We start from the raw sequence: 54,079 nt of genomic DNA on the forward strand, positions 1-54,079 counted from the left end.
GGATGGTCAGGCATGCAGGATAAATGCCCTTACGGGCACCCCCGGCGATGCCGGGGCCCCTGCACGCCTGCCCATCCGTCCGCTGTGTAAGCGGACATCTGCGGATGCGGCAGCCTTTAAGAAAGGCTGCCTTATCTCGCAGCTGTTGCCGCCCGATGATATAACGGTCGTGGTCATGCAGCTGGAGAAAGCGGTGTAAAACAGGCTGTGCGTTTCGGGCCGCTCCCGGATGGTCAGGCATGCAGGATAAATGCCCTTACGGGCACCCCCGGCGATGCCGGGGCCCCTGCACGCCTGCCCATCCGTCCGCTGTGTAAGCGGACATCTGCGGATGCGGCAGCCTTTAGAAAGGCTGCCTTATCTCGCAGCTGTTGCCGCCCGATGATATCACGGTCGTGGTCATGCAGTTGGAGAAAGCGGTGTAAAACAGGCTGTGCGTTTCGGGCCGCTCCCGGATACTACGGGCGTGGGATGAATGGCCTCCGGCCACCCCGGGCGTTGCCCGGGCCCCCACTGCCCTGCGTATCCGTCCGCTGTGTAAGCGGACATCTGCGGATGCGGCAGCCCTCGAAAGGGCTGCCTTATCTCGCAGCTGTTGCCGCCCGATGACATCACGGTCGTGGTCATGCAGTTGGAGAAAGCGGTGTAAACCGCGACAAAACAAAAACCCCGCCGTACCGGCATCCCGGTACGGCGGGGTTTGTTTCGTTTACAGACGAGCGGCTCAGGCCTTGCCTACGCTGCCGAACAGCTCCATCTTCTCCAGCACGGTGGCCTTGATGGCCTCGGCGCCGGGAGCCAGCAGCTTGCGGGGGTCGAAGCCCTTGCCCTGCAGGTCCTTGCCGGCCTCGATGTAGGCGCGGGTGGCGGCGGCGAAGCTCAGCTGGCACTCGGTGTTCACGTTGATCTTGCTCACACCCAGGCTGATGGCCTTCTTGATCATATCCTCGGGGATGCCGGTGCCGCCATGCAGCACCAGGGGGATACCGTCGGTAGCCTTGTGGATGGCGTCCAGAGCCTCAAAGTCCAGGCCCTTCCAGTTGGCGGGGTACTTGCCATGGATGTTGCCGATACCGGCAGCCAGGAAGTCGATGCCCAGATCGGCGATCTTCTTGCACTCGGCGGGGTCGGCCACTTCGCCGGCGCCCACAACGCCGTCTTCCTCGCCGCCGATGCTGCCCACCTCGGCCTCAATGGAGATGCCCTTGGAATGGGCCAGCTCCACCAGCTCGGTGGTCTTGGCGATGTTCTCTTCGATGGGGTAGTGGCTGCCATCGAACATGATGCTGCTGAAACCGGCTTCCACGCAGGCCTTGGCGCCTTCGTAGCTGCCGTGGTCCAGGTGCAGGGCCACCGGCACGGTGATGCCCAGGGTCTCCACCATGGCTTTGACCATGGCGGCCACGGTCTTGTAACCGGTCATATACTTGCCGGCGCCCTCGGACACGCCCAGGATCACCGGGCTGTTGGCCTCCTGCGCGGCCAGCAGAATGGACTTGGTCCACTCCAGGTTGTTGATGTTGAACTGACCCACGGCATAATGACCGTCACGGGCCTTTTTGAGCATTTCGGTTGCGCTAACCAGCATCGTTGCACTCCTCCTGATCATTGATCGGTACCCCCGCTTTGCGCGGGCCTGTCCTTCTCTGCCTAACAGTATAGCCCAAATCCGGCACAAAATCAATCGGCATTTTCGCGCCTTTACGTCCCAATCTGCGCGGCGGGGCCGGGTAAAGCGTTTTCAACGCACAGTTATGTTGAAACCTTGTGCGGGAAACTGTTGAAAACTCGGTTGAAACGGTGGAGAACGAAAAACTTAAACCGATGAAATGGCCACTTTTGAACATTTTCCACAGGGTTTTCAACATGTGGAAAACAGCAACGCCCGATTACCTGTTGTATAACCGGCTTTACAAAACGGGAAAAATTATCCCGCCCCGGAACCATAGCAAAAAAGGTAGAAAAAGCGCCGTGGGAATGGTATACTGAAAGAGGATCGTCCCCGCGCGTATATGGGCGCGTATTCGACAGGGGGACACGGGAGGATACGATGAGCGAACAGCAAAAGCATACGGGCGGCGCGGCAGAAAAGGACGCGGGCCTGGTCTACGGCAAAAATCCGGTCACCGAGCTGCTGAAAAGCGGCGCGGGGGTGGACACTGTCCTGCTGGCCGACGGGCTGGCCCCCCAGGTGGCTTCCTACTATACAGCGCTGGCCAAGCAGGCGGGCGCGGTGGTCAAGCGGGTGCATCCCGCCAAGCTGCGCAGCCTGTGCGGCACCGAAAGCCACCAGGGCGTGGCGGCCTTTGCCAGCATGATCCGGTACGCCACCCTGGACGAGGTGCTGGCGTCGGCGGCCGAAAAAGGGGAGGATCCGCTGCTGGTGCTGGCGGACGGCATCGAAGACCCCCACAATCTGGGGGCGGTGATCCGCACGGCGCTGCTGTGCGGGGCCCACGGGGTGGTGATCCCCAAGCGGGGCGGCGCCCAGCTGACCCCCACCGTAATCAAGAGCAGCGCCGGGGCGGCGACCCGCCTGCCGGTGGCCCGGGTGGCCAACATCGGGGAGACGATCCGCCGCCTGAAAGAGCAGAATGTTTTCGTCTACTGTGCCGACCTGGACGGCCAGCCCCCCCACAAGACCAACCTGACCGGCCCGCTGGCGCTGGTGATGGGGGCCGAGGGCGCGGGGGTCAGCCCGCTGGTGCGCCGCCTGTGCGACGGGGCGGTGCGGCTGGATATGGCGGCCCGCGGCACCGGGGTGGACAGCTTCAATGTGTCGGTAGCGGCCGGCATCATTTTGTATGAGATCATGCGCCAGCGTCAAAACTGATACCGGCGTGCAGAGAGGAGGAACCGATCATGGCCCGTGAACGATCCAATGATCCGGTAGAACAGATCCTGGAAGGGCTGGGGGTGGAAAACGCCTCCAACACCGGGGCCAGCGATGCCGCGGTGGATGATATTCTGGCCGGTCTGGGGCTGCAAAGCGACCCGGTGCCGACGGCCCGTCCGGCACAGAAGCCCGCCCAGCCCCGGCAGCAGGCGGCAAAACCGGCGGCGCAGCCCAAGCCCGCGGCCCAGCCCAAGGCAGCTCCGCAGCCGAAACCGGCCCAGGCCCGGCCGGTAAATGCGCCGAAAGCCCAGCCCCGTCCGGCGGAAAAGCCTGTCCCGGCCCGTCAGGAGCCGGTGCAGGAAGCCACCGGCGAGATCCGGCTGGGGGATGTGTTCGGCGCGGCCCCGGCCCGCCCGGCGGAGAAGCCCGCCCGGCATACGCCCGCCGCAGATACCGCCCCCACCCGGGAAGCGGCAAAGCCGGCGGGCAGACCCTCTCTGGAGGACAGCCTGACCCTGGACGATGAGTTTACCCGCTTTTTCACCGAGAGTGTGGCGGTGGTGCCGGACGAACAGGAAGAGACCGAGCGGGTGAGCCTGTGGCAGCGGCTGCGCAAGGGCCGCGCCGCCAAGCATGACTCCAGCGGCGACACCGTGATGCTGCCGGAGCGGGAGGAGGCCATGGAGGCCACCGGCGAGATCAACCTGCGGGGCGCCGTGGGCGAGATCAAGCTGAAGGTAGCGCCCCAGCGGGTGGAAGCATACTCTGAAGAGGAGGACGCCACCCGCCCCATCGAGCTGGACCGGGACGATCGGGAACCCGACGACCGCACCGGCGGCCGGCCCCGGCTGTTTGGCAGCCGGGAACCGGAGGACGTGGACGAAGAGCCGGTGCAGAGCACCGAGTACGAGACCCTGGAGGACGGCCCCGCCGTTCAGACCAAGCTGGAAAGCGCCGGGGCGAACCTGTCGCTGCGGGTGGCCCTCACCGGCGTGCTGGGCGTGGCGCTGCTGTATCTGGGAATGTCGGCCAGCCTGGCCGGGGTCCCGGCGCCTGCCCCCATCGACCCGGCCATGGCGCCGGGGGCGTTCCTGGCAGTAAATCTGATCCTGCTGCTGGCGGCGCTGGTAGTGAATTTCCCCACCCTGGCCTCCGGCCTGACCGGGCTGGCCAAAAACCCGAATCCGGATACCCTGGCCACCTTTGCGGGGCTGGGCGCGCTGGTGCAGCTGGCCGCCTGCCTGATTGCCGGCAAAGCCTGGGACCCCTCCGCCGTGACCCTGTTTGCGGGGCCTGCGGTGCTGCTGCTGGCCTTTAACGCGGCGGGCCGCCGGATGATGAACGGCGTGATCAGCCGCAACTTCCAGGCGGTTACCTCCGGGCTGGACCGGGAGGCCGCCTATCTGGTGCACAACCGGGAACTGACCGCCCGGCTGGCCGCCGGTACCGGCGAGCCGGACCCGGCGCTGCTGATCAGCCGCCCCACCGAACTGATGCGGGGCTTCATGCGGCAGAGCTTCTCCGCCCGGCCCGGCGACGCGCTGGCCCGCAAACTGGCCTGGGGCCAGCTGGCAGCAGGCGTTGTGGCTCTGATCGGCGGCGCGGTGATCGGCAAATCTGCCCTGACGGCGGTGTCCTCCCTGGCGGGCACCCTCTGCCTGGCAGCTCCGGTCTGCGCCACCCTGGTCAGCGCGGTGCCCAGCCTGATGCTGCAGAAAAGCGCCTCCCGCGTGGGGGCGGTGGTGCCCGGCTGGAGCGCCCAGGAAGAACTGGGCAGCGCCAACATGATCCTGGTGGGGGCGCGGGACCTGTTCCCCGCCGGATGCGTGCGGCTGCACGGCATCAAGACCTTTGAGAAAGAGCGCATCGATCTGGCCATCCTGTACGCCGCTTCGGTGCTGGTCAAGGGCTGCGACACCCTGCGGGATGTGTTCCTGGCCATTATCCAGAACAAGACCGAGATGCTGTTCCCGGTGGAAAACCTGACCAACGAGCCCGGCCTGGGCTTCACCGGCTGGGTGCAGAACAACCGGGTGCTGGTGGGCAACCGGGAACTGATGCGCAAGCACGGGGTGGACACCCCCTCCCGGGACTATGAGAGCCGCTACACCCGCGGCGGCCGGGAACTGGTTTACCTGGCGGTGTCCGGGCGGCTGTTCGGCATGTTCCTGGTCAGCTACAAGGCGAATCCCTCTACCCGCCGGGTGCTGCACCGGCTGCATGGCCGGGGCATCTCGGTGCTGGTCAAGAGCGATGACTTCACCCTGAACAGCACCCTTGTCAGCCAGGTGTACAGCCTGCCCGAGGGCTGCATCAAGGTGCTGGAAGCCTCCGACCTGGCAGCGCTGGCCCCGGCTACCGCCTACCAGCCCGCCTCGGACGGCTGTATGCTGCACATCGGCTCCTTTGCCTCCTTTGTGGGCGGCATGGATGCGGCTGCCGGGGCGGTGGCTGCCGAGAGCAGCGCCAATCTGGTGCAGGCTGTGTCGGTGGGGATCGGCTGCCTGATGGCGGTGCTGCTGGCCTTTACCGGCGGCCTGGTGGGGCTGGCCCTGCCCGCCATGGTGCTGTATCACGCTGCCTGGGCCGCTTTGACCCTGGCCCTGCCCCTGATCCGCAAATATTGAGCGGTTTCGCTTGACTTTTTTGCGCGCACCATGTATACTGAGAGCAGAAAACAAGAATACTTCCTATTTAATACAAAACCTGAGTAAAGAAAGGAGCATTCCCCCATGAAAGACCTGAAAGGCACCCGTACCGAAGCCAACCTGCAGACCGCTTTTGCCGGCGAGAGCATGGCCCGCAACAAGTACACCTACTACGCCAGCCGCGCCAAGAAGGACGGCTACAACCAGATTGCCGCGATCTTTGAGGAGACTGCCGGCAACGAGAAGGAGCATGCCAAGCTGTGGTTCAAGCTGCTGCACGGCGGCGCAGTGCCCGATACTCTGACCAACCTGGCGGACGCCGCTGCCGGTGAGAACTACGAGTGGACCGATATGTACTCCAAGATGGCCGAGGAGGCCCGCGAGGAGGGCTTTGACGAGATCGCCCGTCTGTTTGACGGTGTGGCCGCCATCGAGAAGGAGCATGAGGAGCGCTACCGCAAGCTGGCCGAGAACATCAACAACGGCCAGGTCTTTGCCCGCGAGACCCAGCAGGTGTGGATCTGCACCAACTGCGGTCATGTGCACATCGGCACTCACGCCCCCGAGGTGTGCCCGGTCTGCGCCCATCCCCAGGCCTACTTTGTGATCCGTCCCACCAATTATTGATTGGTTGTTGCCTGATCGGCCCCGTCTGCAGCGGCAGACGGGGCTTTTTGTGGTAAAAACCTTGGCCAGCCGGGAAAACTGTGCTATACTGATACACATTCCGAATTTTATCTAACCCCGGGCCGGATTTTCCGGCGGAAGGAGAGTACCTTTGTTCCTGCATGTATTGGAGCATACGCTGGAGGATACGCTGCGGATGCTGCCGTTCCTCTATCTGGCGTATCTGTTTATTGAATATATCGAGCAGCGGCAGGGCCAGCGCATCGAGCGGGCGCTGGCCGGCGGCGGGCGCTGGGGGGTCATCCCGGGCGCGGTGCTGGGCTGCGTGCCCCAGTGCGGGTTTTCCGCCATGGCGGCCAATCTGTACGGCGGCCGGGTGATCACCCTGGGCACCCTGATGGCGGTGTTCCTGGCCACCAGCGACGAGGCGGTGCCGCTGCTGATGGCCATGCCGGAAAAATGGCCGGCGCTGGCCGGGCTGCTGGCGGTCAAGATCGTCTGGGCGCTGGCGGCGGGTCTTTTGCTGGATACCGTGCTGCGTCCGCTGCTGCCCGCCGGTCTGGTGGGCGGCTACACCGGCCACGCCGACGAGGTAGACTGCCATGAGGAACACGGCGAGCACAGCAATATCTTCCTGGCGGCGCTGCGGCATACCATCTCGATCTACCTGTATATCTTTGCGTTCAGCCTGCTGATCGGGCTGGTGGTGGAGGCGATCGGTGACGAGGCCATCGCTGCTTTCCTGGCCAGCCTGGGCCCGCTGCAGCCGGCGGTGGCGGCGCTGTTCGGCATGATCCCCAACTGCGCTTCCAGTGTGCTGCTTACCCAGCTGTACCTGTCCGGTACGCTGCCTTTCAGCAGCGTGGCGGCGGGGCTGTGCAGCGGCGCGGGCATCGGCCTGCTGGTGCTGTGGGAGACCAACCCCAGCCGCAAGCAGAACCTGTTCATCACCCTGCTGCTGTGGGCACTGGGTACCGCGGCGGGGCTGATTCTGGCGCTGGCCGGGCTGTGAGTGATGACCAAACGCCACAAAATTTGTACAATCGCGCCTTTCGCAGGGGGCGGGCTGTTTTGGCCCGCCCCCTTGTGATACAATAAGGGCAGAGATATGCGCGGGGCAATGGGCCCCGGCCTGATGCAATAGGCGAAAGGATGTGCTTTACTCATGATTCTGCGCAACGGTTCTGTTTTTACTGATCTGGGCCGCTTCATCCCGGCCGACGTGGAGCTGGAGGGCGACCGGATCGTCCGGGTGGCTCCCGCCAATACCCTGGAAGGGGACGAGGTGCTGGACTGCACCGGCAAGTATGTGACCCCTGGTTTTGTGGATATCCATATGCACGGCGCCTTCGGCAGCGACTTCTGCGACGGCACCGCCGAGGACATCTGCACCATCAGCCGCTACGAGGGCAGCGTGGGCGTTACCACCTTCATGGGCACCACCATGGCCTTTGACGAGCCGATCCTGACCGGCATCTTCGAGGCGGCCAACACTCGTTTTGGCAAAGAGGGCGAAGGCGCTGTGCTGCGCGGCGTCAACATGGAAGGCCCCTTCTTCAACAAGTCCAAGAAGGGCGCCCAGGCCGAGAAATACATCGTGGACCCGGATTTCGACATGTTCAAGCGTCTGTATGACCTGACCGGCGGCAACATCCGTCTGGTGGACGTGGCCCCCGAGCTGCCCGGCGCGGTGGAGTTCATCCGCAAGGCCAGCCAGCTGTGCACCGTGTCCATCGCCCACACCAGCGCCACCTATGACGAGGCCAAGGAGGCTTTTGCCAACGGCGCTACCCATACCACCCACCTGTTCAACGCCATGCCTGCTTTTACCCATCGGGCTCCCGGCGTGGTGGGCGCGGCGAGCGATTACGCCGCCCATGTGGAGATGATCAGCGACGGCATCCACCTGCATCCGGCTGTGGTGCGTGCGGTCTTCAGCCTGTTCGGCGCCGACCGTGTCTGCCTGATCAGCGACAGCATGCGGGCTGCCGGTATGCCCAACGGCGAGTACAGCCTGGGCGGCCAGAAGGTCTTTATGACCGACGGCAAGGCCACCCTGGAGGACGGCACCATCGCGGGCAGCGCTACCTGCCTGCCCGAGTGCTTCCGCCGCGCTGTGGGCTTCGGTGTGCCGGTGGAGACCGCTCTGAAGGCTGCCACCATCAACCCGGCCAAGGCCGTGGGCCTGTTCGACGAACTGGGCAGCATCACCGCCGGCAAGCGCGCCGACGTGCTGGTCATGGACAAGGGCACCCTGCAGCCGGAAGTTATCTTCATCGGCGGCAAGCGCCAGTAAGCCACATACAAAACGCCAAAGGGGCGCGTTCCGACAGGAACGCGCTCCCTTTTTTGCTGGATTTTTTGCTGGACACGGGGGGAACAGCGTTCCCCCCATGTCCCCGGAATAGCTTGGCCCGCAGGGATTTTATTCATGCAGCTGCCGTTCCTGGCGTACGGCTTTCAGCTGGCGGTTGAGCCGGGTCAGGCCGTGCACTACCGCGATGGGGATGGACAGATAGATCACCGGATAGACGGCCATGAAGGATTCGCTGCTGCAAACAGCCAGCAGCAGGCTGCCCAGCCAGCCCACCAGTGCCAGAGCCAGCACAAACAGCATCTGGCTGCGGGCCCTCAGCAGCAGGTGTTCCTTGCCGGCCAGGTCGGAATACAGCTCAAATTCTCCCTGATCGGCCCGGCGGCGCAGATAGATCCAGCCGTTTACGCCGCCCACCCATTCCGCGCCGAAGTCGTGCAGCATGGCCAGGTATTCCTGCCCTTCCGGGCTGCTCATCTTGAAGGACGGACGATCCAGCCGGATGATCCAGGCGCCCGGCTCGCAGCGGCTGAAATGGTGTACAAAGCCGTTGGTGCGCTCCAGTGCCCAGCCTTCTGCGGCCATCTTGTTCATCCAGTCCACTTCCTCCTGGTACTGCCAGGCCGTATAGGATCTGAAACAGGTTTTGGTTTCCTTGCCGGTCATTCCGTCCACCTCCCGATGATGGTTTCTCCGTTGTGTGTCAGTTCCTGCAGCCGGGCCAGTTCCGCCCGGGCTGCCGCCCGCCCGGCGGGGGTGATGCGGTAGCTCTTGCGCCGCCCCTCGCCGCCTGCCGGTTCGATCCAGCCCTTTTCCTGCAGGGTGGTCAGTGCCCCGTACAGGGTGCCCGCGGCCAGCTTGACCCGGCCATTGCTCAGTTCCTCTGCCCGCTGCATGATGCCGTACCCGTGCAGCGGCTGACCCAGGGACAGCAGAATGTAAAACACCGCCTCGGTCAGCGCCGATGTCACTTCTGCCATGATGCCGCCTCCTTTATCACTTTCCGTTATATCGGCTCCCGATGTATATAGTATATCGTCTGCCGAGTGTTTTGTCAAGCGAAAATAAAAATGGGCCGGATAATTCCGACCCATAATTTCAGGGAGCGTGTCTATGCGCCGTGCCGCGAGTACAGCACCAGCATATCCCCGGCGCACAGGCGGCTTTCGCCGTCGGGGATGATGTCGTGCCCCTCCCGCTGGATCAGCACCACCAGCGAATCCTTGCGCAGATCCGCCTCCCGCAGGGTTTTGCCCACCAGCGGGCTGTCCGGGTCAATGAGAATTTCGCTCAGTTCAATGCCGTCCTGCCCGGAATATTCCTTGGCGCCGATGATCAGCGCGTCGCCCTCCTCCAGGCAGGTGTCGCCCTTGGGCACAATGGCCTTGCCCTGCCGCAGGATGGCCGCAATCAGGGTGCCGGGAAACACGGTGATATCCCGGATCGGCTTTCCCCGCCAGGGGTGCTGCGCGTCCACATCCACCCGGATGAAGCCTACGCTGGTCTCCTCCGAATAGTCGTTGAAGGTGCGCAGCACGTTGCCGTGCCGGTCGATCATACCGGCTTTCCGCGCCACCTGCGGCAGCAAAGTACCCTGAATCAGGATGCTCAGCAGCACCACGCAGAACACGATCTGAAAGATGCTCTCATCCCCGTAGGCGGGGGAGACGGTGGTCACGATGGCAAACACAATAGAGGCCGCGCCCCGCAGCCCCGCCCAGGACACCACCAGCATCTGATTCAGCGGCGCTCGAAAAGGCCGCAGCAGCAGAAACACCGCCGCCGGGCGGGCAATCAGGGTCATGAACAGCGCGATGCCCACCGCGGGCAGCAGTGCCGCCGGCAGCCGGGAGGGGAACACCAGCAGACCCAGCAGAAAGAAGATCAGGATCTGCATCATGTTGTTGAACACGTCAAAAAAGGCGGCCAGATTCTTTTTCCGGGGAATGTCCTGGTTGCCCAGCAGGATACCGGCCAGATAGGCGCTCAGGTATCCGTTGCCGCCCAGCAGAGTGGGCAGAGCGTAGGCGATCAGGGCCGCCGCAATCAGGAAAATGCCGTCCAGACCGCCGGTCAGCGGCCAGCGGCGAAGCACATACCCCGCCGCCCAGGACACCGCCACCCCGATGGCCACCCCCCATACCACCTGTTCCAGCAGCATCACCGCCACCTGGCCGGCGCTGGCGGTGCCGCCCAGCACGGCCAGCAGGGTCACGGTGAGCATGTAGGCGCAGGGGTCGTTGCTGCCGCTTTCGATCTCCAGCAGGGAAGCGGTGTTGTATTTCAGGTTCAGCCGCTGGCTGCGCAGCACCGAAAACACCGATGCCGCGTCGGTGGAACCCAGTACCGCCCCCACCAGCAGGCCCTCCGCCAGGCCCATGCCCAGCACAAACCGGCAGAACAGCCCGGTCAGCCCGGCGGTGATCACCACCCCCAGGGTGCTCAGCAGCACCGACTGGCGGGCCACCGGCCTGGCGGCGCTCCATTTGGTGCCAAAGCCACCGTAAAACATAATGAAGATCAGCGCGGCGGAACACACCTGCTCGGCCAGGTGGTAGTTTTCAAAGTCGATTTTCAGCAGTCCGTCGGTGCCGAACAGCATACCCAGCGCGATAAAGAAAAACAGGGTGGGGATGCCCAGCCGGCCGGACAGTTTGCTGCCCAGGATGCTGGCCAGCAGCACCACCGCGCAGAGAAGCAAAAGCAGATTCATGAAACGGCCCTCCTTTCCGGGTGAAACGGCACGGCCCGCAGCCGGCGCGCCGGGCTTGGAGCGGGGCGGGTCGTCTGCGGGTCGGTTGATACAGCGTATGCGCGCCGGAACGGCGGAATGCCGCTCAGCGCAGCTCGATGGTGTAGGTGAAACCGTACTCTTCCTTCAGGGCGTCCACCTGGGCCTGGCAATCCTCGATAAAGGTCGGGGTGTATACGCTCTTGCCCTGCTTCTTATAGTCTTCCAGGATCTGGTTCAGCTTGGTCCAGGCTTCCTCGTTGCGCTTCTCGTCGCTGCCTTCGGGGAATGCAATCACAAATTCACGATGTTTGGGGATACGGGCTTTCATGGAATGTCCTCCTGTATTGTGTATGGTCAGGGCAGCCGGAACAGCTGCCGTGCGTTGGCGTCGGTCTGGATGAGCAGTTCCTCCGGGGAAACGCCCCGCACCTCGGCGATAAAAGCCGCCGTGTGGGCGATCATGCCGGAATCGCACCGCTGGCCCCGCAGCGGTTCCGGGGCCATGTAGGGGCAGTCGGTCTCCAGCAGGATGCGGTCGGCGGGCAGGGCCTGCACCGCCTTTACCGCCCGCTTGGCCCCCTTGAAGGTCACCGCGCCGCCGAAACCAAAGTAGAATCCCTGTTCCGCCAGGGCCAGCGCGTCCTCGGCGCTGCCGGAATAGCAGTGCAGCACGCCCCGGGGCCGGTAGCGGCGCAGCAGGGCATAGGTGGGCTCGTGGGCCTGCCGGTCATGCACGATTACCGGCTTGTCCAGCTCCAGCGCCAGGTGGATCTGGGCCTCAAACAAGGCCAGCTGCTCGTCCCGGGGAACCGGCCAGTGATGGTCCAGCCCGATTTCGCCCACCGCCACCACCCGCTCGTCCTCAAACAGGGGGCGCAGCGCGGCCAGCTCGGCCCGCCAGTCCCCGCCAAAACGAACGGTGGTGGAGGAATCTTCTTCAATCAGGCTTTCCGGATGGATGCCGGCCGCCGCCCAGATCCAGGGGCGGCTGTGCGCCAGCGCCCGGCACCGCTCGCTGGTATCCAGGTCGGTGCCGCAGTCGATGATGCCGGCCACGCCCCGGCCGGGCAGACCGTCCAGCAGCGCGTCCCGGTCCGGGTCGAACTGGCGGCTGCCGTAGTGGGCGTGGGTGTCAAAGATGGGCCCCATCAGTGGATGCCGCTGCCCGCGGGCACGTCATCGGGGAAGAAGACCACCGAAGCGCCGCCGTCGGCGGTGTCGGCTGCCATCACCATACCCTCGCTGACGTACTTGCCCTTCATCATCGGACGGGGGGCCAGGTTGGCCACGATGCCCACCTTGCGGCCGATCAGATCTTCGGGCTTGTACCACTTGGCGATGCCGGACAGGATGGTGCGCTCCCGCTCACCGTCGAACAGGGTCATCTTGAGCAGCTTTTTGCTCTCGGGCAGGGTCTCGCAGGTCAGCACCTGGGCCACCCGCATCTCCACCTTGCAGAAATCGTCAAAGGCGATCTCCGGCTGATGCTCGATCGGCTCGGCCGGGGCGGCGGGCTGGGGCGCGGGGGCGGGTTCAGCCGCCTTGGCCGCGGCCTGGGCCGCCGCCTGACGGGCTTCCAGCTCGGCCAGCTCCTTGGCCATATCGATACGCGGGAACAGCGCATCGCCCTTGTGCACGGTGTACTCGGCCTTGCCGCCGAATTTCAGCTCGCCAAAGCGGCGGTCGGCCTCGGTCAGGCCCAGCTGCACCGCCATCTTGTCGGCGGTCTCGGGCAGGAAGGGGGCCAGCATCACGGTGGCGTAGCGCAGGGCCTCGCACAGGTTGTACAGCACCATGGCCAGACGGGGCTTGTTCTCCTCGTTCTTGGCCAGCGCCCAGGGGGCGGTTTCGTCGATGTACTTGTTGGCCCGCTGGATGGCCTTGAAGATCTCCTGGGTGGCCTGGGGAATCAGCAGTTCGTCCATGGCCTTGGTCACACGGTCGGGCATGGCGCTGACCGTGTCGATCAGATCCTGGTCAAATTCGCCGGCCTCCCGCACGGCAGGCACCGTGCCGCCGAAGTACTTCTCCACCATGGCCACGGTGCGGCTGAGCAGGTTGCCCAGGTCGTTGGCCAGGTCAGAGTTGATGCGGTTGATCAGGGCCTCGTTGCTGAAGATGCCGTCGTTGCCGAAGGGGATCTCCCGCAGCAGGAAGTAGCGGATGGCGTCCACGCTGTACCGGTCGGCCAGCACCACCGGGTCCACCACGTTGCCCTTGGATTTGCTCATCTTGCCGCCGTCCAGCAGCAACCAGCCGTGGCCGAACACCCGCTTGGGCAGGGGCAGATCCAGCGCCATCAGCATGGCGGGCCACAGGATGGTGTGGAACCGCAGGATCTCCTTGCCCACCATGTGCAGGTCGGCGGGCCAGAACTTGTCGTAGTCGTTGTAGGCGTGATTGCCGAAGCCCAGGGCGCTGATGTAGTTGCTCAGCGCGTCCACCCACACGTACATGGTGTGCTTCTGATCAAAGGGAACCGGGATGCCCCAGGGCACCGTGGTGCGGGACACGCAGGTGTCCTGCAGGCCCTGGTTGATGAAGCTGATCATCTCGTTCTTGCGGCTTTCCGGCTGGATGAACTGGGGGTTCTCCTCGTACAGCTTCAGCAGACGGTCGGCGTACTTGCTGGTGCGGAAGAAGTAGGCTTCCTCCTCGGCCTCGTATACGTCACGGCCGCAGTCGGGACACTTGCCGTCCTTCAGCTGGCTGGTGGTCCAGAAGCTTTCGCAGGGCTTGCAGTAGTGGCCCTTGTACACGCCCTTGTAGATATCGCCCTGCTCGTACAGCTTGGTGAAGATCTTCTGGCAGCTTTCCATGTGGTACTCGTCGGTGGTGCGGATGAACCGGTCATAGCGGATGTTCAGCAGCTTCCACAGGTCCTTGACGCCTGCCACGATCTCGTCCACATAGGCCTTGGGGGTCACGCCCTTGTCGGCAGCTTTGTCCTGGATCTTCTGGCCGTGCTCGTCGGTGCCGGTCAGGAACATCACGTCGTAGCCCTGCATCCGCTTGTAGCGGGCCAGAGCGTCACAGGCCACGGTGGTATAGCTGTGGCCGATGTGCAGCTTGTCGCTGGGGTAGTAGATGGGGGTTGTGATGTAGAATGTTTTTTTCTCGCTCATCTTGCTTCTGTCCTTTCTTAAACGGCGCCGCGAATGGAACGGCGCCGGAATAACGTCATCAGAAGGAAAAACCTTCGCTGGGCTTGCCGCATACGGCCAGGGTTTCCTTGGCCAGCACTTCGGTGCTGTCCAGGAAGAAGCTGTCCAGCCCTTCGTCCCGCTTGATCAGGGACAGTTCGGTGCAGCCCAGAACAGCCTGCTGGCAGCCGGCGGCCCGCAGCTCGTCGGCAATTTCCATAAAGCGGGCCATGTCCACCCGCTGGCCCTGCTTGATCTGGCAGTAGATGATCTCCATCAAAGCGGACTGCCGGGCCGGGGAGGGAACCGCCCACTGCAGCCCCTCCGCCTCGCAGACGGCCTGGTAGGTGCCGCTGGCCACCGTGCCGGTGGTGGCCAGGATACCCAGTTTGGTGCAGCCCATCTTTTTGGCCTGGCGGGCGGTCAGCTGCACCATGTTCAGCACCGGCACCGGCAAACTGCGGGAAAGCCGGTCGTAGAAATAGTGGGCGGTGTTGCAGGGGATAGCCAGCAGCGTGGCGCCGTATTCCACCAGCATCCGGGCGTCCTGTTCCATCACCGCAAAGGGGTCCTCGTGGCTCTGGCCCAGGATATAGGCGGTGCGGTCGGGGGTGGTGGCCCGGCTGGAGATCACGATGTCCAGATGATCCTGGTCACAGTGGGCCACGGTGTGCTTGGTAAGCATCTCATAAAAGTAGACCGTGCTCATGGGCCCCAGGCCTCCCAGAATGCCCAGCACGGGATGTTTGGGCTGTTGTACAGGCTTCAAAAACAAAAGCCCCCCTTTTCGGGCGGCGCGCAGGAAAGGGCGCGGCGCACAGAATTTTCGGGCCCGGCCGCCGGTTCCGCTGTGGGAAAAACCGGGGCCCATGGCCTGTTTTATCGTACCATATCGCCGCGGGTTTTGCAACCGCCGCCCCCGGCCGCCCGGCGGAAAAAGCGGCCGGGCCGGGATGGAAGAAACCGCGTATTCCTGATTGCGTACAACAAAAAAACGCGAGCGCCGGACACGGCGCTCGCGCGAAATTGTTCAGTACATTGGACTGCCCTCTTAATTCTGTGGTAGTTCGGCCGGATCGTTCATATCCTTACAGGGATCGATCTGCGCGATTGGATGAAACGTTTGATTGTGAATTTACCAGAAATTCCAATCCTATATCTGCTCGAAAAGTTGATTCAAAATCGGGTTATTTTTCCGGATCCTGCCTTGCCAATCGGTTCTACGCGGACATCACTCGTTCTTACTTCCCGTATGCTTTGGAAAAGATCCATGGATTGCCTTTGAAACTGCTGGTTGCTTATGATGCAAGGCAGAGGCGGTATACAGATTTTTCGTTTGCGGTTCGGGGTTTGGGATACGTTTCAACGCGTTTCCATTTGGAAGAAGAATCATTTCGGAAACCCTGTTCCGAATTTTCCGGGCAGCCATCCGGGCGTACACCGCATCCGGATATGCATTTGCCGGCTATACCAGACCCATTCGGGCGGTAATAAAACGGGAGCCATGAACGGTATCCGCGAACGCTATCCGCCTGCTCTCTTATCAGGAAAGTGCGGACCTTGCATTTCGCACAATGGACGGGTTCAGAACCCCCGCTCTTCGCAATAGTACCTGACTATTGTTTTCCTGCCCTTTCTCCTGGGGATCGAGGGCGATCACAACTTAGTACATTGGAGTAAACCTCACAAGCTTTAGCAGCTGTACATCCACATGCCGGCTACCCGACCTGCACGTCCCGCAGTAGACTGGTGTCTGAACTTCGCCATCGCGTTGTTGAGAAACAGCCACGCTTTTGAAAGGTGCGGTTTCGGATTTCCGAAACAGGGGATGCGCGTTACAAATTTACTTGTGCATCGGCGTCAAAGCCTCTTGTTATTGAAAGATGTTCGGTCAGATAAATTTGGTATTTCACTTCGGAAAATCCGAAATGAGAATCTTCTGATCGTTTAGGTGGCCAGTCGATCGGGTTTGCTTCGCAACTCAAAATAATTCTTGAATCTTCGAACGCTCAAACCATGTCGTTTCTTGTACCATCTATATAAAAGGGTTCCTCTTCGGCAGGAACACGGGGTGATCGCTTTTTTTAAGAACTCAGCTCATTTGGTCTTTCCGGGTTACCACCCGCATCTGGTCAAGCGGTTCTTGTTCAGCGCCCCCGTGCCTGCCACTGCTGCACGGGTTCAGTATTGGACATCGGGATCGCTCCTTTCTTTCGATAGTCAGCGTTTCCGGCTCCCTTGAGCCTTTCCCTTTCGCTGTCTGTCTTTCTTTGTCTATATTATATGCGGTGCAGGGGGGAAAATCCATTGACAAACTACATGGAAAAAACGCCCAAAGTTTGTACAAATGTTGTCTTGAAATAGGTATGACTTTTGCGGTACAATGAAAAAGGTGGGTCGCCATATGCGATCCACCTTTTTGTATGCCCGCGCCGGGTTACCGGGGCGGGTTTTGTGTTATTACATCTGCTCGGGCACGGTGATCTTGAACATGGTCAGCACGTTGAAGATGACCTGCTTCACCGCCAGGCACAGGGCGATGCGGGCCTGCCGGGTGGCGGGCTCGGCGTCCAGGATGCGGCAGCTGTTGTAGAACTTGTGGAAGCTGCCGGCCAGGTCGATCACATACCGGGTGATGCGGGCCGGGTCGTAGTTCTTGGCCGCGCCCACGATCTCGGCGGGGAAGGCGCCCACCGCGCGGATCAGATCCCGCTCGGCTTCTTCCGGCCAGGTGTAGCCCGCCCAGGCGTGGATGCCCTCGTACTCGATGCCGGCGGCGGCCAGCTTCTTCAGGATGGAGCAGATACGGGCGTGGGCGTACTGCACATAGTACACCGGGTTGTCGCTGTCCTCCTTGACGGCCAGATCCAGGTCAAACTCCACCTGGCTGCCCGCCTCCCGCATATTGAAGAAGAAGCGGGCGCTGTCGATGGGCACCTCGTCCAGCAGGTCGGTCAGGGTGATGGCCTTGCCGGTGCGCTTGCTCATCCGAACAGGCTGGCCGTCCCGCACCAGCTTGACCAGCTGCATCAGCACCACGTCCAGCTTGGTGCCGTCCAGGCCTACCGCGTCCATGGCGCCCTTCATCCGGGCCACGTGGCCGTGATGGTCCGCGCCCCACACGTCGATGGCCTTGTCAAAGCCACGCACCGCCAGCTTGTTGTAATGGTAGGCGATGTCGGCGGCAAAGTAGGTGGGGATGCCGTTGGCACGCACCAGCACCTCGTCCTTGGCCTCGTCCTCGTCCTTGCGCTTGTTGGCCGCGCCGTACTTCTCGCTGAACTGGGCGCTGCGGTACATGATGGCGCCGTCCTCCGCCTTGTAGCAGGCGCCGCTGGCCAGCAGTTTGTCCACCACGGCCTGCACCGCGCCGCTGTCGTGCAGGGTGCTCTCCCGGAACCACACGTCGTAGGCGATCCGGTATTTGGCCAGATCCCGCTCCAGCCCGGCGATGTTCTTGGGCAGGGCAAAGTCGATCAGGGCCTGCTTGCGGGCCTCTTCGTCGGCGGTCATCCACTTGTCGCCTTCCTGATCCGCAAAAGCCCGGGCCAGAACCTTGATGTCCTCGCCCTGGTAGCAGTCCTCCGGCAGGGGCGCGGCCTCCTCGCCCACAAAGATCTGCTGGTAGCGCACGCTCAGGCTCTTGCCGAACTTCTGGATCTGGTTGCCCGCGTCGTTCACGTAGAACTCACGGGTCACATCGCAGCCGGCCCAGTCCAGCACCGCGGCCAGGCAGTCACCCAGCGCGCCGCCCCGGGCATTGCCCAGGTGCATGGGGCCGGTGGGGTTGGCGGAAACAAACTCCACGTTCACCTTCTGGCCCTTGCCCCAGTCGGTGCGGCCGTACTCTTCGTTCAGGGTAGCGGCGTAGACGGTGCCGGTGTAGGGCCCGGTGCTCAGGTACACGTTCAAAAAGCCGGGGCCGGCGATCTCCACCCGGTCCACGGGGCTGTCCGTCAGGTCGGGCAGATGGGCCAGGATGGTCTCCGCAATCTGGCGGGGGGCCTTCTTGAACACCCGGGCGCCGGCCATGGCCAGGTTGCAGGCCACGTCGCCGTTCTTCGGGTCGGCGGGAATCTCCACGATGAAGTCCGGCAGTTCCACCTGGGGCAGGTCGCCTGCCGCCATGGCGGCCTGGGCGGCCTGGGTCAGCAGGGCCCGGGCCTCGTCCAGGCTGGCCTGGCGGGGGTTGTAGTTCTTGTAGGTCTCTTTCATCTCGGCAATCAGTTCATCGTACTGCTTCTCCACGTTTCATTTCCTCTCTTTATATGATTTGGTATATTCCTGTTCACTGGGGCGGGACCGGCTGCACCGTGATGTGCACCAGGTTCCGGCTCACCAGGCCGTTCAGTTCGGTGTCCAGGGTGTAGCTGAACCGTACCTCGCCGCCGTCCTCGGTCAGATGGCTTTCAATTTCATCGGCGGCCACCCCCAGGCTCATGGCGCCATAGGCGGTTTCATAGTGGCAGATGTGCCGCACGCCCTTTTCTATCACCAGCTGGCTGGAGGTCTTGCCGTACCGCATCATGCTCACCCGCCGCTGGTCCCGGTTTACCCGCACCACGGTAGTGCAGCCTTCGTAGCCGGTGGCCTCTGTTTCTTTATAGGTAATATAGAAGCTGCCCTCCCGGCAGACAAAGCTGCCCCGGGTCATCAGCTCCACGCTGTCCCGGTCGTCGTCCTGTTCCATCACCCCGTGGATCCGGATCAGATACTCCTCGCGCATGCTCGTTCCTTTCTTTTGTCTCTCCTGTGCGTGGGTCAATAGGTCTCAATGGGGATCTGCTCCACCGGCCCGCCGGCGTATTCCCCCAAAAACAGATCCGCCACCTGGCGGAACTGCTCCACCGCGTCGCTCACAAAATAACGGGCGGTGCCGCCTGTGCCGTTCAGCAGTTCCAGCTGTTCCAGCGCGTCCTTTACCGCGTCGGCGGTCTCCCGGCCCGGGTCGATCAGGGCCACGTCCGGGCCCATCACCATTCGGATGGTGCCGGTCAGCAGGGGATAGTGGGTGCAGCCCAGGATCAGGGTATCCACCCCCGCGTCCCGCAATTCGTCCAGATACTGGTGGGCGATGGCCAGCGCAACCGGGTCGCCGGGGGTCACGTAGCCGTTCTCCACCAGCGGCACAAACATGGGGCAGGCCTTGGCCCGCACCTCCAGGCGGCTGTCCAGCTGGGCCAGCACCGCCGCGAAGCTGCCGCTGCGCACGGTGGCCGCGGTGCCGATCACCCCGATCCGGCCGCTGCGGGTGGCCGCTGCCGCCGCCCGGGCGGTGGCCCCCACCACCCCGGTATAGGGCACCGGCAGCTTGGCGGCCTCCTCGGTGGGGTAGACGCTGCTCACGGTGCCGCAGGCGGCCATGATGAACTTCACGTCCTGGGTCAGCAGAAACCGCACATCCTGGCGGGCATACTGCAGAATGGTGTCCCGCCCGCGGGTGCCGTAGGGAACCCGGCCGGTGTCCCCGAAATACACAATGTCCTCCCCGGGCAGGATGCGGCGCAGCTCCCGCACGGCGGTCAGGCCGCCCAGCCCGGAGTCAAATACCCCGATGGGCCGCTTATCCATGGCGGCCCTCCCCCCGCTGCACCGCCAGGGCGATCAGCCGGTCCAGCAGACGGGGCAGCGGAGTGCCCGCCTCCTCCATGAGTTTGGGATACATGCTGATGGCGGTGAAGCCGGGCAGGGTGTTCAGCTCGTTGCAGAGCACCTCGCCGGTGGACCGCTCCACAAAGAAATCCGCCCGGGCCAGACCGGTGCAGCCCAGCACCCGGTAGGCTTTTTCCGCCCAGCCGCGCACCTCCTGCTGTTTGGCCTCGCTCAGGCGGGCCGGGATGGCGGTGCGGCTGGTACCGCTGACATACTTGTCGTCGTAGGTGTAGAACTCGGCGCTGGCCAGGATCTCGCCGGGGGTGGTGGCGCAGACCGTATCGTTGCCGATCACGGCGCATTCCACCTCCTGCCCGTCCACGAACCGCTCGAACACCACCTTGTCGTCCTCGGCCAGGGCGGTGGCTACGGCGGCTTTCAGCTGGGCGGCGTCGGCAGCCTTGCTGATGCCCACGCTGCTGCCCGCGTTGGCCGGCTTTACAAAGATGGGGTAGGGCAGGCGGCCCTCCACCCGGGCGCGCAGGGCTTCAAAGTCGGCGCATTCCACCCGGCCGGCCCAGAGCCATTCGCACCGGGGCACCCCCGCCGCGTCCAGCAGGGTGTTGGCCACCGCCTTGTCCATGCAGACCGCGCTGGACAGCACGCCGCAGCCCACGTAGGGCAGCCCGGCCAGCTCCAGCAGGCCCTGGACGGTGCCGTCCTCGCCGTTCTTGCCGTGCAGCGCCGGGAACACCACGTCCACCGGCAGGGGCTTCACGCCGCCCTGCTCAAACAGCAGGAAACCGCCGTCCGCCCGGCTGGGGCTCAGGGTGCAGGGGATCTTGTCGGGGCTCTGGCGCCAGCGGCCGTCCGCGATCTGGTCGTAGGGCAGCGGGCAATAGAACCAGTCGCCCCCGCGGGTGATGCCGATGGGATAGATCTCGTATTTTTCCTCGTCCAGGCCGTCCAGAATGGTGGCGGCGCTCTTCCAGCTGACCTCGTGCTCGCTGGAAACGCCGCCGAACAGGACGGCGACACGCTGTTTGTTCATAGCTGCAAAACCTGCCTTCTCTTAAGCGGCATACCGCCGCGTGATCCCCGCACCCGGCCGGGCGCGGGAGAACTTTATACATAGGTATCCATATCATAGCACAAAAATACCGGCATTTCTACCTTTGCGGGCAATTTTGCCCCGGGCGAAAAACCGGGAATTTCTGCCCCCGCGCCCCTTGACGCGGCCCGGTACTTGTGGTATTATGGTAGCACCTCTTTTGCGGGTTTATTTTTTTTGTGCCCATTTTTAGGTACAGCCCGCATGTTTGAGGGAGGCTTAATAAACCGTTATAATGGAGGTGCCGAAGACAAATGCGAGTGAAGATCACCCTGGCCTGCACGGAGTGCAAGCAGCGCAACTACAACACCATGAAGAACAAGAAGAACAGCCCTGACCGGCTCGAGATGAAAAAGTATTGCCGCTTCTGCAAAAAGCATACTGTCCATCGCGAGACCAAGTAAGAAAGGCGGAGCGAATTATGGCACAGAACACTGGCAAAAAGCCCGGCTTTTTTGCCCGGGTCAAAGGCTTTTTCAAAGGCATCGCCAAGTTCTTCCGCGACACTGCCAGCGAGATGAAGAAGGTTGTGTGGCCCAGCCGCAAGCAGGTCATCAACAACACCGTCGTCGTAATCGTGGTGGTGGCGGTGTGCACCGTCTGCGTGCTGCTGCTGGACATGCTGTTCCGCGGCGTGCTGGGCGTGCTGATGTGAGCCGTTCGCCCATCTGACTTGCGATTGCGGAGGTGACGTCATGGCAGAACAGGCGATGTGGTATGTAGTGCATACCTATTCCGGTTACGAAAACAAGGTGGCGCAGGACCTTTCCACCATGGTGGAGAACCGCCGCCTGCAGGATTTGATCAGCGAGGTGCGTATCCCCGTGGAGGTCGTGCCCGAGATCAAGGACGGCAAAGAGCGTATGGTGGAGCACAAGCTCTTCCCCGGTTATGTCCTGGTCAAGATGGTCATGACCGATGAGAGCTGGTACATCGTGCGCAACACCCGCGGGGTCACCGGCTTCGTGGGCACGTCCACCAAGCCCATCCCCCTGACTCAGGAGGAAGTGGACCGGCTGGGCGTGGAGAGCGCCAGCGAAATCAGCGTGGACTATGAGCAGGGCGACAATGTGGAGATCACCGCCGGGCCTCTGGAAGGCTTTGTGGGCGTGGTGGAATCCATCGACCTGGAAAAACGCCTGGTCAAGGTAAAGGTTTCCATGTTCGGCCGCGATACCTCGGCAGAGCTGGAACTGAGCCAGGCCAAACCCGTGTGACCGCTAGCCGGCCACAAAACGCAATGGTAAAAACCGCCAGGCGCGGTTTTTATAGGGCGCGGCGGCGAGCCGTGCCCGTGGGAGGGCCGTGACCCGGCCCGCTAACTTACCACAAATTTTGGAGGTGCATTATTATGGCGCAGAAAGTTATTGGCTATATCAAGCTGCAGATCCCCGCCGGCAAGGCGACTCCGGCTCCCCCGGTAGGTCCCGCCCTGGGCCAGCACGGCGTGAACATCATGGCGTTCACCAAGGAGTTCAACGAGCGTACCCAGAAGGATATGGGCTACATCATCCCCGTGGTCATCACCGTCTACGCGGACCATTCCTTCAGCTTCGTCACCAAGACTCCTCCGGCCCCGGTCCTGATCAAGAAGGCCTGCGGCATCGAGAGCGGTTCCGGTGTGCCCAACAAGACCAAGGTTGCCACCATCACCCGCGCTCAGCTGGAAGAGATCGCCAAGACCAAGATGCCCGACCTGAACGCCGGCAGCCTGGAGACCGCGATCAGCATGATCGCCGGCACCTGCCGCAGCATGGGCGTCACCGTAGTGGACTGATTCCCGGCGATCCCGTAAGCGGGCGGGCCGCAGCGCCTGCCCCCATAACGTGGGAGGGCCATACGCCCGATACCACCACATTAGGAGGATAGATAGCCATGAAGAAAGGCAAGCATTATGTCGACAGCGCCAAGCTGGTCGACCGTACCAAACTGTATGACCTGGATGAGGCCCTGAACGTCTGCTGCCAGACCGCCAAGGCCAAGTTCGATGAGACCGTTGAGCTGCATGTCCGTCTGGGCGTTGACAGCCGCCACGCTGACCAGCAGGTCCGCGGCGCCGTCGTGCTGCCCCACGGTACCGGCAAGAACGTGCGCGTCATCGCCATCTGCAAGGGCGACGCCGCCAAGGCCGCTGAGGAAGCCGGCGCCATGCTGGTGGGCGACACCGACCTGATCGCCCGCATCCAGAACGAAGGCTTCGTCGATTTCGACGTGCTGGTCACCACCCCGGACATGATGGGCCAGGTTGGCCGTCTGGGTAAGATCCTGGGCCCCCGCGGCCTGATGCCCAACCCCAAGGCGGGCACCGTGACCCCCGACATCGGCCGTGCTGTTACCGAGGCCAAGGCCGGTAAGATCGAGTACCGTCTGGACAAGCAGAACATCATCCATGTGCCCGTGGGCAAGGCCAGCTTCGGTGCCGAGAAGCTGAGCGACAACGTGAAGGTTGTCATGGAAGCCATCGTGAAGGCCAAGCCCGCCGCTGCCAAGGGTCAGTATATCCGCAGCGCTACCCTGGCCACCACCATGGGCCCCGGCGTGAAGCTGAACGGCGCCAAGTTCGGCGGCTGATTTCTTCAGCAAAACCCTTGACAAACCGCCTTTTGCGCGGTATAATACTCATGCTGTTTTTAAGACAGCAGGTGCAATCCGCATAAAAGGGCCCTGCCCTTGCCTGCCGAGAAACGCGCATCAGGCTTGTTTACAAGTGTGTTATGCCACCTTCTCGCAGTGCGGGAGGGTGGCTTTTATGTTGCCTAGTAAGTGTGAAACGAGGTGAAATCAAATGCCCAGTGCAAAAATCCTGAGCGAGAAGCAGGCCTATGTGGCCGAGCTGAAAGAGAAGCTCGCGGCTTCCGTGGCCGGCGTGGTCGTGGACTACAAAGGCATCACCGTGGCCGACGATACCAAGATGCGTAAGGAGCTGCGCGAGGCTGGCGTTGAGTATGCTGTTGTCAAGAACACCATGCTGCGTCTGGCTCTGGCCGGCACCGAGCTGGAGGGCATGAGCAGCGTGCTGGAAGGCACCACCGCCATCGCCATCTCCAAGGAGGACCGCATCGCCCCCGCCCGTATCCTGTGCAAGTACGCCGATGCCGGCAAGGACAAGTTCAATGTCAAGGTCGGTTACATCGACGGCCAGCTGATGGACAAGGCCGAGGTTGAGGCTATTGCCAAGCTGCCCGGTCTGGAGGGTATGCTCTCCATGTTCGCCGGCGCCCTCACCAGCACCCTCAGCGGTCTGGCTGTGGCCATGCAGGCTTACGTGGACAAGTCCAGCGAGGAACCCGCCGCCTGATCGCCTGATCCGGCTGCACCCCGTCCGCCGCGCCGCCTGAGCGCGCCGGACCCCAAAAACAAAATTTAACTAAATTGGAGGTAAATACAATGGCTTCTGAGAAAATCACCAAGATCATCGACGCCGTCAAAGAGCTGAGCGTTCTGGAGCTGAAAGAGCTGATCGACACCTACTGCGAGGAGTTCGGCGTGTCCGCCGTGGCCGCTGCTGCCGCTCCCGCTGCCGCTGCTGCTCCTGCTGCTGAGGAGAAGACCGAGTTTGACGTTATCCTGGCCGAGGTTGGCGCCAGCAAGATGAACGTCATCAAGATCGTCAAGGAGATCACCGGCCTGGGCCTGAAGGACGCCAAGGACCTGGTTGACAACGCCCCGAAGCCCATCAAGGAGGGCGCTTCCAAGGCCGACGCCGAGGACATCAAGAAGAAGCTGGAAGAGGCTGGCGCCAAGGTCGAGCTGAAGTAAGTTCGTCCCTTGCACTGCCGCGTTTCGCGGCGCACCTGTTTTGCACAGTGTATAAAGAGGCATGGCTCTACGGAGCCATGCCTCTTTTGCGTATCGGGGGTGCAGCGGCAGCTTGCCTGCGGCTGCCCGGAATCGTATAATCGAAGCAAAACCAAAGAAAGAGGGCGCGGCCATGTACTATCACGCATCGCAAACCGGGGATATTCTTTGTTTGCAGCCCCGGCTTTCCCAGCACGGGATTCCGCTGGTGTATCTCTCCTCGAAGCGGGAGAATGTTCTGGTATATCTGAGCAATGCGGTGGAAAAATGCTGCCGGGAAACAGGCTTTGCCCATACCGGCCGTTGGTCAAAATGGGGTCCCTACGGGTTTACCGAACAGGGGCTGTTGCGGCTGGAGGAATATTACCCGCATGCACTGGAGGATACCTATCAGGGCGTATCCGCCTACATCTATTCAACAAATCCTACCCAGGGTGTGGAAAACCTGCCGGGTATCACCGATGCCTATGTGTCCAAAACGCCGGTGCCGGTGCTGGGATGCGAGCGGATTGCCGATGCCTACGCAGAGATTCTGCGCGCGGAGCAGGAAGGGAAAATCGTGATCCACCGCTATGAGGAGATGAGCCCCGCCCAGCTTGCCTGGATCCGGGACACCGCGCTGCAGGAATACGCCGATCCGCAGACAGGACCGGATTACCGGCATTTCCTTCGCTGTAAGTTTCCGTTTGTGCTGGGCCTTAAAGACAATTAGCAGATAAAAATAAACAGTGCTAATATTGTGTTGAGAAATGAGAAATGGCTTGATTTAGCCAAAAATCGGGCGAGTTGTGACGGAAATATTATTTTTCTGTAAACATTAGCATTCTATGCTTGACAGTGCTAAAACTCGGTGGTATAGTATAAGCGTACCAAAGGAACGGAGCCCCAAAGAGAGGCCCGGGCCGGGTACCCGCAACACAAGAAAGCAACATCAAGAATGGAGGAATGACTTATGTTGCCCAGCATTTTTGGTGAGAACCTGTTTGATGAATTCTTTGATGACGCCTTTGACCGCCGGCTGTGGAACGGCAGCAACGCCCTGTACGGCAAGCACGCCCGCAACCTGATGAAGACCGATGTGCAGGAAAATGAGAGCGGCTATACGCTGTCCATTGACCTGCCGGGCTTCAAGAAGGACGAGGTCAACGTGGAACTGAAGGACGGTTATCTGACCGTCAGCGCCCAGAAGGGCCTGGACAAGGACGAGACCGACAAGCAAGGCCGGTATATCCGCCGGGAGCGGTACGCCGGTTCCTGCAGCCGCAGCTTCTATGTGGGCGATCTGAAGCCCGAGGATATCCGCGGCAAGTTTGAGTCCGGCGTGCTCACCCTGAGCATGCCCAAGCAGAGCCCGGCTCTGCCGCAGCAGCCCAACCGGATCGCCATTGAGTAACGGCGCACCGGGATAGCATCACCAAACGCGGCCCCCGGTTTTCCGGCATCCGCCCGGAAGACCGGGGGCCTTTTCGCGTTTCCACCCTCTCCGCCCGGAGAACGGGCCAAACCGCAGGCGGGGCGCACCGTGGGGAAAAGAATCCCCCCACGGCGCGCCCCGCCGTTTTGTTTTGTTCCTGCTCAGCTGCGCCGGGTGCGGCGGAACATCCACACCCAGGGCAGACAGAGCGCAAACCAGAACAGGCTGTACAGCGGGCAGACCTGCCCCCACAGGTTGCCCCATTGCCGGGAATAGTCCCAGACCTGCCAGCCCAGCAGCCGGTTGCACACAAGCCCTGCCGCCAGTTCCAGCAGGGTGATGGCCGCTGCGGCTGCTGCGGCCTGTAGGGCCAGCGGCAGCCGCAGCCCGTCGCTGATGCCCTCGATCAGCAGCAGCGCCAGCCCGCCGGCCAGCAGCATGGTCCAGTGGGTGGAACCCCGCCAGGCCAACTCCACCGCACCATAGCCCAGCGCCCCGGTGCAGAATGTAATTGTCCGTTTCCGCATAGACGAAAAACACCTCCGGAGAAGAGTTTTCCCCGGAGGTGTTCCGTTCATACGGAAAAAATTCAGCGGTTCAGGCCGCGCAGCAGCGCCTGCTGGCAGTCCCACAGCTTCTGGCTCAGGTCCACATAGTAGCGGTGCGGGTTTTCAAAACGGGTCACCTCGTCCCACAGGGTGGCCACCTGGGCCGCGCAGTATTCCTGGATGCGGGGCAGGCTGGGGCTTTCGTATACCCGCTTGCCGCCCTGGTAGATGGGGGTGGTGATGCAGCGGGCGCTGCATCCGGTAAAGGTGCGCTGTTTCCAGGTCTCCACCGGGTCAAACAGGGTGATGCCGTTTTCGGTCTCTACTTCCTCGTCGTACACCGTCACCAGATCGGCCATGGCCTTGCCGGTCTCGTTGTCGTAGATGCGCCAGACCTTTTTCAGGTGGGGAATGGTCATCTTTTCGATGCTCTCACTCACCTTGATCTTGGGAATGTAGCCGCCCTTGTCGTCGCCCACGGCGGCCAGCTTGTACACCCCGCCGAATACCGGGTCGCTCTTGGCGGTGATCATGTTTTCGCCGATGCCGAAGCTGTCCACCTTGGCCCCCTGCAAAATCAGATCCCGCACAATGTACTCGTCCAGGCTGTTGGAGGCGCAGATGGTGCAGTCGGGATAGCCGGCCGCGTCCAGCATCCGCCGGGCCTTCTTGGACAGGTAGGCGATATCGCCCGAGTCGATGCGGATGCCCTTGGGCCGCTTGCCCATGGGTTTCAATACCTCGTCAAACACCTTGATGGCGTTGGGCACGCCGCTCTTGGTCACGCTGTAGGTGTCAACCAACAGTACACAGGCGTCAGGATATAACTCGGCGTATTTTTTGAAAGCCTCATACTCGCTGGGGAACATCTGCACCCAGCTGTGGGCCATGGTGCCGCTGGCCGGAATACCGAAATCCCGGCTGGCCATCACGCAGCTGGTGGAGCCGCAGCCGCCGATGTAGGCGGCCCGGGCGCCGTACACCGCACCGTCGTAGCCCTGGGCCCGGCGGGCGCCGAACTCCATCACCGGCCGCCCCTGGGCCGACCGCACGATCCGGTTGGCCTTGGTGGCGATCAGGCACTGGTGGTTGAAGGTGACCAGCAGCAGCGTTTCAATCAGCTGGCATTCAATGGCCGGGCCCTCCACCGTCACGATCGGCTCCTTGGGGAAGATGGGCATGCCCTCTTCGATGGCCCAGACGTTGCAGTGGAATTGGAAGTTTTCCAGATAGGTCAGAAACCGCTCGTTGAACACGCCGGTACCCCGCAGAAAGCGGATGTCCTCCGGGGTGAAATGCAGGTTGTCGATGGATTCAATGAACTGGGCCAGGCCCGCCATGATGGCGAAACCGCCCCCGTCCGGGATGCGGCGGAAGAACATATCAAACACACTGATCTTGTCTTCGTAGCCCTCTTCCAGATACCCGGCCGACATGGTCAGCTCGTAAAAGTCCATGATGGTGGTGAGGTTGCGCTGTACGTTGAACATCCTGCTCATCCTTTCATTGCGGCCCCGCGGCGCGGAACCGGGGGCGCCGTCAGTACCGGCGGCGGATCTTGTTGCGGTTCTTGCGTTTATCCTGTACGGTGATGGTCACCCAGGCCACGAGGTATCCCACAAAAGCCAGGATGGTCAGCACCAGTACCACCTTGAAATACCGGCTGCCGAAAAATTCGCTTATCTTGGCGGCCACAAACAGCAGTTCGCTGCGCTCCACGTCCGAGCCGGCCAGCAGCTCCACCGTGCCCAGCACCTGCCCGCTCAGGGATACGGTCACCGTGCCGACCACGTCCCCCTGCTTGATCGGGGCGGCCACGCTCTCCGGAAGGTCAAATACCCGCTGGGTCTCGGTGCCGTCCCCGTCCTTGGGCAGCAGGGTCTGCAGGTCATCCGCCGGGTAGAGCAGCAGGGTGTCGGTCTGGGCGCTGTACTTGACCTTGACCTCCTCAATGGGCTGCTGGGTGTCCAGCGCCGCCTGGATGGAGAAGCTGTCAAACACCCAGTCCATCATCATATCAGTCTCATACAAGGCCGGGTTGTACTTGGGGGTGCCGTCGGCATTGGTGTATTTGATGCCGTACTGGTCGCAGCTGTTGGGGCTGTGCAGCACCACGCTGATATAGCTGGCCCCGTCCTGGGTGTGCCAGCCTGCGTAGTTCTTCCAGTCCTCCAGGCTGCCGGTCTTGCCGCCCTGGGAGTAGCTGCGGTAGAACTCCGCGCCCGCGCTGGGCCGGATGGTCAGGTTGGTGGTCAGGATCATATAAGGCGCCGTATGCTTGGCGGCGGCGGGCACGTCCCACTTCTCCAGCCGGATGATCTCCTTGAAGATGTCGTACTCCAGCAGCGCCCGCAGGATCAGGTACATATCCCGGGCGGTGGTCAGGTTGTTCGGGTCCAGACCGCAGGCGTCGGTGAAGGTGGTGCCGGTGCAGCCCAGTTCCTTGGCCCGGGCGTTCATCATATACACAAAGTTGCTCTGGCTGCCGCCGATGGCGTCCGCCACCATCAGGGCCGCCTCGTTGGCGCTGGGCAGCAGCATGCAGTACAGCAGGGTGCGCATGGTGTGAGTTTCGCCCTGGCGGATATCCGCATGGGAAGCGTTCTTGCCGTACAGGTAGTTGGTGTGCTCGTAGGTCAGGGTGGCGGTGGGGGTGTCCAGATCATCCCCGTAGGTTTCCAGCAGCAGCAGCACCGTCATCAGCTTGGTCAGGCTGGCGGCGGAAAGCGGCGTTTCGCTGTTCTTTTCATATACAATGATGTTGGTGTCCAGGTTCACGATATACACCGCTTCGGCGGCGGGGGTGTAGGTGGAGGTGAACCCGACCGCGCCCGCGGGCACGGCCAGCAGCGAACAGCCCAGCAGCAGAACGGCCAGGCAGGCGGCGAGTTTTTTCATATAGACATTTCCTCTGAAAAGCGATAGAATAAAAAACAGGGCCGGCGCGCCGGTATGGCCGAAAAACGGCTTGACGGCGCGGCCCGGGCGCGGATGTTATCCTTTATTATACCAGCACAAATTGGAAGAATAAAGGGTTTTATGGAAAGATTCACAACCCGTCGGCCACAAATTCTGACAAAAAGACGGAGGGTTCCGATGATCTATGTGACCGCCGACACCCACGGCGAGCGGGAACGCTTTGAAGAAAAATCCATCCGCCGGCTGAAAAAGGGGGACACCCTGATCGTGCTGGGGGATTTCGGCTTTTTATGGGACGGCAGCAAGGCCGAAAAGAAAAACCTGGCCTGGCTGGCCCGCCGCCGGTATAAGATCCTGTTTCTGGACGGCTGCCATGACAACTACGACCTGCTGAAAGAATACCCGGTGGAGGATTTCTGCGGCGGCCGTGCCCGGCACATCGGGGGCAACCTGTACCATGTGCTGCGGGGCAGCGTGCTGGAGCTGGAGGGCAAAAAGCTGCTCTGCTTCGGCGGCGGCGAAAGCTTCGATAAGGAAGAGCTGGAGGAAGGCCTGAACTGGTGGCGGGCCGAGATGCCCACCAGCGACGAGCTGGACTGGTGCGACGACAATCTGGCCGCCTGCGGCGATCAGGTGGACTACATACTCACCCACGACGCCCCCGCCCGTCTGCTGGAGTTCAGCCAGATGGCCGAAAAGCCCCAGGTCAACTGGCTGCACGCCTTTTTCGACCGGCTGACCACCCGGGTACAGTATAAGGTGTGGTACTTCGGCCGCTATCACCGGGACCTGCACCTGACCCAGAAAGCCCGCGCGGTTTTCTGCGACGTGATCCCTCTGGAATAAAAAAGCACCGCCGCGCCGGGAGAGCGTTTCTCCGGCGCGGCGGTTTTGTCATACAGAGGTCAGGATGTGCCATACATCACGGCCTGTAAAACCACAGACCCGGTAAAGCTGCTCCGGATTAGTGGGATTGCCGCACCGGCCGGATACGGTGGCGAAATCTGCCCGGCCCTGCATACGCCGCAACAGTTCGCAGACCAGCCAACGGCCCAGCCCACATCCCCGGTATTCCGGCGATACCTGAATCCATTCCAGAATGCCCTTCCGGATCTCCCGGTCCAGATCGGCAATGCCGGTCGCGGCCACCGCGCCGGTCCGGCTGTCTTTTGCCGCAATCCACAGGGTGGGATCGTATACCGTCCGGTTGGTGAATTGCCGCAATTCGGATTCGGTCACGCCGATATCCTGATAGCAGCTGCTGATATGTGAGGCGTACTCCGAAAGGGAAAGAGCGCAGGGGGAAAATCCCTCCGGCAGCTGGGGCGCGGGCACAGCTTTCAAGTTGTGCCGCAGACGGAAATACGGTTCATCCTGACAGTCAGGATAATTCGCCGGGATAAAATCTTCCTCGTGTATGAGCACTGTCCCCGGCGGCGGCACAATCCGGCAGGCTTTCCAGTAAGGGAGTGACGAAGCACGGCAGGGGTCGGCAAGATAAGCCTGTTTGGTAAGCATGAGGGCCGCCTTTCTCCGGTGTAAAAACCGGCTTATTCATATTCCGCCTGCAGTGTGAAGGTTTGGGGCAGGTCAAAAATCTTCTTTTTCAGAAAAATCGGGTAAAAATATTCCTGCTGCAATTGTTCACAGGCCAGCCACTGGAAGGTGTGCTGGTGCTTGCCCTCCGGCAGGGAAAACCGCTCGCCCCGGCGGAGCAGATCGGTATGGGAGACATCCACCAGAAAATACAGGCAGAGTTCGTGATAGTGCAGCCCGTCCACGTCTTCCTGAAAAAAGCCCTGGTTCAGCCAGAGCGGGCGGACGATCCGGGCGGTAATCCGCAGTTCTTCTGCCAGCTCCCGCAAGACAGCCTGTTCGGCTGTCTCGCCCATCTGAACGCGGCCGCCGGGCAGGTAAAAATAGGGGGAGCGCTCATCCCGCATTGCCAGGATCTTTCCCTCATGCAGGATTACAGCGCAGGCCCGGTAGTTGAATTTTGCGTTTCCGTTTTGAAAAGAAATATCCATGTTTTCACCTCGCAGTCAGCAGAAACGGCCTGCAGGGCGGGGCCCCGCGAAAGTTTGCACAGCAAAATTTCGTGGGGAAGTGAGGAGCGACGCAGGGATGAAGAAAGCCTCGGTCAGTAGACCGAGGCTTTTGCACGGACCGAAGTCCGCGACGAACTGGTGCCGGTGGAGCGACACCCACCGTGTTTATAAACTCACGGGCCGCGGTTTTGATATCAGGCGAAAGCTCGGTTGGCGATCCTCCCCCGAACAGGGTATAAACCTCAATATGGTCGGCGAATACATTTACCCGCAAGACTGTGGCCAGCAAGGTGCGCAGGCCGGCGGGTGTGTCGGGGCTGGCGGCTGCCAGCTTTTCAGACGCTTCGGCGATCTGGGCGTCGGAAAGCCCCACCGTCCGGGCGGCTTCTTCCAGAACCCGGAGGGAAGTCTGCAGCTGTGCCCGGCGCTCTTCCAGCTCGGCCAGGCGCGCGGTTATCGCATCGCTTTTCGTCCCGCTGGCAAGCAGGCTCACCAGATTGCCGATCTGTGTTTCCACCGTTTTCAGCTCCGTTGCGAGGGCATCATTTTTCGGCGCGGCGCTTTGCTGGATCTCGTTGCGGTACGTTGTTGCCACCTTGGCAATGCGTGAGGCCGAATCAGAGCCCCCCAGCTGGTCTTTTACGGCCTTGGCCACCATAACCTCCAGGGTACCGACGCCAACGCCCTTGGAGGCGCAGGTGCGCGTCTGTCGCTTGTTGACACAGTTGTAGTACCGGTACTGGCGTCCGTCCTTACTTTGGTTGCAGCCCGTCACCACCATGGCCCCGCCGCATTCCCCACAAAATACCTTTCCGGCAAGCAGATACTCGTTCTTGGCCGAGTAGCGCCCGCCCTCGTTCTGCCGGCTTGCCATACGCGCCTGAACCTCCTCCCAAAGCTGCTGATCTACGATCCGGGGAACAGCGTTCTCGATCACCAGACGCCCCTCGGCGGGGCGGCCGTGGCTGTTCCGCTTTGCGCCGCCATGCGCCCGCGGCACCGCGCCGTATATCAGACGCCCGATGTACTTCTCGTTTTTCAGTATATCGTGCAGACTGTTTTTGCCGAATGGGCGCCCGCTTTTGGTGGTACGGCCTTCGGCAGCCAGTGCCGTGAGGATCTCGCCATAACTGGAGCCGGCGGCGTGCATTGTGAAGATCTTCCGCACTGTTTCGGCTTCCCAGGGATTGATGATATAGCGCCGATCGGCGTCCACATCATAGCCCAGGGGCGGAGTGCCGCCGCAAGCGCGGCCCTGGCCGGCCATGAATCGCATCTTCTCCACGACCTTCTGGCGGGTGACCAGGACGTGCATCTGGTTAAAGAGGGCCATTGCTCCCTCGTTGATGAAGACGGACGGGTCCAGCAGATCGCCGCCCACCAGAGGCTGCGTTACGCTCACCACCCGCGCGCCCAGGGCCTGCAGCTCCCGCCGAAAGGTGAACCACTCCACCATATCGCGGAACATGCGGCTCTGGTCGTAGATCACCACCGTGTCGGCTCCGTTCCCAGTCCGGTACAAGTTCATCATTCGGTCGTACTCCGGGCGATGCTGCTTCATCCCGGATACCGCCTCATCGGAGAAGATGTCCAGGATCGTGAACTGATGCGCCCGGCAGTACTCGGCGCATTTCTTCACCTGTACGGCAGTTGTGTCCGGATTCTGGTTGTCTGTGCTGTATCGTGTGAGGATGAAAGCTGTGAGCATAAAAACACCTTCCTTTGGGCGTGTCGAAGAGAAGTTCCCGACAATCATGACGTGAACATGGATGCACTTTGACAAGCCTACCCGGAAGGTGGTATAATCTCGCTGTTGGGACGGGGTTATACCTTTTCGGGTAGACCTGTTCTGTTGACGCCCTGCCGGTTGCCGCCGGCGGGGCGTTTTTATACTCTTAAACTCTCCAGCGGTGCCCGCAAGACTGACACACACCATAGTTGACGGTTTTCGACTTTCGGCCGCGCAAAAGCATAATCAGCGCGATCCACCCGATCACCGGAATACACAGAAGAACAATGTAGAGAAGAATTTTCAGACAGCCACGTTTCTGAAGTTCTGCAACTGCCTGGATTTGGACATTTTCACTACCGCATTTGGGACATCTCATTGTTGATTCCTCCTGAAAAAGTAGAATGCTTTATGTCATATGATACACCCGCAAGGGTACCATAATCGGGATTTTTGGCGCTCTACCTATGCAGAAAAATCTGATTGCTATTTGGGTAGATTGCCTATTGAAAAACAACCGATGGTTGTTATATGATGGTCTTGCACAATTTTCCAGGAGCGGAGGGATCAGTGTGACCATCACGGAAGAAGAACGCAAGCTGCTGGCAGCAGTGCATGCTGATCCAGAGCTGCGGAAAAAAATTCAGGTCATTTTAGAAGCGCCAGAATCGCCTGCCGCTTCTCCGGCGAAGCCGCCCGAAACGCCTCAATAAGTTCACGATCCTCATCGCTCAGCCCATCGGCCACCAGGCCGGTGGGCTCTTTTTTTGTTTCTGTAGGATCATCGGTTTCGCCCATTAGGTATGCGGGGGAGGTGTGGAGGGCGGCGGCCCAAATAGCCACGATATCAGCGGTTGGTTCACGCCTCTGGCGGCGAAGGTCATTGATATAGTTGTTTGCCCGAGGAATCAAAGAGCAGAGATAAGACGCGCTCCTTTTCTGGGCCTTCGCCAGCGACATGAGCCTTTCAAAACTGAACATATTCCATCCCCCAGAATTGTGCAAACAGTAAAATCTAAAGAAATTCGAGATTATGCATTGAAATCTCGAAAAACTTTAGATATACTACCCTTGTACCCGAAAACAGGTACAAAAACACCAGACCATACAGGAAAAGCCCTGCACAGTATGTGCTTGTTGTTGTTAATTTGTCCTTGCACCTCAAATTTACCACAACAGGCCCGGAAACGCAAGGATTTCCGTAAAAGGGAGGAGGTGAATAGGATGGAAGAGAATCAGAAGAATATCATTCAGCATACGAAAACTCGCGCCGAACATCTGAAAAACATTGCCCTTGAACTGGTGCAACAGCTCAAGGGCAGGCAGCTTGATTTTGAGGACGCCGAAACAGTTTTGCGCTATATGCACGGCCAACTGGAACGGGACAGGAACAGCCGGTTACTTTAACCCCGCGGCCCAGAAGTCAAGGAATTCTTTATCTTTGACTGCAGCCAGCGTGTACATACAGTCCTGGTACCAGCGAAGCAAAGCATACGAAGATTCATCGGCTTCTGTTTCCGGGTTACGCCCAATTTCACCCCGTTCCAAAGCGATGCGCAATTTTGTTTCCGCATACGACAAGGCCAGATCATGTTGGATTTGTTTTCTATCCATTTTTTTGTCACCTCCCTTCCGCCTCATTGTAGCACGGCAGGGGAGACAACCACAAGGAGGTACAAAGTGACCGAAATCCAAACCTACACCAACGCCGCTTTTGGCAGCGTTCGCGTCCTGTACGAGGACGGCAAGCCGCTGTTCTGCGGCGCGGACGCCTGCAAGGCGCTGGGGTACAGCAACCAACGGGACGCTCTGAACCGGCATTGCCGGTACGTCGTGAAACGCGACGTACCGCATCCCCAGTCTGTAAGCAAGACAGTGACAATGAACTTCCTCCCCGAAGGCGACCTGTACCGGCTCATCACCCACAGCAAGCTGCCCAGTGCGGGGAAGTTCGAGCGCTGGGTGTTCGATGAAGTCCTGCCGGCCATCCGCAAAAACGGAATGTACGGAGCAGACCCCGCCGAACTGGAACGCCTGCGCCGGAGCAACCAGGCGCTGCGCGATTGGTTCAGCCTGCTGGCCGACAGCAAGCGCAACCTGGTGAGCCTTCAGAAATCTATGACCAATGTGCGCAAGGCACGGGGCGAAGCGAAGGGCCGGTACATGGCCGCCAAGGCCGATTATGGGAAATGGTGCGACCTGGTGCGGGATTTTGAAGAACTGACCCAGCAGGCGCAGAACGACATCAACTCCTATATCGACCAGATCCAGATCGTGGCAATGGCCACGCCGGTGCTGGATGAAGATTTGAACATTCTTCTGGACGACATGGCACAGAACCTTCTCGTCAGCCACGGAAAGGCAGGTGAAAAAAGTGGCGATTGAACCCAATGTGTTCTATACCGTAGAACAGGCGGCGGAGCGCATGCAGCTCAGCGTTGAAATGGTTAAACAGCTGATCCGCGAAAGACGCCTGCGGGCATCGGTGCTGGGCAAATCCCGGGCGTATCGTATCAGCGGCGCTGACATCCTGGCCTTCTACGACGCCAACGCTACCCGACCCAAGGAGGCAGACCATGGACAAGCCGACAGGTGACTGCATCATCATCGACCGAAAGACCGGTGAGGTTCTTCAGCTGGAGCGCATGACTCCCGAGAGCTGGGACAGAGCCTGCAGGGTGATCGCCAAAGCCTTGGTGGATAACCTCCTGGCCGAGCAGAGAAAGGAAGCTGGGCTGTGAAATTTTACGAGACAGTACTGCTGGCCATGGCCGCGTTCGTTCTGCCCGCGCTGCTTCTTGGCGGCGTGTGGTGGTGGATCCAGGTCGTCAGGCTGGTAATTATCGGAGCATTCTTTTGAGAGGAGGCGAGACCAATGTTGGGAAATAAGAATGCCGCCCCGGTGCTGGAACACCGTGACGGCAAGGGTGATGGTAAGATTGGACGTCCTACCGCCCCCATTGTACACCAGACCGCGGCGGCCTGCAAGACCTACCTGCTGCGCTGTGGCGCTATCCTGGCCGCCTTGGTGTCCGTCTGGTGGCTTTGCGCCATCATCGAGGGCACTGCCGGTGGCGTGACCGGCCCGCTGGTGTTGGCCGGTGTATGTGGCTGGCTGGCCCGGGCTCTGGCCCGGGCGGCGGAAAGGGGGTACATCGATGGCCAAGACTGATTTCACTCCGGAGCAGATCTCCGAGATCCAGGCGGCCTATCGGGATGCCGCCAACCCGAAAAAGCAGATTTCTATTCTTGCAGATTTGTACGCTACGACCAAAGAGGAGATTTGCAAGGTACTCGAGATTGAAATGCCTGCGCCGAAACCGAAAAAAGTGCCGCGCAGTTACGACCAATCGGTAAAGGACAGCGTGGTGAAAGCGGTAATCCTGGACGGCATGACGTACCAGCAGGCAGCAGAGCGTTTTGGCGTTCCATATGGGAATGTCAATGCCTGGGTAAATAAAGCCAGAAAGAAGCAGGCGGAATTTTCCCGGTTTGCCGAAGAAGTCGAGGCGGAGCAGACTGCTGCGCCCGCTGCGGCGCCAGAGAACAAAGTGAAGAAGACAGCGAATTCTGGCTCCTCCAAAAAGCCACCGGCACCCTCCCCTGCTGAGCGAAAGCCTCTATACGAGAGAGTCCTCAGGGAAGTAAACGATGGCGTGGATGGATTTGACACGTTCCTGTCGGGCTTCATTGGGATCGACATATTCAATGAATCCGAGGAAGATATGCTGGACAATCTGTCGGAACGTATACATGGATTCCGGGACGGACTGAAAACCGGCATCGAGCTCATGAAAGAGGAGGCGAAATCCAATGCGCGTGATTCGTAAGGACCCCGGACAACCGCCTGAGCTGGTGGAGATGGAGAACACCCTGGCGGCGCTGCAGCAGGCCGTGGGCGGCTATATCGAGACGGTGACCCTGAGTGTGGACACCGCAATCATCTGCAACGAGGAGGGTCGGCTGCGGGGCCTGCCATACAACTGCGATTTCCTGGGCATCTCCTTTGTCGGCCCGATCCTGGTGGTGGGCATCGACGGGGACGAGATGTGTAGCCTGGATAACGGAGACGCCGCCCTGATCCTGCACATGCTGGGGAGGGCTGCACCATGACCAAGTACATCTGCAAGTGCGGCAGGGTGGTGACAAAGAACACCACCGCCGACAACACCGGCAACCGGGACACCGCCGGCTGCGAGGGCTGCCCGTACCTGCTGCCCTGGGGACCTATGGTCTGGGATGATCAGCAGAAGGGGTACACCCAGGATGTCAAAGGCTATGAGTGCCGGATGTCGCCAACTCTGGAGTACGCCTCTACTTACCATGGACGCGCGGACGATAAATGTTCGCTGCACATCGTAAGCCTGGATCTGGACTTTCTGGATGAGGTGCAGGCGTGGATCTACGACCATGCCAACGAGACGCTGCGCGCTGATTTTTCCCGCGGCAGTATGCGGGGCATTGAATTTTACGACAAAGGACGTTACAGCCTGTCAGTCTTATGCGCGCAGAACAAGAAAGGCGTTGCCGCCAAGGCGGCTCTGCTGGCGGAGTTCTTCGGCCCTGACAAGCACCGCCGGGATATGACCCCGGAAGAAGAAAAAGCCCACATCCTGGCCGCCATCGAGGCGGGCAAGACGCGGGCGCAGAGGAAGGAGAACACCATGGTTTATAAAGACCCATCTACCGGGTGGATGTATCGCGTAAGCCCCAAGGCTGGACAGGACGGTTGCTTCTGCATCGAGTACATCGACCCGGTGAGCAGCGCTGAGTGGAAGCCCTGGCCGGCGGAGGCGAAGACCAAAGCCACCATCAGCGAGACCATCGCGGAGGTGCTGGAGGCCAGGGCAAAACAGAACGGCTGGGAGCCGACGGAGGAGAAGGAATGGAACAAGAACGCGAAGAATGCCCAGAGAGTGGGCGCTGCTGTGACCACGGAAACGAGTGCCACTGCGAACGACGTAGCTTCCCCGGCTATTGTTATGCAGACCAGTGCAGAAAAATCTCCGGCCCCCGCCTCCCCTGCGGATGCTGGAGCTGCAACACAAAGCCTGTCCGCTGCAGAACCTGCATCTTTGGAAGCCCGGCCTTTGGATTCCTTGGCCTTTGATTTTGGAGCAGATGCTGAAACAAATGCGGCGCTGCTGGCGGATGCACAGGTGTTTATGGCTGGCAGTATGGCCCGCGTGATGGCGGCCAAACGTGCTCACGACCGAACGGCAAGCAACTATCGCGGCAGCTGGGGAAAGTGGTGTGAGTTGGTTGGAATCAGCCGTGACACCGGGGATAACATGGTGAGAGTTGCCGAACAATTCGGCAACATACAGTATGATGGAAAGAATTTGATAGAAGTCCAGCCTTTGACATTGCTTTATGACGCATCCAGAGCGACAACGCCCCCGGAGATCAAGGCAAAAGTGGAAAGCCTGGACATCACCACCCACAAGCAGTACCGGGAGGCCATGGCCGCGCTCAAGGAGCGGGACGCCAAAATCCAGGAGCTGCTGGAAATGAGTGAAGCCGCAGACCGCCGGGCCGACGAGGCCCAGGCATGGGCGAAAAAGGCGGAATCCGACGCCCGAGAGGCCCAAAAAGAGCGCGACGGCGCCCGGGATGCCTTGCAGGCTGCCAAGCGGAGGGGGGATCAGTGGCAGGAAAAAGCGGAAGCACGGCAGGCCCGGCTCCAGGAGTTGGAGAACCGGCCCATCCAGGCCGCCGCAGTGGATTCCGACGAGGTGGACAGGATGGTGACGCAGCGGTTGGAAGAAGAACTGGCCAAACAAATGCCTCGACAGCAGGAAGAACAGGAGCAGGCTGCTCGGGATGCTTACGACGCTTTTATCCTAACCGCCCGCAGCCTGGACAATCTTTGGCGGACACTTAAACCGCAAATCGCCCGGCTTGCGCCCGATCAGAAAAACGGCGCGAAAAATCTGCTGTTACAGAAACTCATGGAAGTAAAGGAGGAACTTATCCATGCCTGTGAAGATCACCAGCCTTGAGGCTGAAAATGTAAAACGTATCAAAGCGGTACAGATCGAGCCAGCCTCCACCGGCCTGACCGTGATCGGCGGGAATAACGGCCAGGGCAAGACCAGCGTGCTGGACGCCATTGCCTGGGCCCTGGGCGGGGAGAAGTACCGCCCGGCCGCCGCGCAGCGGGAGGGCGCGAACACGCCGCCCCGGCTGCACGTCACCCTGTCCAACGGCCTCGTGGTCGAAAGGAAGGGCAAGAACAGCGCCCTCACTGTTACCGACCCCGCGGGCCACAAGGCTGGTCAGCAGCTGCTCAACGAGTTCGTGGAGCAGCTGGCGCTGGACCTGCCCCGCTTCATGGCGGCCAGCGATAAGGAGAAGGCTGACACGCTTCTGAAGATCATCGGCGTGGGGGACCGTCTGGCCGCTCTGGACCGGGAGATCAAAGCGGTCTTTGACCGGCGCACCGCCATCGGCCAGATCGCCCGGCAGAAGCAGGCCTTTGCGGAGGAAATGCTCGAATACCCGGAGGCGCCGGACGAACCGGTGAGCGCTGCGGAGCTGATCCGCCGCCAACAGGAGATCCTGGCGCGGAACGGCGAAAACCAGCGCAAGCGGGACCGGCAGGCTCAGCTGGAGCAGCAGGTCGCTGCCCTGCAGGCCCGGGTGGACAGCCTGGCCGAGCAGCTGCGCCAGGCCAGTGAGCAGTGCACGGCCGCCATGGCGGACCTGCAAACGGCCAGGCGGTCAGCGCAAGACCTGGTGGACGAGAGCACCGCCGAGCTGGAAGCCAGTATTCGGGATATCGAGGAGGTCAACCGGAAGGTGCGGGCGAATATGGACAAAGCTCGCGCCGCGGACGAGGCGGCCGCCCTGGCAGCAGAATATGAGCAGCTCACAGGGCAGGTGGAGCAGCTTCGCAAGGACCGGCTGGCTCTGCTGGAAGGTGCCGACCTGCCACTGCCTGGTCTCTCTGTGGAGGAGGGCTGCCTGACCTATCAGGGGCGGCGCTGGGGAGATATGTCCGGTTCGGATCAGCTGCGGGTGGCTACCGCCATCGTGCGGCGTATCAACCCCGACTGCGGCTTTGTTCTGCTGGACAAGCTGGAGCAGATGGATCTGGACACCCTACGGCAGTTTGGCGCCTGGCTGGAGGCCGAGGGCCTGCAGGCCATCGCCACCCGGGTGAGCACCGGCGGCGAGTGCCGGATCATCATCGAAGACGGCCGGGTTTCCGGCCAGGATACCGAGAGCCGGATGGCGGCCGCCGCGCCGCGCGCCTGGCAGAAAGGAGCGTTCTGATATGGGAAAATACGCAGTGACCGAGGGCACGATCCCGCAGCCTGTGCGCACGGTGATCTACGGCCCGGAAGGCATCGGCAAGACCACCTTCGCCAGCCGTTTCCCCGACCCGGTCTTTATCGACACCGAGGGCGGCAGCGGTCGGCTGGCGGTGCGCCGCCTGCCGTCACCTACCAGCTGGGCCATGCTGTTGGACGAGGTGGCAGAGGTAGCCCGGGGTGGTGTGCCCTGCGGCACCCTCGTAGTGGATACCGCCGACTGGGCCGAGCGCCTTTGTATCCGTGCCGTTTGCGATAAGGCTCAGGTGAAGGGCATCGAGGACTTTGGCTATGGCAAGGGATACGTTTATGTGAAAGAGGAATTTGGCCGGCTGCTGGATGCTCTGGATGAGGTGCGAAACAGCGGCCGCCATATCGTGGTGACCGCCCATGCCCAGATCACCAAGTTTGAGCAGCCGGATGAAATGGGCGCTTATGACCGTTGGAGCATGAAGACCTCCAAGCAGGTGGCGCCGCTGCTGCGGGAATGGTGTGACATGCTGCTGTTCGCAAACTACAAGACCATCGTGGTGCGGGACGGCGAGGGCAAGAACGCCAAGAGCAAGGCCCAGGGGGGGCGCCGGGTCATGTACACCTGTCACCACCCCTGTTGGGATGCCAAGAACCGTTTCGGCCTGGCATCAGAGTTGCCCTTCGAGTTTGAGAGCATTGCCGCCATTTTCGGCGAGTCAGCCGCTGCCGCATCTGCCGCCCCGGGCAACCCGGCGCCTGTTTCCCGTCCCGCCGTAATGGTGGATGATGTTCCGCCGCCTGTTGTTCAGCCGGAACCTACTCCCATGCAGCAGCTGATGGGGGAGGATTGGAAGGCTAAGACCGATGCTGCACTGGCTACTCTGGGGATCCCTTCCAATCTGCGGCAGCTGCTGGTGGCCAACAATGTAGGACTGGATGAGATCCAGACCGTAGTTGGGGCACGAGGCTATTTCCCGGCGGATATGCCGGTGAAGGACTATCCCCGGGACTTTATCGACGGCTGCCTGGTGGGTGCCTGGCCGCAGGTGTACGAGATGATCCTGAATAACCGTGACGTACCGTTTTAACAGAAGGAGGAAATACAGATGAACGAATATACCGAAGTAAGCCGCGAGATTGGCTGGGACGATGTGATCGAGAAGGATGGCCCGGACTTTGTTCTGCTGCCGGACGGTGAGTATCCCTTCCGGGTAACCAAACTGGAGCGAGCCAGGTTTCAGGGAAGTGCTAAGCTGCCGCCCTGCAATATGGCCATCCTGACCATCACGGTGGATGGCGGTGAAAAGGGGGCGTCGATCGTTACCCATCGGCTGTATCTGCACACCAAAACCGAAGGCCTGCTCTGCTCTTTCTTTGAGAGTATCGGTCAGCGCAAGCACGGGGAACCGCTGCGTCCCCGGTGGGGAGATGTAACCGGCAGCACCGGACACTGCCGGCTGGGCATCCATGAATTCACTAAAAAGGATGGCAGCGCGGGACGAAGCAACGAGATTGTTCGTTTCCTGCCGCCTCCGGAGCCCAAGGCTGCGCCTGCATCGGGCGGCTGGGTACAGGGGAGCTTTTAATGGCGGCCCTGTCTTTGCGGCCCTATCAGCAGAATGCCCGTGATGCGATCCATGCCCAGTGGGATGAGGGCCGGCAGCGCACGCTGCTGGTCCTTCCCACCGGTACTGGCAAAACCATCGTATTTGCCGCGATCGCAGAGGACCAGGTGCGCGCAGGAGACCGCGTCCTGGTCCTCGCTCATCGGGGCGAGCTGCTGGAGCAGGCTGCCGATAAGATTCAGCGTTCCACAGGTTTGGCCTCCGCTGTGGAAAAAGCCGAGAGCAGCTGCCTGGGCAGTTGGTTTCGGGTGGTGGTAGGCAGTGTGCAAAGCATGCAGCGACCTCAGCGGCTGGATACATTCCCAGAGGACTACTTTGGAACCATCATCATTGATGAGGCCCACCACGCGGTCACTGACGGATACCGGCGAGTGCTGGAACATTTCCCTGGCGCCCGTGTGCTGGGGGTCACCGCTACCCCCGACCGGGGAGATCTTCGCAACCTTGGAGAGGTATTTGACAGCCTGGCCTATGAGTACACGCTGCCGCAGGCTATTCGGGAAGGATACCTCTGCCCTATCAAAGCTCAAACTATCCCCCTGCAGCTGGACATCAGCCAGGTGGGGATGAGTGGCGGCGATTTTGCGGTGAACGGCCTTGGCACAGCCCTGGATCCCTACCTGGAACAGATCGCCGGCGAGATGGCGACAGCCTGCGCCGACCGTCGGACGGTGGTATTTCTGCCGCTCATCAAGACCAGTCAGAAGTTCCGGGATATTCTGAATGCCCATGGATTCCGCGCCGCCGAGGTTAACGGTCAGAGTGACGACCGGGCCCAGGTCCTGGCAGACTTTGCCGCCGGCCGGTACAACGTGCTCTGCAACTCCATGTTGCTCACCGAGGGGTGGGACTGCCCGGCAGTAGATTGTGTGGTTGTGCTGCGGCCCACCAAGGTACGCAGCCTGTACAGCCAGATGGTGGGGCGGGGCACCCGCCTTTCGCCCGATACCGGAAAGCAAGACTTGCTGTTGCTGGACTTCCTCTGGCACACGGAACGGCACGAGCTGTGCCGGCCTGCAGACCTGATCTGTGAAAGCCGGGAGGTCGCCGAAAAGATGACCGAGAGCCTGGCGGCCACCGGATGTCCGGAGGATATCATCGAGGCGGAGGAACAGGCTCAGGCAGACGTGGTCGCCCAGCGTGAAGAAGCCCTGGCGAAGCAGCTCGCGGAGATGCGGCGGCGCAAGCGTCGGCTGGTCGACCCGCTGCAGTATGAAATGAGCATCCAGGCGGAGGATCTGTCCGGATATGTGCCTTCTTTTGGCTGGGAGATGGGTCCGCCCAGCAGCAAACAGACCGCTGCTCTGGAGAAGTGGGGTATCCTGCCCGACGCGGTGGACAACGCGGGCAAGGCCACCCTGCTGCTGGATCGGTTGGCGAAGCGCCGGGACGCCGGACTCACGACCCCCAAGCAGATCCGCTGCCTGGAAAACTACGGCTTTCGCCATGTAGGCAGCTGGCCATTTGAGGCTGCAAAGCACATGATCGACCGAATAGCTGCCGGTGGCTGGCGAGGGGCGCCGTCCGGCGTGGATCCGGCGACCTATGCCCCATAAAGGAGATAGCAAATGAACGAAGGGAAAGACCTGCAGGAGGCCCTGGCCTTTCTGCGGCCGGGTATGCTGACCTATGACGAGTGGGTCCGAGTCGGCATGGCTCTGAAGGACGGGGGCTTTTCCTGCGACGTGTGGGACCGGTGGAGCGCCACCGACGCGGACCGGTACCACAAGGGGGAATGCGCCCGCAAGTGGGAGAGCTACAAAGGGGCTGCCCAGCCGGTCACCCTCAAAAGCATCTTTGAACTGGCTTATCAGTACGGATGGTCCGGCCCGGCCGGTCATGAGCTGGATTGGGAGGACACCATCAGCGCGGAAACACTGCCGGAAAAGGCGGAGGGGGTGCTCGTAGACCCCCGCTGGGTGGAGGCTGGCGAACTGGAGATCCCCGAAGACTGGCAGCCGGCCCGCCAGCTGATCGCTTATCTGGAAGCCCTCTTTGAGCCCAGCGAGAATGTGGGCTATGTGACCCAGAGCTGGGAGAAAGATGGCCGCTGGGTGCCGGCCAATGGCGGGGCCTGGGACTTGACCGCAGGCCAGTTGATCGAGCGGCTCTCGGCCTGTGGTGGGGATGTGGGCTCCGTGATCGGAGACAGCCCGCCCCAGGCGGGTGCCTGGATCCGCTTCAACCCGCTGGACGGCTGCGGCTGCAAAAACGACAACGTCACCGAGTTTCGTTTTGCCTTGGTAGAGAGTGATGACCTGGATCTGGGAAAGCAGAACGCCATCATTCGGCAGCTGGAGTTGCCCTGCGCGGCGCTGGTGTACAGCGGCAAAAAGAGCCTTCATGCCATCGTGCGGGTGGACGCGCCGGACTACGCCGAGTACCGCCGCCGGGTGGACTATTTGTATAGCGTCTGCCAGAAGAACGGCTTGCGCCTGGATCAGCAGAACCGAAACCCCAGCCGCCTGTCCCGGATGCCGGGGGTGATGCGGGGGGATCAGAAACAATACCTGTTGGCCACCAACATTGGCAAGAGCAGCTGGGAGGAATGGAAAGACTGGATCGAGGCCGAGACCGATGACTTACCCGACACCGAGGCCCTCTCTAAAGTGTGGGATGACCTTCCGCCCCTGGCGCCGCCGCTGATCGATGGCGTCCTGCGTCAGGGCCACAAGATGCTGCTGGCCGGGCCCAGCAAAGCAGGCAAGAGTTTTGCCCTCATCGAGCTGTGCATCAGCATCGCCGAGGGACGCCCCTGGATGGGTCGCTTCGCCTGTGCCCAGGGTAAGGTGCTGTACATCAACCTGGAGCTGGACCGGGCCAGCTGCCTGCATCGGTTTCGGGACGTATATGAGGCGCTGGGCTGGCCGGCGTCACACCTGCAAAACCTGGATATCTGGAACCTGCGGGGGGCGTCAGTGCCCATGGACAAGTTGGCGCCAAAGCTCATCCGTCGGGCCAAAAAACGGGGATACATCGCGGTGGTGCTGGATCCGATCTATAAGGTCATCACCGGCGATGAGAACAGCGCCGATCAGATGGCCCGTTTCTGCAACCAGTTCGACCTGGTCTGCCGGGAATTGGGATGTGCGGTGATCTACTGCCACCATCACAGCAAAGGCGCCCAGGGCGTAAAACGTAGCATGGACCGGGCGTCCGGATCCGGCGTCTTTGCCCGGGACCCGGACGCTATGCTGGACATGACCGAGCTCATCCCCACCGATGCCATCCGCAAGCAGCTGGAGACCAAGGCGGTCTGCGCGGTGTGTACCGCGCTGCTGGACAAACGGGGCCAGGGGGATGCATACAGCCAGGACGATGCCTGCAGCCGTGTCCAGATGCTGGAGATCTGCGCCGATCACCTGTCTGCCGCTGACCGGCGGATACTGGAGACAGAGATCGACAAGGCAACTGCCCGGGCCCTCGCGCAGACGGCCTGGCGCATTGAAGGTACGCTGCGCGAGTTCGGCCGCTTCGAGCCGGTGAACCTCTGGTTCGACTACCCGGTGCACCGTTTGGACACGGGCCTTTTGGAGGACCTGCAGCCAGAGGCCGACTTCCGGTCCCTTGGTAAGCAGGGAGCTGCCAAACGCTGGGCAGGTAAAGAAAAGTCATCCAAGCGAACCGGCGCATCCCAGTTGTCGCAGGCCTTCAATGCCTGCACGATGGATGGAGAGGTCACCCTTTACGCCATGGCCGAATACCTGGACCTGAAGCCGGCCACCGTCAAGCGCCGGCTTCGGGAGGCGGGTGGCTACTGGATCGACGGCGAACGGGTGGGACGGCTGGAGCCCGGCAGCAGAGGATGATTACAAATTGTATAAATCTATATACAAACCGTACAATTTTTGCACGATGGCCGCTATCCGTGCACGGTGCTATCGTGCAAGATCTTGCATGATAGCCGCTATCCATGCAAAATCCTGCACGGAAAATAGCCCTTATATATTTCATATATACATCACGCAATGTGTGTGGGCGTCCCCAAGTGTGGGGGCATATGCCGCCCCACACTTTGGGGAGACCCCTCCCACACACTGTGGGCTGAGAAGAAAGGAGAAACGGCATGGAATTTTTTCTGCCGATGATCCCACCCACTGTCACCCACCAGGATAAGGACCTTCGGGCCTGGGTGGGAAAGGACGGACGGGTCAGGACGGTGCTTCATGACAGCGAGCGCCTGAAGGACGCCAAGGCCAAGTTCCGGGCGCATCTCGCAAAGTACCGGCCAGAGAAGCCGATCGCTCCCCGTGTGCCGGTGCGCTTGCTGGTCAAGTGGCTGTTCCCTGCAGGGGATAAGCACCGGGACGGCGAGAGGATGACTGACAAGCCGGATACGGAAAATTTGAACAAAGCTCTGGTGGACTGCATGACTGCGCTGGACTTTTGGGCGGATGATGCCCAGGTAGTCAGTGAGATCATCGAGAAGTTCTGGGCGAATACCCCAGGAATCTATATTCGGGTGGACATCTTACAGGAGGAAAAGTAGGATGAGTGGAGTTGAGAGAAAGCCTCTTACGGTGGAGCAGCTGCGGGGGATGGATAAACCTACGCCGGTGTGGATGGAAACAGACAAGAAAACCATTGAAGGATGGGGCGGATATTGGTGCCTTTGCCAGAGAGGGCACATTTTAACACCCGGAATGGTATCTATGTACGCCGACAAGATGGATGGCGCAACGTTTTACGCCTACCCGCCCGCCCGCATTGATCGGGAGAAGTGGGAGCTGTGCATGTGGTGCGTTCCGAACGGACAATTTGGGGTAAATAACTACTGCTCTGCATGCGGCCGCCCTCTCACGGAAGAAGCCTGGGCAGAGCTGGAAAGGAAGCTGATTGTGTGACAGTGCAAGAGTACCGAAATCGGCACCCAAAATGCAAATACTGCGGGCACCTTCGGCGCTTGTGGCTGCCGCCTTTCTGTGTGGGAAGAAATACTTGGTGTCAGGCAAAAGAAAAGTTTGTGAATGAGAATCTTCCAAGGCCGTTTTGCAGGCTGTTTAAGGGAAGGGAGAAATAACGATGGATGATTATATTAAACGGCAGGATGTTCTTGACGCTATTTGGCTGGTAGACCCGGAAAATGATGGGGCTGATGGCGGTACTGTGGTTTTGCAAAACCTGGAACTTACAAGTTCCGATGTGGAATCTATTGTTTCAGAAATCCCCGCCGCCGATGTCCGCCCGGTGGTGCGGGGGCGGTGGGAGCGCATTGACGGCCTGGACGAACTTGACCCGCGCATGAGGTGCTCTGTATGTGGAAGCGTTGAAACGCCTCTGGCAAGGCACAGGTTTTGCCCGGTATGCGCGGCGGATATGAAAGAAGGCGGAACTGATGGTTGACATCGTCGAAATCAAAAGCGCCGTCCGCTCCGGGGAAATCACGGTATACCAGGAGAATGGGCGCTTGTACATGGAAAATCGAGCCGGTGAACGTATCGAGCTGAGAGCGAAAGACAGCATATCCCACAGAGAGGAGGGTAATGCCATTGAACTGGCAAAAGGAAGCCATCAACGACCTGCGTTGCCACGAAAAGCGCAAAGCTGCAATGGAGAGCCTTGCAGATGAGATTCGTGAGCTGCGCAGCCGTACCTATGGATCCAGTGCTCCGGCAGCCGATGCCGTGCCGGTACAGGGGGGCACTAGTACGGCAGAAGGCCGTTGGATCGCTGCCATCGATGAGCTGGAGCGCAAAAAGGAGGCTTACCGCATTACCAAACGGCAGGTGGAGGCGGTGGAGCGGGGTCTCGCCGCGCTGGATGAACAGCAGCGTGAGATCCTGGACAGCTTTTTCATCAACCGCGTGCAGGGTCACGTCTCTGCGCTAGCAGAGAAGTATCATGTGGAACAGAGCCGGGTGTACCAGATGAAAGACCAGGCCGTGAGGAACTTCACCCTGGCTCGATATGGTGTCGCCGAGATCTGAGTCGAGTTCTGGAAAGAGTGGAAAAAGACTGGAAGTTTTTTCGAAAAATCTGTGGTATGATAGTAAAAAGCAGATTTGCAAAGCACCGGTCACCGTATGGTGGCCGGTGCCTTTCTATGCAGGGGTGGGGGGCTTTTTGTACACAACGTCCTGCAAAGGGGGGGATAGGGATGGGGAATCCGCGTTACGCAAATGGTACCCTCCGGCGAAAATATAGGGCCAGGTTCAAAGCGATGGAAGGCACATGCGGAATCTGCAAAGGCAGACTGGGTCCCATACACTACGATGAACCGTCAGATCCGCAGCATCCGCTGTCCTTTGTCATCGACGAGATCAAGCCAGTTTCCCGCTGGCGGGAGTTCGGATACGAATCCCCCCGGGCAGCTGCCGAGGACTGGAACAATCTGCAGCCGGCGCACTACTGCTGCAACGCATTCAAAAGCAACCAGATCGCTGGTAAGGGGCAGGTGCTTGCCCAAAAAATTGTGAAGGACGGCACCTGGTAAAAGCGGGTGGGGAGGGGCCCCCCGGGGCGGGCCTCGGCGACCCCGCGCCGCCAGCGCCGATTTACACACAAGGAAATTTTCAAGGGGAGGCAAAAGGTAGTGAAGCTGAAGAGCGCCACCGCCCGCGGGGACCGCCTCATGCAGTTGAAAACGCTGGCCCGGGTGCTGGCAACCAGCATTGATACATGCGACGATGCCAGGGCGCTGCCGGCCCTGGCCAAGCAGTACCGCGAAACCATGCGGGAAATTTACGAAATTGAGGGGGCGGAGAATCATGGCGACGAAATCGGCGAGATCATCGCGCAGCGTGCAGCTGATGGGAAGCCAGGAGCCGTCCGTAAGGATCGTTCCGCCCTATCAAAGCACGGACGGGATGGATGCGGCCCGGCTGCTGCGTGTGGCCGGGATTTCTCTTGATCCCTGGCAGGCCGACATCCTGGACGACTGGATGGGGCGGGATGCCGGAGGGCGGTGGACGGCACCTTCCGGCGGCGGAAGTGTGCCCCGGCAGAACGGAAAGACGCTGCTGATCCAGGGACGATCCGCCGCCGGCATGATTTTCCTGAATGAGAGTGTGATCTACACCTCTCATTTGCAGAAGACATCGACCGAGACTTTCAGCGAGATGCGGGATATGTTTGAATCCCCCAAACTAAAGCCGTATGTGAAGGACATAAAGAACGCGCTGGGACGTGAGGAGATAATTCTGAAAAGTGGGGCCCGCATCAAATTTTTGGCTCGCACCCGCAACGGCGGCCGGGGCCAGCACGGGGATCTGCTGATCTTCGACGAAGCCCAGGAACTGGACGAGATCGCCCAGGGCTCTTTTCTGCCGGCTATCTCTGCCAGCTTGAACCCGCAGACCCTCTATGTGGGCACGCCCCCGGGGCCGGATGTGACCGGCACGGTGTTCCGTGAACTGCGGCGCCGGGCACTGGACGGAGAATCCAGGCGCGCTGCCTGGTTTGAATTCTCCGTGCCGGAAATCGGTGACATCCAGGATAAAAAACGGTGGGCTGCCACAAACCCGGCGCTGGGCCGGCGCATCCAGCTGTCCACCATTGAGGGTGAGGCTGAGCAGTTGGATCCGGACACCTTCGCACGGGAGCGGCTCGGCTGGTGGAGCCCGGCACATACAGAACGCATCGACTATGCCATCGACAAGGCGGCATGGGACCGGTGCGCCAGCGACGAGGCGAAACCAGAGGGCAAAACCGCTTACGGCGTCAAGTTCGCGGCGGACGGCAGCGCGGTCTGCCTGTGCGGTGCCGTGATCCCCGTGGACGCTCCGGCCCGTATATCCCTTATTGAACTGCAGCCCGCCGGCAGGGGGATCACCTGGCTGGCGGATTGGCTGAACGCCCGGTACAGCAAGGCCAGCTGCGTGGTCATTGACGGGCGGGGCGGCGCGGATGTACTGGTGGACAGGATACATGATACCTGGAAGATGAAGAACTCTGTGATCCGCCCCACGGGGAAGGATGTGGTGGCAGCGGCAGGGCTGCTGATCACCAGCGTGAACGAGGGTGGCCTCACCTGGTACCGCCCCCAGGAACAGCTACGGGAAAGCGCCGTGACGGCCATAAAACGCCCGATCGGCGGAGGTGTCGGTTTCGGTGGAGACAACAGCCTTCCCATCGAGGCCTGCGCGCTGGCGCTGTGGGGGGCGAAAACGAGCAAGCGGGACCCGAATAAGAAAATGCGGATCGGATAAAGGAGAAAGCCATGACGCTAAATTTTGGCATGGTAAAAGGACTGAGCGGCATAGAACGGCGCCAGCTTCAGGAACTGACATCGGTGTTCGAGTATCACCAGAGCAAAAACGCGATCAAGGATAAATATTACGAGGGTCATGTGACCCTGAATGATGTGAACCTCGGTATCGCATTGCCGAATGGACTGCGGAAAATCGAGGTGGGCTGCAATTGGGGGCAGAAGGCGGTGGACGCTCTTGCCAGCCGCTCTATGTTCGATGGCTTTGTGGGAAGCGGCAAAGCGGCGCAGAACGTGGCGGAGCTGGTGGCGGGAAACCGTCTGCTGGCGGAGTACGGAAAAGCCTGCCGGGACGAACTGAAGTATGGATGTGTGTTTGCCACCCTGTCTGCGGACAACGCACTCGGCTGCCGCATTCGGTTCCATTCTCCCGCGGCTGCCTCCGCTCTCTGGAGCGGCGAAAAGGGGCGGATTGACTGTGGGCTGGCCATAATCGACACGGTACCGGATGAAAAATACAAGGGTACCTGGCGGCCTCACATCGTCAACCTGTACACCGACGAGGCGGTGATCGTACTCACCGCGCAGAATGGATATTGGCTGGCGGAGCGGCACCCCCACAAGATGGGGCGTCCCCTGATGGAGCCGCTGATCTGGAACGCCACCACCGGCAAGCCCTTCGGGCGTTCCCGCCTCAAGCGGGCGGTGCGCGCCCTGATCGACGACTACGTCCGGATCGTGGCCAATGCCACCATTGCGCTGGAGTTCGACACCACGCCACAGAAATATTTGCTGGGGCTTACCGACGATCAGTATGATGCCATCGTGTCGGACAAGTTCAAGCAGTATGTGGGCAGCCTTCTGGCATCCACGACCAATCCGGAAACCGGAGAAAACCCCGAGTTTGGCCAGCTGGCCCAGGGCAGCCTGCAGCCCCATGTGGACAAGATGCGCATGACTGCTACCCAGTTTTCGGCGGCCACAGGGCTGACCATCACCGACGTGGGCATCGTCAACGACGCCAATCCCACATCCAGCGATGCGATCCTGGCCCAGAGCCAGACCCTGGTGCTCATGGCCCAGCAGCTGAATGCCGGCAACGGAGAGGCGCTGAAAACCATCATCCAGATGGCGCAGGCCATTGCACGCAAGGTGCCGATGGCGGAGCTGACCGCAGAGGAGCGGGGCGTCATGGCTCACTTCAAAAACCCGGCCATGCCCAGCGTGGCGGTGACGGCGGACGCGGCGATCAAGATTGCTTCCTCCCGTCCGGAGTTTGCCAGTACGGATATTTTCCTGGAGATGGTGGGATTTGACCAGGCGGATATTCAGCGCATCAAAACGCAGGAGCAGCGGGTGCGGGGCCAGAAGCTGCTGGCTGAGGTAGAGAATGAGAATAACGGAGAAAACCTGGGTTGAATACATAGACCGCCTTTCCCGTCTGAATGAGGAGGCGGGGCAGAAGATGGCAGACTATATCACCAGTCACGGCACACAGGATGTGGACAGGCTGATCGCCTATGCCGACGCTTTGGTGCAGAAGTACGGCGAGGGCACGGCGGAGCTGGCCTGCCAGATGTATGATGCCGTGGCCCAGGCGTCCGGCGTTACTGTACCACCGGCGGAACCGGCAGCACCTGCTGACTACGGTGAGACGGCCAAAATGGTAAATGCCACAAAGCAAAGCCCGCCGCAGCTGCAGGGCGGTGTGAGCCGCCTTGTCAAGCGGGCCGGGGCTGACACCACACTGAAAAATGCCATCCGGGACGGCGCGGAATGGGCGTGGGTGCCTCATGGGGATACCTGCCCGTTTTGTCTGACGCTGGCCAGCCGGGGATGGCAGAAAGCCAGCGCAAAAGCCTTGAAGGGCGGCCACGCCGAGCACATCCACGCCCACTGCAACTGCGAGTACGCAATCCGATTTGACAGCAACACCACGGTGGCCGGGTACGACCCGGATAAATACCTGGAGCAGTATAACGCCGCTGGCGGGGACATCAACGCCATGCGCCGGGCGCAGTACGCGGAGAACCGGGATGTGATCAATGCCCAGAAGCGGGCGGCGTATGCGGCGAGGAAAGAACGCAACGGGCCGATGGATGTTCTTGACGAGTATGTGCGCAGCAAGACCCCGGGACAGGGGACCATCACGTTTGATGAGGGTTACAGCCGCGCACACCACGCCGATGAAATAAAAACAGCACAATGGCTGCACGATACTCTCGGCGGCGACATTGTGCTGTTGCAGGAAAATCTCGGAGGAGCAAAAAAGCCGGACTATATCTGGCGGGGAAAGTTCTGGGAACTGAAAAACATCACCAGCGATAAAGCGGCAGACAGTGCGATTCGCGGAGCTCTGAAACAAATTGCCGAAACCCCAGGAGGAGTCATCCTCGATTGTGGGGAAAACGAAATCGAAATTTCTGCCCTACAGGCTGTGATCGATGCGCGCATAAGCAGAAGCGGAAAATTTCCGGTCGACGTTTTGGTTTTGCATCGGAAAGAGCTGCTGGCGGCATTGAGATACAAAAAATAAGGGAGCCGTTGCCCCCCCACCAAAAAGGGCGGAGGAACGGCTCCCTTACAGACGATCCTTCCGGATACATCTTGATTATTTTATACCATGGAAACAGGAAAAAGTCAATCTGACCATGATATCACGCACCGTGGCTCTTTCATGCGCTTTTGCAGTCAACTGCAAGGGCGCTTTTTTGTGCCCATCCTGGCCGCATGAGGCCGGGAAGGGCATTTTTAATATCCAAATTTGCCCGGCATGGCGCAAAACTGCACAGCCCGTGGGAGCTACCCCGTAAAAAGCGCAGGGCGGAAAGGACCAAGCATGAAGCGAGAAGAGGTAAAAGGCATTATCCCTGGCATCACCGACGAACAGCTCACCCAGATCATGGACCTGCACAGTGCTGATATTGAGCGACATAAGCAGCAGGTCACGACCCTGACCACCGAGCGGGACGCCGCCCGGACCCAGTTGGGGGAGGCCAACAAGAAGCTGGAGGGCTACGACCCCGAATGGAAGCAGAAGGCCGAGCAGGCCCGGCAGCAGGCAGAGCGGCAGGTTCTGGACCTGCGTTCCCGCTATGCTGAATCCAACGCGGCAGCGGCCCTCAAATTCTCCAGTGCCAGCGCCCGCAAGGCGTTTTTGGCGGATCTGGCCCAGAAGAAGCTGCCCCTGCAGGAGGACGGCTCTCTGCTGGGCTTTGACGACTACGTCAAATCGTACATGCAGACCGACCCGAATGCCTTTGTCGCCGAAGGATATCCGAATGTGAAGGACGGCGGCGATCCGCACCACAATCCGACCGGTTCCACCCGCGAACAGTTTGCGGAGTGGTTTGACCAGGTCATGAAGTAAAGGAGTGAACTCTATGGCATCCATTAACATCAACCGTACCACCACCATCAGCCTGCCCGGCCAGGTATCTGCGGAGATCCTGCAGAAGACCCAGGGCGCCTCCGCTGTTATGGCGCTGGCCCGTCAGATCCCGCTGCCCGGCCTGGGCACCACCATCCCCGTGATTACCGGCGACCCGGAGGCCGGCT

Annotated in this window: 61 protein-coding genes (1 of these 61 cut by a window edge); 41 read left to right on the forward strand and 20 right to left on the reverse strand. The window is 60.9% G+C overall.

Annotation, left to right across the window (positions count from 1 at the left end; genetic code table 11):
- Positions 1-199, forward strand: a 199-nt coding sequence (locus tag B5E65_RS16420) for a hypothetical protein (RefSeq protein WP_206406310.1), incomplete at its 5' end; no start/stop codon positions are given.
- A 525-nt stretch (positions 200-724) separates the two neighbouring features.
- Here the strand turns inward: B5E65_RS16420 and fba are convergent.
- Positions 725-1,588: a class II fructose-1,6-bisphosphate aldolase gene (fba, locus tag B5E65_RS12065; RefSeq protein WP_087172019.1), complete on the reverse strand. Its 864-nt coding sequence runs from the start codon at positions 1,586-1,588 to the stop codon at positions 725-727.
- A 462-nt stretch (positions 1,589-2,050) separates the two neighbouring features.
- Between fba and rlmB the strand changes: the two genes are divergently transcribed.
- From rlmB to nagA, 5 genes are all read left to right on the forward strand, one after another.
- Positions 2,051-2,833: a 23S rRNA (guanosine(2251)-2'-O)-methyltransferase RlmB gene (gene rlmB / locus B5E65_RS12070; protein WP_087172020.1), complete on the forward strand. Its 783-nt coding sequence runs from the start codon at positions 2,051-2,053 to the stop codon at positions 2,831-2,833.
- Positions 2,834-2,862: 29 nt separating this feature from the next.
- A complete protein-coding gene (locus B5E65_RS12075; RefSeq protein ID WP_087172021.1) occupies positions 2,863-5,463 on the forward strand; it encodes a hypothetical protein in 2,601 nt (866 codons plus the stop codon).
- A 105-nt stretch (positions 5,464-5,568) separates the two neighbouring features.
- Positions 5,569-6,111, forward strand: coding sequence for a rubrerythrin (rbr, locus tag B5E65_RS12080; RefSeq protein ID WP_087172022.1), 543 nt, complete (start codon positions 5,569-5,571; stop codon positions 6,109-6,111).
- Positions 6,112-6,262: 151 nt separating this feature from the next.
- Positions 6,263-7,123 (forward strand): putative manganese transporter, encoded by an 861-nt coding sequence (locus B5E65_RS12085; protein ID WP_242957549.1) that lies wholly within the window; start codon positions 6,263-6,265, stop codon positions 7,121-7,123.
- Between the two features lie 153 nt (positions 7,124-7,276).
- The gene (nagA, locus tag B5E65_RS12090; protein WP_087172023.1) at positions 7,277-8,407 is read left to right on the forward strand and encodes an N-acetylglucosamine-6-phosphate deacetylase; all 1,131 of its coding nucleotides are present in this window, start codon (positions 7,277-7,279) and stop codon (positions 8,405-8,407) included.
- Positions 8,408-8,536: 129 nt separating this feature from the next.
- On the opposite strand, the gene B5E65_RS12095 is transcribed toward nagA, so the two are convergent.
- From B5E65_RS12095 to B5E65_RS12145, 11 genes are all read right to left on the reverse strand, one after another.
- A complete protein-coding gene (locus B5E65_RS12095) occupies positions 8,537-9,091 on the reverse strand; it encodes a DUF2812 domain-containing protein (RefSeq protein WP_087172024.1) in 555 nt (184 codons plus the stop codon).
- Entirely contained in the window at positions 9,088-9,405 is a 318-nt protein-coding gene (locus B5E65_RS12100; RefSeq protein WP_087172025.1) for a PadR family transcriptional regulator, read from the reverse strand. Before B5E65_RS12100 ends, B5E65_RS12095 begins: the two co-directional genes overlap by 4 nt.
- A 131-nt stretch (positions 9,406-9,536) precedes the next feature.
- The gene (locus B5E65_RS12105) at positions 9,537-11,138 is read right to left on the reverse strand and encodes a potassium/proton antiporter (RefSeq protein ID WP_087172026.1); all 1,602 of its coding nucleotides are present in this window, start codon (positions 11,136-11,138) and stop codon (positions 9,537-9,539) included.
- A 124-nt stretch (positions 11,139-11,262) separates the two neighbouring features.
- Positions 11,263-11,487, reverse strand: a complete 225-nt coding sequence (locus B5E65_RS12110) for a methylenetetrahydrofolate dehydrogenase (protein ID WP_087172027.1) — start codon at positions 11,485-11,487, stop codon at positions 11,263-11,265.
- Positions 11,488-11,513: 26 nt separating this feature from the next.
- Positions 11,514-12,311: a TatD family hydrolase gene (locus B5E65_RS12115; protein ID WP_087172028.1), complete on the reverse strand. Its 798-nt coding sequence runs from the start codon at positions 12,309-12,311 to the stop codon at positions 11,514-11,516.
- Positions 12,308-14,284: a methionine--tRNA ligase gene (metG, locus tag B5E65_RS12120; RefSeq protein WP_087172029.1), complete on the reverse strand. Its 1,977-nt coding sequence runs from the start codon at positions 14,282-14,284 to the stop codon at positions 12,308-12,310. Before metG ends, B5E65_RS12115 begins: the two co-directional genes overlap by 4 nt.
- A gap of 58 nt (positions 14,285-14,342) precedes the next feature.
- Positions 14,343-15,071: a cysteate racemase gene (gene cuyB, locus B5E65_RS12125; RefSeq protein ID WP_242957550.1), complete on the reverse strand. Its 729-nt coding sequence runs from the start codon at positions 15,069-15,071 to the stop codon at positions 14,343-14,345.
- Positions 15,072-16,762: 1,691 nt separating this feature from the next.
- Positions 16,763-18,517, reverse strand: a complete 1,755-nt coding sequence (gene argS, locus B5E65_RS12130; protein WP_164488814.1) for an arginine--tRNA ligase — start codon at positions 18,515-18,517, stop codon at positions 16,763-16,765.
- A gap of 73 nt (positions 18,518-18,590) precedes the next feature.
- Positions 18,591-19,028 carry a YwiB family protein gene (locus B5E65_RS12135; protein ID WP_087172030.1) on the reverse strand — a complete coding sequence of 146 codons (438 nt, stop codon included), beginning with the start codon at positions 19,026-19,028 and terminating at the stop codon, positions 18,591-18,593.
- Positions 19,029-19,063: 35 nt separating this feature from the next.
- A complete protein-coding gene (murI, locus tag B5E65_RS12140) occupies positions 19,064-19,873 on the reverse strand; it encodes a glutamate racemase (protein ID WP_087172031.1) in 810 nt (269 codons plus the stop codon).
- Positions 19,866-20,945, reverse strand: a complete 1,080-nt coding sequence (locus B5E65_RS12145) for a D-alanine--D-alanine ligase family protein (protein WP_087172032.1) — start codon at positions 20,943-20,945, stop codon at positions 19,866-19,868. Before B5E65_RS12145 ends, murI begins: the two co-directional genes overlap by 8 nt.
- Positions 20,946-21,259: 314 nt before the next feature.
- Between B5E65_RS12145 and rpmG the strand changes: the two genes are divergently transcribed.
- The 9 genes from rpmG (at position 21,260) to B5E65_RS12190 (ending at position 26,196) form a co-directional block, all read left to right on the forward strand.
- The gene (rpmG, locus tag B5E65_RS12150) at positions 21,260-21,409 is read left to right on the forward strand and encodes a 50S ribosomal protein L33 (RefSeq protein ID WP_058963484.1); all 150 of its coding nucleotides are present in this window, start codon (positions 21,260-21,262) and stop codon (positions 21,407-21,409) included.
- Positions 21,410-21,426: 17 nt separating this feature from the next.
- Positions 21,427-21,660, forward strand: coding sequence for a preprotein translocase subunit SecE (gene secE / locus B5E65_RS12155; RefSeq protein ID WP_087172033.1), 234 nt, complete (start codon positions 21,427-21,429; stop codon positions 21,658-21,660).
- A 40-nt stretch (positions 21,661-21,700) separates the two neighbouring features.
- Positions 21,701-22,222 carry a transcription termination/antitermination protein NusG gene (gene nusG / locus B5E65_RS12160; RefSeq protein WP_087172034.1) on the forward strand — a complete coding sequence of 174 codons (522 nt, stop codon included), beginning with the start codon at positions 21,701-21,703 and terminating at the stop codon, positions 22,220-22,222.
- A 134-nt stretch (positions 22,223-22,356) separates the two neighbouring features.
- Entirely contained in the window at positions 22,357-22,782 is a 426-nt protein-coding gene (gene rplK / locus B5E65_RS12165) for a 50S ribosomal protein L11 (RefSeq protein ID WP_087172035.1), read from the forward strand.
- 98 nt (positions 22,783-22,880) lie between these two features.
- Positions 22,881-23,576, forward strand: a complete 696-nt coding sequence (rplA, locus tag B5E65_RS12170) for a 50S ribosomal protein L1 (protein WP_087172036.1) — start codon at positions 22,881-22,883, stop codon at positions 23,574-23,576.
- A 214-nt stretch (positions 23,577-23,790) separates the two neighbouring features.
- On the forward strand, positions 23,791-24,303 hold the full coding sequence (gene rplJ, locus B5E65_RS12175; RefSeq protein WP_087172037.1) for a 50S ribosomal protein L10: 513 nt from the start codon (positions 23,791-23,793) through the stop codon (positions 24,301-24,303).
- Positions 24,304-24,392: 89 nt separating this feature from the next.
- Positions 24,393-24,764: a 50S ribosomal protein L7/L12 gene (gene rplL / locus B5E65_RS12180; RefSeq protein ID WP_087172038.1), complete on the forward strand. Its 372-nt coding sequence runs from the start codon at positions 24,393-24,395 to the stop codon at positions 24,762-24,764.
- Positions 24,765-24,936: 172 nt separating this feature from the next.
- Positions 24,937-25,515 carry a hypothetical protein gene (locus B5E65_RS12185; protein WP_087172039.1) on the forward strand — a complete coding sequence of 193 codons (579 nt, stop codon included), beginning with the start codon at positions 24,937-24,939 and terminating at the stop codon, positions 25,513-25,515.
- Positions 25,516-25,755: 240 nt separating this feature from the next.
- Positions 25,756-26,196, forward strand: a complete 441-nt coding sequence (locus B5E65_RS12190; protein ID WP_087172040.1) for an Hsp20/alpha crystallin family protein — start codon at positions 25,756-25,758, stop codon at positions 26,194-26,196.
- A gap of 182 nt (positions 26,197-26,378) precedes the next feature.
- Here the strand turns inward: B5E65_RS12190 and B5E65_RS12195 are convergent, their stop codons facing one another.
- The 3 genes from B5E65_RS12195 to B5E65_RS12205 all read right to left on the reverse strand — a co-directional run bounded on the left by B5E65_RS12195 (position 26,379) and on the right by B5E65_RS12205 (position 29,663).
- Positions 26,379-26,744 carry a putative ABC transporter permease gene (locus B5E65_RS12195; protein WP_158098592.1) on the reverse strand — a complete coding sequence of 122 codons (366 nt, stop codon included), beginning with the start codon at positions 26,742-26,744 and terminating at the stop codon, positions 26,379-26,381.
- A gap of 62 nt (positions 26,745-26,806) precedes the next feature.
- A complete protein-coding gene (locus tag B5E65_RS12200) occupies positions 26,807-28,255 on the reverse strand; it encodes a nicotinate phosphoribosyltransferase (protein ID WP_481810358.1) in 1,449 nt (482 codons plus the stop codon).
- Positions 28,256-28,304: 49 nt separating this feature from the next.
- Positions 28,305-29,663: a D-alanyl-D-alanine carboxypeptidase family protein gene (locus B5E65_RS12205; protein ID WP_087172043.1), complete on the reverse strand. Its 1,359-nt coding sequence runs from the start codon at positions 29,661-29,663 to the stop codon at positions 28,305-28,307.
- Between the two features lie 198 nt (positions 29,664-29,861).
- Here B5E65_RS12205 and B5E65_RS12210 point away from each other — a divergent pair, with 198 nt between their 5' ends.
- The gene (locus tag B5E65_RS12210; protein ID WP_087172044.1) at positions 29,862-30,530 is read left to right on the forward strand and encodes a metallophosphoesterase family protein; all 669 of its coding nucleotides are present in this window, start codon (positions 29,862-29,864) and stop codon (positions 30,528-30,530) included.
- A gap of 48 nt (positions 30,531-30,578) precedes the next feature.
- On the opposite strand, the gene B5E65_RS12215 is transcribed toward B5E65_RS12210, so the two are convergent.
- The 4 genes from B5E65_RS12215 to B5E65_RS12230 all read right to left on the reverse strand — a co-directional run bounded on the left by B5E65_RS12215 (position 30,579) and on the right by B5E65_RS12230 (position 34,442).
- Complete coding sequence (locus tag B5E65_RS12215; protein WP_087172045.1) at positions 30,579-31,202, reverse strand: GNAT family N-acetyltransferase; 624 nt, start codon at positions 31,200-31,202, stop codon at positions 30,579-30,581.
- 32 nt (positions 31,203-31,234) lie between these two features.
- Positions 31,235-31,711 (reverse strand): NUDIX hydrolase, encoded by a 477-nt coding sequence (locus B5E65_RS12220; protein ID WP_087172046.1) that lies wholly within the window; start codon positions 31,709-31,711, stop codon positions 31,235-31,237.
- A 4-nt stretch (positions 31,712-31,715) separates the two neighbouring features.
- Complete coding sequence (locus B5E65_RS12225; RefSeq protein WP_158098593.1) at positions 31,716-33,440, reverse strand: recombinase family protein; 1,725 nt, start codon at positions 33,438-33,440, stop codon at positions 31,716-31,718.
- Between the two features lie 669 nt (positions 33,441-34,109).
- Positions 34,110-34,442: a hypothetical protein gene (locus B5E65_RS12230; protein WP_087172048.1), complete on the reverse strand. Its 333-nt coding sequence runs from the start codon at positions 34,440-34,442 to the stop codon at positions 34,110-34,112.
- Between the two features lie 243 nt (positions 34,443-34,685).
- Here B5E65_RS12230 and B5E65_RS12235 point away from each other — a divergent pair, with 243 nt between their 5' ends.
- Entirely contained in the window at positions 34,686-34,868 is a 183-nt protein-coding gene (locus B5E65_RS12235; protein ID WP_087172049.1) for a hypothetical protein, read from the forward strand.
- On the opposite strand, the gene B5E65_RS12240 is transcribed toward B5E65_RS12235, so the two are convergent.
- The gene (locus B5E65_RS12240; RefSeq protein ID WP_087172050.1) at positions 34,860-35,075 is read right to left on the reverse strand and encodes a hypothetical protein; all 216 of its coding nucleotides are present in this window, start codon (positions 35,073-35,075) and stop codon (positions 34,860-34,862) included. The genes B5E65_RS12235 and B5E65_RS12240 overlap by 9 nt on opposite strands.
- A 66-nt stretch (positions 35,076-35,141) precedes the next feature.
- On the opposite strand from B5E65_RS12240, the gene B5E65_RS12245 reads away from it, so the two are divergent.
- From B5E65_RS12245 to B5E65_RS12350, 24 genes are all read left to right on the forward strand, one after another.
- Positions 35,142-35,846, forward strand: a complete 705-nt coding sequence (locus tag B5E65_RS12245; protein ID WP_087172051.1) for a BRO-N domain-containing protein — start codon at positions 35,142-35,144, stop codon at positions 35,844-35,846.
- Positions 35,836-36,057 carry a helix-turn-helix domain-containing protein gene (locus B5E65_RS12250; RefSeq protein WP_087172052.1) on the forward strand — a complete coding sequence of 74 codons (222 nt, stop codon included), beginning with the start codon at positions 35,836-35,838 and terminating at the stop codon, positions 36,055-36,057. The genes B5E65_RS12245 and B5E65_RS12250 overlap by 11 nt, the downstream gene beginning before the upstream one ends.
- Complete coding sequence (locus B5E65_RS16245) at positions 36,038-36,202, forward strand: hypothetical protein (RefSeq protein ID WP_158098594.1); 165 nt, start codon at positions 36,038-36,040, stop codon at positions 36,200-36,202. Before B5E65_RS12250 ends, B5E65_RS16245 begins: the two co-directional genes overlap by 20 nt.
- Entirely contained in the window at positions 36,199-36,321 is a 123-nt protein-coding gene (locus B5E65_RS16730; RefSeq protein ID WP_275532873.1) for a hypothetical protein, read from the forward strand. Before B5E65_RS16245 ends, B5E65_RS16730 begins: the two co-directional genes overlap by 4 nt.
- Positions 36,322-36,336: 15 nt before the next feature.
- Positions 36,337-36,633 carry a hypothetical protein gene (locus B5E65_RS12255; protein WP_087172053.1) on the forward strand — a complete coding sequence of 99 codons (297 nt, stop codon included), beginning with the start codon at positions 36,337-36,339 and terminating at the stop codon, positions 36,631-36,633.
- Positions 36,620-37,291 carry a sigma factor-like helix-turn-helix DNA-binding protein gene (locus B5E65_RS12260; protein WP_087172054.1) on the forward strand — a complete coding sequence of 224 codons (672 nt, stop codon included), beginning with the start codon at positions 36,620-36,622 and terminating at the stop codon, positions 37,289-37,291. Before B5E65_RS12255 ends, B5E65_RS12260 begins: the two co-directional genes overlap by 14 nt.
- Positions 37,275-37,574 carry a DUF3846 domain-containing protein gene (locus tag B5E65_RS12265; RefSeq protein ID WP_087172055.1) on the forward strand — a complete coding sequence of 100 codons (300 nt, stop codon included), beginning with the start codon at positions 37,275-37,277 and terminating at the stop codon, positions 37,572-37,574. The genes B5E65_RS12260 and B5E65_RS12265 overlap by 17 nt, the downstream gene beginning before the upstream one ends.
- A complete protein-coding gene (locus B5E65_RS12270; RefSeq protein ID WP_087172056.1) occupies positions 37,571-39,463 on the forward strand; it encodes a hypothetical protein in 1,893 nt (630 codons plus the stop codon). Before B5E65_RS12265 ends, B5E65_RS12270 begins: the two co-directional genes overlap by 4 nt.
- A complete protein-coding gene (locus tag B5E65_RS12275; RefSeq protein WP_087172057.1) occupies positions 39,438-40,739 on the forward strand; it encodes an ATP-binding protein in 1,302 nt (433 codons plus the stop codon). Before B5E65_RS12270 ends, B5E65_RS12275 begins: the two co-directional genes overlap by 26 nt.
- Position 40,740: 1 nt before the next feature.
- The gene (locus B5E65_RS12280) at positions 40,741-41,838 is read left to right on the forward strand and encodes an ATP-binding protein (protein ID WP_087172058.1); all 1,098 of its coding nucleotides are present in this window, start codon (positions 40,741-40,743) and stop codon (positions 41,836-41,838) included.
- Between the two features lie 18 nt (positions 41,839-41,856).
- Positions 41,857-42,336, forward strand: a complete 480-nt coding sequence (locus B5E65_RS12285) for a hypothetical protein (protein WP_087172059.1) — start codon at positions 41,857-41,859, stop codon at positions 42,334-42,336.
- Positions 42,337-42,344: 8 nt separating this feature from the next.
- The gene (locus B5E65_RS12290; RefSeq protein ID WP_087172086.1) at positions 42,345-43,931 is read left to right on the forward strand and encodes a DEAD/DEAH box helicase; all 1,587 of its coding nucleotides are present in this window, start codon (positions 42,345-42,347) and stop codon (positions 43,929-43,931) included.
- Between the two features lie 12 nt (positions 43,932-43,943).
- Positions 43,944-46,184 (forward strand): AAA family ATPase, encoded by a 2,241-nt coding sequence (locus B5E65_RS12295; RefSeq protein ID WP_087172060.1) that lies wholly within the window; start codon positions 43,944-43,946, stop codon positions 46,182-46,184.
- A gap of 257 nt (positions 46,185-46,441) precedes the next feature.
- The gene (locus B5E65_RS12300) at positions 46,442-46,864 is read left to right on the forward strand and encodes a RusA family crossover junction endodeoxyribonuclease (RefSeq protein WP_087172061.1); all 423 of its coding nucleotides are present in this window, start codon (positions 46,442-46,444) and stop codon (positions 46,862-46,864) included.
- Between the two features lies 1 nt (position 46,865).
- Positions 46,866-47,219 carry a hypothetical protein gene (locus tag B5E65_RS12305; RefSeq protein ID WP_087172062.1) on the forward strand — a complete coding sequence of 118 codons (354 nt, stop codon included), beginning with the start codon at positions 46,866-46,868 and terminating at the stop codon, positions 47,217-47,219.
- Positions 47,220-47,397: 178 nt separating this feature from the next.
- Positions 47,398-47,718: a hypothetical protein gene (locus B5E65_RS12310; RefSeq protein ID WP_087172063.1), complete on the forward strand. Its 321-nt coding sequence runs from the start codon at positions 47,398-47,400 to the stop codon at positions 47,716-47,718.
- 146 nt (positions 47,719-47,864) lie between these two features.
- The gene (locus B5E65_RS12315) at positions 47,865-48,302 is read left to right on the forward strand and encodes a hypothetical protein (protein ID WP_087172064.1); all 438 of its coding nucleotides are present in this window, start codon (positions 47,865-47,867) and stop codon (positions 48,300-48,302) included.
- Positions 48,303-48,535: 233 nt separating this feature from the next.
- Positions 48,536-48,808, forward strand: a complete 273-nt coding sequence (locus tag B5E65_RS12320) for a hypothetical protein (RefSeq protein ID WP_087172065.1) — start codon at positions 48,536-48,538, stop codon at positions 48,806-48,808.
- 99 nt (positions 48,809-48,907) lie between these two features.
- The gene (locus B5E65_RS16250) at positions 48,908-49,225 is read left to right on the forward strand and encodes a hypothetical protein (RefSeq protein WP_087172066.1); all 318 of its coding nucleotides are present in this window, start codon (positions 48,908-48,910) and stop codon (positions 49,223-49,225) included.
- The gene (locus B5E65_RS12330; protein ID WP_087172067.1) at positions 49,182-50,522 is read left to right on the forward strand and encodes a terminase large subunit; all 1,341 of its coding nucleotides are present in this window, start codon (positions 49,182-49,184) and stop codon (positions 50,520-50,522) included. Before B5E65_RS16250 ends, B5E65_RS12330 begins: the two co-directional genes overlap by 44 nt.
- Positions 50,523-50,533: 11 nt before the next feature.
- The gene (locus B5E65_RS12335; RefSeq protein ID WP_087172068.1) at positions 50,534-51,940 is read left to right on the forward strand and encodes a phage portal protein; all 1,407 of its coding nucleotides are present in this window, start codon (positions 50,534-50,536) and stop codon (positions 51,938-51,940) included.
- A complete protein-coding gene (locus tag B5E65_RS12340; protein ID WP_481810359.1) occupies positions 51,912-53,057 on the forward strand; it encodes a VG15 protein in 1,146 nt (381 codons plus the stop codon). The genes B5E65_RS12335 and B5E65_RS12340 overlap by 29 nt, the downstream gene beginning before the upstream one ends.
- Before the next feature lie 303 nt (positions 53,058-53,360).
- On the forward strand, positions 53,361-53,891 hold the full coding sequence (locus tag B5E65_RS12345; protein ID WP_087172070.1) for a phage scaffolding protein: 531 nt from the start codon (positions 53,361-53,363) through the stop codon (positions 53,889-53,891).
- A 13-nt stretch (positions 53,892-53,904) separates the two neighbouring features.
- Positions 53,905-54,079 carry the 5' end (the start) of a phage major capsid protein gene (locus B5E65_RS12350; protein ID WP_087172071.1) on the forward strand. Its footprint extends 710 nt past the window's final position, so 175 of the gene's 885 nt are visible here — the first part of the coding sequence; it begins with the start codon at positions 53,905-53,907; the stop codon falls past the right edge of the window.

This window comes from Gemmiger sp. An120 (assembly GCF_002160955.1).
GTDB lineage: Bacteria > Bacillota > Clostridia > Oscillospirales > Ruminococcaceae > Gemmiger_A > Gemmiger_A avium.

What these genes read in the sequence shown, in the direction of transcription:
- B5E65_RS12280 (WP_087172058.1), top strand. Translation starts at nt 40,741, where the DNA reads ATGGGAAAATACGCAGTGACCGAGGGCACGATCCCGCAGCCTGTGCGC.
- B5E65_RS12285 (WP_087172059.1), top strand. Translation starts at nt 41,857, where the DNA reads ATGAACGAATATACCGAAGTAAGCCGCGAGATTGGCTGGGACGATGTG.
- nusG (WP_087172034.1), top strand. Translation starts at nt 21,701, where the DNA reads ATGGCAGAACAGGCGATGTGGTATGTAGTGCATACCTATTCCGGTTAC.
- B5E65_RS12215 (WP_087172045.1), bottom strand. Translation starts at nt 31,202, where the DNA reads ATGCTTACCAAACAGGCTTATCTTGCCGACCCCTGCCGTGCTTCGTCA.
- B5E65_RS12275 (WP_087172057.1), top strand. Translation starts at nt 39,438, where the DNA reads ATGCCTGTGAAGATCACCAGCCTTGAGGCTGAAAATGTAAAACGTATC.
- secE (WP_087172033.1), top strand. Translation starts at nt 21,427, where the DNA reads ATGGCACAGAACACTGGCAAAAAGCCCGGCTTTTTTGCCCGGGTCAAA.
- B5E65_RS12095 (WP_087172024.1), bottom strand. Translation starts at nt 9,091, where the DNA reads ATGACCGGCAAGGAAACCAAAACCTGTTTCAGATCCTATACGGCCTGG.
- B5E65_RS12075 (WP_087172021.1), top strand. Translation starts at nt 2,863, where the DNA reads ATGGCCCGTGAACGATCCAATGATCCGGTAGAACAGATCCTGGAAGGG.
- B5E65_RS12300 (WP_087172061.1), top strand. Translation starts at nt 46,442, where the DNA reads ATGGAATTTTTTCTGCCGATGATCCCACCCACTGTCACCCACCAGGAT.
- B5E65_RS12230 (WP_087172048.1), bottom strand. Translation starts at nt 34,442, where the DNA reads ATGTTCAGTTTTGAAAGGCTCATGTCGCTGGCGAAGGCCCAGAAAAGG.
- B5E65_RS12330 (WP_087172067.1), top strand. Translation starts at nt 49,182, where the DNA reads ATGGATGCGGCCCGGCTGCTGCGTGTGGCCGGGATTTCTCTTGATCCC.
- B5E65_RS12260 (WP_087172054.1), top strand. Translation starts at nt 36,620, where the DNA reads ATGGCCAAGACTGATTTCACTCCGGAGCAGATCTCCGAGATCCAGGCG.
- B5E65_RS12205 (WP_087172043.1), bottom strand. Translation starts at nt 29,663, where the DNA reads ATGAAAAAACTCGCCGCCTGCCTGGCCGTTCTGCTGCTGGGCTGTTCG.
- rplL (WP_087172038.1), top strand. Translation starts at nt 24,393, where the DNA reads ATGGCTTCTGAGAAAATCACCAAGATCATCGACGCCGTCAAAGAGCTG.
- B5E65_RS12225 (WP_158098593.1), bottom strand. Translation starts at nt 33,440, where the DNA reads ATGCTCACAGCTTTCATCCTCACACGATACAGCACAGACAACCAGAAT.
- B5E65_RS12310 (WP_087172063.1), top strand. Translation starts at nt 47,398, where the DNA reads ATGGATGATTATATTAAACGGCAGGATGTTCTTGACGCTATTTGGCTG.
- B5E65_RS12185 (WP_087172039.1), top strand. Translation starts at nt 24,937, where the DNA reads ATGTACTATCACGCATCGCAAACCGGGGATATTCTTTGTTTGCAGCCC.
- B5E65_RS16245 (WP_158098594.1), top strand. Translation starts at nt 36,038, where the DNA reads ATGGACAAGCCGACAGGTGACTGCATCATCATCGACCGAAAGACCGGT.
- B5E65_RS12320 (WP_087172065.1), top strand. Translation starts at nt 48,536, where the DNA reads ATGGAAGGCACATGCGGAATCTGCAAAGGCAGACTGGGTCCCATACAC.
- B5E65_RS12305 (WP_087172062.1), top strand. Translation starts at nt 46,866, where the DNA reads ATGAGTGGAGTTGAGAGAAAGCCTCTTACGGTGGAGCAGCTGCGGGGG.
- B5E65_RS12135 (WP_087172030.1), bottom strand. Translation starts at nt 19,028, where the DNA reads ATGCGCGAGGAGTATCTGATCCGGATCCACGGGGTGATGGAACAGGAC.
- rplJ (WP_087172037.1), top strand. Translation starts at nt 23,791, where the DNA reads ATGCCCAGTGCAAAAATCCTGAGCGAGAAGCAGGCCTATGTGGCCGAG.
- metG (WP_087172029.1), bottom strand. Translation starts at nt 14,284, where the DNA reads ATGAGCGAGAAAAAAACATTCTACATCACAACCCCCATCTACTACCCC.
- B5E65_RS12200 (WP_481810358.1), bottom strand. Translation starts at nt 28,255, where the DNA reads ATGTTCAACGTACAGCGCAACCTCACCACCATCATGGACTTTTACGAG.
- B5E65_RS12240 (WP_087172050.1), bottom strand. Translation starts at nt 35,075, where the DNA reads ATGGATAGAAAACAAATCCAACATGATCTGGCCTTGTCGTATGCGGAA.
- fba (WP_087172019.1), bottom strand. Translation starts at nt 1,588, where the DNA reads ATGCTGGTTAGCGCAACCGAAATGCTCAAAAAGGCCCGTGACGGTCAT.
- B5E65_RS12235 (WP_087172049.1), top strand. Translation starts at nt 34,686, where the DNA reads ATGGAAGAGAATCAGAAGAATATCATTCAGCATACGAAAACTCGCGCC.
- rpmG (WP_058963484.1), top strand. Translation starts at nt 21,260, where the DNA reads ATGCGAGTGAAGATCACCCTGGCCTGCACGGAGTGCAAGCAGCGCAAC.
- B5E65_RS12110 (WP_087172027.1), bottom strand. Translation starts at nt 11,487, where the DNA reads ATGAAAGCCCGTATCCCCAAACATCGTGAATTTGTGATTGCATTCCCC.
- B5E65_RS12295 (WP_087172060.1), top strand. Translation starts at nt 43,944, where the DNA reads ATGAACGAAGGGAAAGACCTGCAGGAGGCCCTGGCCTTTCTGCGGCCG.
- B5E65_RS12105 (WP_087172026.1), bottom strand. Translation starts at nt 11,138, where the DNA reads ATGAATCTGCTTTTGCTTCTCTGCGCGGTGGTGCTGCTGGCCAGCATC.
- rplK (WP_087172035.1), top strand. Translation starts at nt 22,357, where the DNA reads ATGGCGCAGAAAGTTATTGGCTATATCAAGCTGCAGATCCCCGCCGGC.
- nagA (WP_087172023.1), top strand. Translation starts at nt 7,277, where the DNA reads ATGATTCTGCGCAACGGTTCTGTTTTTACTGATCTGGGCCGCTTCATC.
- argS (WP_164488814.1), bottom strand. Translation starts at nt 18,517, where the DNA reads ATGAAAGAGACCTACAAGAACTACAACCCCCGCCAGGCCAGCCTGGAC.
- B5E65_RS12220 (WP_087172046.1), bottom strand. Translation starts at nt 31,711, where the DNA reads ATGGATATTTCTTTTCAAAACGGAAACGCAAAATTCAACTACCGGGCC.
- rplA (WP_087172036.1), top strand. Translation starts at nt 22,881, where the DNA reads ATGAAGAAAGGCAAGCATTATGTCGACAGCGCCAAGCTGGTCGACCGT.
- B5E65_RS12345 (WP_087172070.1), top strand. Translation starts at nt 53,361, where the DNA reads ATGAAGCGAGAAGAGGTAAAAGGCATTATCCCTGGCATCACCGACGAA.
- rlmB (WP_087172020.1), top strand. Translation starts at nt 2,051, where the DNA reads ATGAGCGAACAGCAAAAGCATACGGGCGGCGCGGCAGAAAAGGACGCG.
- murI (WP_087172031.1), bottom strand. Translation starts at nt 19,873, where the DNA reads ATGGATAAGCGGCCCATCGGGGTATTTGACTCCGGGCTGGGCGGCCTG.
- B5E65_RS12255 (WP_087172053.1), top strand. Translation starts at nt 36,337, where the DNA reads ATGTTGGGAAATAAGAATGCCGCCCCGGTGCTGGAACACCGTGACGGC.
- B5E65_RS12340 (WP_481810359.1), top strand. Translation starts at nt 51,912, where the DNA reads ATGAGAATAACGGAGAAAACCTGGGTTGAATACATAGACCGCCTTTCC.
- rbr (WP_087172022.1), top strand. Translation starts at nt 5,569, where the DNA reads ATGAAAGACCTGAAAGGCACCCGTACCGAAGCCAACCTGCAGACCGCT.
- B5E65_RS12145 (WP_087172032.1), bottom strand. Translation starts at nt 20,945, where the DNA reads ATGAACAAACAGCGTGTCGCCGTCCTGTTCGGCGGCGTTTCCAGCGAG.
- B5E65_RS12270 (WP_087172056.1), top strand. Translation starts at nt 37,571, where the DNA reads ATGACCAAGTACATCTGCAAGTGCGGCAGGGTGGTGACAAAGAACACC.
- B5E65_RS12100 (WP_087172025.1), bottom strand. Translation starts at nt 9,405, where the DNA reads ATGGCAGAAGTGACATCGGCGCTGACCGAGGCGGTGTTTTACATTCTG.
- B5E65_RS12335 (WP_087172068.1), top strand. Translation starts at nt 50,534, where the DNA reads ATGACGCTAAATTTTGGCATGGTAAAAGGACTGAGCGGCATAGAACGG.
- B5E65_RS12210 (WP_087172044.1), top strand. Translation starts at nt 29,862, where the DNA reads ATGATCTATGTGACCGCCGACACCCACGGCGAGCGGGAACGCTTTGAA.
- B5E65_RS12195 (WP_158098592.1), bottom strand. Translation starts at nt 26,744, where the DNA reads ATGCGGAAACGGACAATTACATTCTGCACCGGGGCGCTGGGCTATGGT.
- B5E65_RS12265 (WP_087172055.1), top strand. Translation starts at nt 37,275, where the DNA reads ATGCGCGTGATTCGTAAGGACCCCGGACAACCGCCTGAGCTGGTGGAG.
- B5E65_RS12190 (WP_087172040.1), top strand. Translation starts at nt 25,756, where the DNA reads ATGTTGCCCAGCATTTTTGGTGAGAACCTGTTTGATGAATTCTTTGAT.